Here is a 57671-nt window from a genome sequence, read left to right on the forward strand (position 1 = left end):
CCCGGTTGACCCCCATCGAGTACGAGACCATCATGACCCCACCGGCCAGTCAGGCCGCGTGACTACACCTGTCACCTATCGGTGCAGCAGACCCGGAGCCCGGCCCGTGATCAGAACAGAAGACGCCGCGCTGACCCTGGACGGCAACTGGCTACCACTCACCCACAAAGCCGGAACACTCCACAAACACCGACCCACCCGGTGGAACAACTACGGCTTCGACGACGTCTTCACATGAAGCACCCTCGGCGACCCATCCGGAAGCACGGTGCCACACCGGGACCACAGAAGGACTTACCCGTTGAATCCGCTGAGCGACCACCACAGCACGGCGGGGCCGACGGTCGGCAGTGCGGCAAGCCAGACGAAGCTGCCCACCGCCTCCTCCAATGTGTGCTGGCCACGGCGGCCGCTGGACCGCTCTCAAACGCCACGAAACAAACGGCTCGCTCACGGGCCAGCCGGCCTGGAAACCGACTGGCCCATGTGACGCCGAAGCCGGGTCCACATTGACTACCATCCGCTGTACGACCACCGTCGGACCCCAACCAGCGGAAGCAGGACCGACCCCATGAACGAGCTTTCAGGCAAAGTGAACGAAAACAGCACAGTTGATCTTTAGCACCCCAGGTCAAGAAGCCTGCTCCCCGCGCACGCGGGGGTGATCCGGCGGTGACCGCCCTGATCGCGTTGCAGTTGGCCTGCTCCCCCGCGCACGCGGGGGTGATCCGGCGCAGGGCATGCATCACCAATGAGCGCAGCACTGCTCCCCGCGCACGCGGGGTGATCCTGGCTGAGCAGAGTCGAGAATGAACACACCCCGCTGCTCCCCGCGCACGCGGGACGATCCAAGGTCGGCCGTGGCCTTGCGGGTGTGCGGGTGCTCCTCCCCGCGCACGCGGGGGTGATCCCGACAGCGGGAGCGAGATCGACCGACCGCTCTCCTGCTCCCCGCGCATGCGGGGATGATCCCCTGCGATTCGTCGTCGACAGCGGCAGGCTATTATCGATCGTCTAGTGCGACGCGGGGATGGTCATGGGCGTGCGGCACGCGCGTCACGACCGGGACGATGCTGGTGGTCCAGTCTCCGACACCGTTCGCCACAGTCATGTCGCGGGTCGGCTCCCAGCCCAGAAACTCCGCGATGCTAGGCGATCTTCTCCCGCGCGGGGTCGGCTCGCCGAGCGCTGGCAACTCCAGCGCGGTGGGATTCACCTCGCGGTCGGCAACGATGAGCTTGCACCAATCAGTGCTCGTAGCACCTGGTCCAACGGGCCGCCCGGTGGGTAGGACGACGGGAATTCGCTGCCCTTCAGCTGCTGCTGCCATGCCCATCGGGCCCACGAAGTCGCCAGGGAAGAGACTTGCGTGGGACCGGTACCGGTCGGTGAGGTTGAGCAGGACACACCACAACCTTCGGTTCGTGGTGTTCCGAAGCCGAATAAAGACCTGCGGTGGCTGCCATCCGTCCCTCGTGCGGTCGTAGGTCAGCGTGAGCTCGCCGTTCTCCTCGGTCGGGATCGGTGGGTCCTCCTGGGGCGCAATGGTGATTCCGGGCCGCGCGAGTACGATTTCCATGCGTACTGCGCCCACCAGGCTGGACCAGGGATTGGCAAGCTCCTTGAGCTGCGTCCATCGCGCGATGTGCTCCATCCAGGCCACTACCGTGCGGATACTCTGTTCACCATGGCCCCGTACGTCGGGCGCCATGGGAGATCCGTCGGGGCGAAGGATACGCAGGACCGCGTGTCCGAGCCGGTGAACAGCCGCAAGACGCATCTGCAACCCACCGGCATAGTCGCCGCCTACGGCAGACCGAAGGTGGACCGAGCTGTTCACGGCGTCGGTGAGGCGGGCACACACAGTAGGCTCGTCATCGACCGTTCCCCCAACGACGACCCAGGCAAGCGGAGCGGGAACGCGGCTCAGTGCAACCCCGTACCGCTTGGCCGGATCTGGCTTCCAACCCAACGGCTCTACTGTCGACTCGCCCGCTCTCACTTCGACTACTCGCAATACGCGGTCCGCGTTATGGGTCACACTCATCAGGACGGGGATGTGAGATGGCGACACCGGTATGCCGTGGCACCTACCGGCATCGACGAGCCATCTGTCGATTGACCAGCGCGCTGTCATCGATTCGGGGGAAGTGATGGCACCTCCGAAGATGGGCTGGTCAGCGAGACCGTCTCGATGGACTGGATACAGGACGGGAGTTTGCGCCGCACGAACGTTTTCGATGCGACACCGGGCGGCCAGCAGGAGATCACGATAGGTAGCATGGGTTCCGAGCTGCCCTAGTGCTTCAAGCAACGACGCCGTGAACAGGCCACGAGGTTCGCCGTCAACCACTCGCTCGGCCGCCAACTCGTGGGCCTGACATGCGGACAAAGCGACGTGCTGAGCCCGGCCGGCGATTGTTAACCCACTGACCTGCTGATCCCGCAGTCCAGCGACCAACTCGCGTAGCTCTGGCACGTATTCAGCCGCGCTCGGCACGGTGGTCGCAGCTGGCGCGGCCCGCGCACGGAAGCCCAACTCTCGGGTACCGCTGCCCGAGTGACAGCAGTCCAGCACCACCACGGTATGGACGCCACGCTCCGCAACTCGGTCGAGGAGTACGGATAGCTCCTTGTCCGTCAGGTCAGGCACACCGAGGGCTCGACTGTCGTGGCAGACGAGAGACTGGCTCATCCCGGTAGGTTCGAGGTGCCAGAACTCCGGTGCGACAGGCTGCTGCGAGCCATGACCGCTGAACCAGAGCAATGCGACCTCACCGGGTAGGGCCCCACCGAGGTGGGACCGGATCGCAGTCACAACTGCTTCCCTAGTCGCATCCTCGTTCAGCAGACACCGCATACTGAGCCGAGCATCCAGCCTTTGCCGCAGAAATGCGCCGACGTGCTTCGTATCGTTCGCGCACCCGCGCAGCGGACCAACCACGCGATAGCGGTCGATTCCGACCAAGAGCGCTCGCACCTTGTTATCCGACTGTGACCGCACAGCACTCATAATAACACCGCCAGTTCGGAGCAGATCGGTTCCTGCGCATGGCGGAAAGGGGCTGGTGATGGCGGATACGGCGGGTGCAAGCGAGGACCCTGGCACGCATCTCGCCAGGGCGAGACGGGCGGTAACGACGGCCGTGACCGCCGCGTGGCTCGCGCAAGCGCATGCCGGCGAGGCAATCGGCGAGCAAGTACGCGATTTGATCATCACGTTGGTAACGGAACGTAGCCCACGAGCCAAGTTTCAATTGATCAGCGAGCATTCACACCTGCAAGGTGACGAGGCAGAACGCCTGCTCGACAGGGCCGTCGAACTCTGCCATGGCCTCCCCAACCCGGACCCGTCCTACGTCCGGTTCTTCCAGTCACACCTGGACATGATCCACCTCGTCCGGTCGGGCCAAGTTGCCGTCAATGCTGCACCCATCGAACCACTCGCCGACGCCGTCCGACAGGAAGTGCTCGCCAACTCTCCGGCACACGGCTCGGGAACCGCAAGCGAACACGACCGACGGGCGCGCGAGCTACGGGATCGAGGGCAAATCGAAGAAGCAAGATTCGCGTTTGGCGAGGCTGTACGTCAAGCGCGCGCCGCAGGGGACGCCGCCACCGAGGGCAGAGCAGAGATCGGCCTCTTCACGCTGGTGATGAGATCCTCCCATCCACGGCCCGGAAGTCACCAGCAGATGCTGCAACATGCGCGCGGAGCCGCAGACGCTTATAGGCGTGCGGGCGATCGGACCGGCGAGCGTGATGCCGCCGTGGCGATGATAACGGTCCTTACGGATATAGCCGACAAAGTGAACTTGCATCGAACGTTGCAACGGCTAAGCACCCTAGACGAGAACTATGGACGATGGTGGCGGGCCTACTCGACTGCGATGCACTCCACGGCGGTGCAAGAGCTTATAGACGGGCTGCGCTGGTGCATCGAGTCGGCAAACTTGCTAAGTGACCAGGCCGACTTCTACCGCAAGATGTGTGAGGGAAAGCTAGCATTCTACGAGAACCGGTACGTGCCGGTCGAAGACGATGGGACGGGCGTATTCGAAGCCGCAATCACGGCGTACGAGGTAATGGTCAACGGCCCAACAGAGATCGCCGCCCGTCGGTTGGATAACATTCTCCGCGAGATCGAGCAGAAGCGAAGGTATGCGCGCTCGCAAACCCTTCAACGAGAATTGTCCAGCGCCAGCGAGCCTACGTATATGATGGCTGCGATGTGCGCCGAGGGGCTACGAAGCGCCGAAGAGGCGGTCGACATCAACGAGCTCGGCAGCAGCCGGGCGCTCCTTGCACAGATCGGCATGCAAAACCTCTGGCGCCAATGGCCTCTAGAGGTATGGGAAGACAGTCGCCCCGAGAAGCTGCAGCGCCTCCTCGCAAGCTATGCGATGTCCCCGACCGAGCGTAACCACAAGCGGCTTCTACAGGCTTTTAAGGACCAGCGTTACGTGCAGCAGCGTCAAGAGCATCGGCTCTTGGCCGCCACACCTGGGCTATCGACAATCACGCCGCCCGCGCCAGTCCGCTCGGTTCAGGCGCTCTTAGCACAGGACCACCGCATCGTCGTATTCAGCGGCACTGGCTCGATCTATCTCATCTCCCACGATAAGTGCCGTATCATCGGCAAGCTTCCCCGAACGGAAATCGCTCAGACCATACAGCAGGGACTCGCACATCTTGCCGACCCCACGAACGTGGCTCGGGAGGGGCAAGGCGCTATCGATTGGATCATCGACAAGGCAGTCCGACCGCTACTCGCCGAAATCCCGGGAGGATCCCGCGTATTCGTTCTGCCGCACGGGCCACTCTGGCGCATCCCACTAGGAGTGCTGGGACCAACGAAGTTAGCGGACATCTGCGAGGTTAGCTACCTGCCGAGTCTCACCCTGCTTTCACGCCTGCTTACTAGGCGACGACTAATGCGAAACATCGAACGCTTCGTAGGCTTCGGCGACCCCGACGGCAGCCTTCCACACGCCAGGGCTGAAATTGAATACGCCGCCAGCACCTTCATCGACTCGTTCACGATGTTTGGTGAAAATCTTCACTATCACATGGTGATGGCGAATTTGGCGGACGCAGACGTCGCACATGTCGGCTGTCATGGCATGTTCTTTCCCGACTATCCCGACTTCTCAGCCCTCCACATCGCAGGGAGTTCGGATGCTCCCGAAGTCCTTTGGTACGGCGAGCTGGCACGGTACGAGTTCAATGCCCGCCTAGTCGTGCTCGCCGCCTGTCACGCGGGGACCGGCGTGACGCAGTTCGGTTCAGAGTACATCGGATTTCCCGGCGCATTCCTTGCGGCTGGAGCTCAGGGAGTGCTAGCACCTCTATGGGCCGTGCCCGATGAAGCGACAGCGGCGCTCATGCGAAACTTCTACCAAGCGCTAAAGACATCGGCCTCGCCCGCCGAAGCGCTGCGGACGTCTCAGCAAGCAATGATCGCTGATCCAGCCACAAGCCATCCATATCACTGGGCGGGCTTCCAGCTCTTCGGCACCGCACCGCGATACCGCCCGTTTGGAGCGACATGACCAACACTCCGCAACGAGACTTCGCGCCCCCTCCGAATCTACCAACGACGGATCCGCCCTGGGAACTTCAACTAGGATTCGATATCGAGGACATCTACTGTGCTTACAACGAGTGGTTGGTGTTCCTTACTCAAGGATTCCCGGATTTTGAACTTGATCGAAAAATAGATGCGGGTAGATGGGCTGCGGATCGGCTTCGCGAACTGAATGTTGCCCCATCGCTGGTGGACCAGTTCGAGGAAGCACTGGCAAGACTCCCCAGTCAGGCCGACTTTCGACGGATTATGACATCGGGCGAATCGACCAGCTGGCCGGAAATCGCCCGCACGATGGAGAGTCTTCTGGCGGCCGGACGCATAGCCGTCGACGCGAGCAAGGTGAGATACTACGATTTGGGGGTGATGTTGTGTCGTGTTCGACTCTGTTCCAGGATGTTGCGCGTCGTATCGTCATTGCCCGAGGGGTTGACCAGCGGACTTCCGGACCTTCCGAAGATATACCACAAAGAATTGCTACGCACAACTACGGTGCTTGCGACGTTGGTCGCCTCGCGGGATCCCGCTGTACCTAGCGATCCTGGCCAGCACTATCTAGAGCAGGCATTCTCGGAATTTGCGGCCTACCTATCGACATGGCGAAACCGATCGGTCGACCCAGACTCTGATTTCCACGACCAGTTGGAGAAAGTTACCCAAGCAGCCGGATTTAGGCCAAGCGACATTGCTAAACAGGAAGCAACCTGGATCTCACACCCGAATCCGGTGCCTGAGGAAGAACGGGTACCGCTGCCTGCGCCACACTCCGCGGAAGATCGAGAGCAACTCGAAAAACACTGGCACGAAATCAGGCGCATCGCCAAGGAAGGTGACCTAGCGCGTTCGACGGATCTACTTTCACTGCTGGTGCACACATGCCGTGCCATACTTGGGCCAGTCCATCCATTAACCCTGCACATCCAGGTATCCCTATGCGCAGCATTTGGAGCCAGTGGCAAGAGCGGCCTCGCGATCGTTGCGCTTCTTGATATCGCCGCGACCGCCCAGCACTACTACAGCCCGCACCATCCCGCGAGGTACCTGATTTCCGCCGACGTCTACACCCACCTCAGAATGATGTACCCCGAAATGGCCCAGGAAGTATACGACTCCCCGCTCAAGTCACTGATCGAGCGTGACGAATCAGATCTCCCTCCGTGCCTGCACTCGGTGCGGCGGGCGATCCGCATCGAGCTCGGGCTAGACGACGGGACCACAGTCGTCACATGACGCCAGTCTATTTGGCTCATGATGATTCGGGATCGCGGTCTGCTCGAAGACGGCACGGCGCGGTCGGATGACGCGCGGCCAGCGAGGATTTCTGGCGGATGCGGTCCATCGCGGGCAGCCGCTCCGGTAGCGACGGACGCCGTGTGCATGGGCACGGCATACCCCCGCCTACGGTCTGGCGGAGGCCTGCCCCCCGCGACATGCGGGGATGATCCTCCGGCACCCGGTCAGCGCCGCAGTGACCGGGCCTGCTCCCCGCGCATGCGGGGGGTGATCCGGTGAAGAACGGCTCGACGCTGCGGAGCAGCTCCTGCTCCGCGCGCATGCCGGGGTGATCCCGCGTAGGCGAGTCGAGGTGTTCGTGTAGTCCTGCTGCCTGACGACGGTAAGCAGCGTCCCTTGCCGGCAGCGAGGGGCAGGGCGGAAGCGTGCCGCATGGTTTCGCATCACGGCTCACCGGTCGCCGACATGGGGGTGACGAGCAGATCCATGGGCGGCCCCCATGGCAGCGTGGACGTGGCGACCTGCCGCCAACCTGTCCGTCGGTAGATCCGCCGCGCCTTCGAGGCGGGGTTGGCTGCGAGGGTCGCATACCGCTCCGGCCGGTGGGACAGCAGGCGGCGCAACAGCTCAGCGCCGATCCCGACTCCTCTCCAGCGTGGATGCACCATCCACTCCAACACCGCGAACTTGTCCACCTCGCGGATCTCCGACGGCGGCTCCTGATCACTACGCGACCACCAGGTACCGGCTGACATGGTCCAGCCATACGTGGCACCGACCAACAGACCGTCGTCCTCAGCAGTGATCATACCGAAGCCGGGCCGGCCAGCCTCGCCAGGAAGACTCTCGCGGAACCCTGCCACCTGCTCCGGACCCTCCCGATAGGGCAGCTCGGCATACACGACGGCGTACAGGTCGACGAGAGCCGTGAAGAAGAGCTCGACCGAGGAGCCAACAGCGGCGGTGTAGACAAGCATGACCGGATGTTACGTGCAAGGACCGATCACGACAGGCTGCGGGTATCTGCACAACCGCTCTCAAGTTTCTATGAACTACGAGCGCAATCGATCGACCAGATCACCATATGCTGATCGGCTTTTCTCGCCTTCAGGAACTGACAAGGCAACCTGTTTGGTAACGCTGCGGACCAGCTCATTGTGTTGGTCAACTGGAAGGCCATCCAATAGATCAGCCGCCAGCCTTAGCCCTTCAGGTACGTGCCCGTCACGAATCAATGCTGCCGCCCGATGTAACTGAACCTGTGTGCGGAGCCGCTTCTGCGAGAGGGGGTAAAGAGTGAGTGCTCGATCCTGGGCCTGGGCTGCCCTCCGGTACTTGCCCGCGTGGGTGTACACCCACGACTCGGTATGCCGCAGACGATGTTCGGGCCACCCCCATAAACTCTCGACGTTGTTGGCCACCTCATCCGGTAACTGCTCCGCCAGTCTCGCGAGTTGCTCTACTGTGCTGATCGCCTCCCGGTGTCGTCCAGTGAGCGAGAGAGCTTGTGCCCGCCCAGCCAGCAGCCCACATGTGGCGGCGGTTGCTTTTCCTTCCACCAGTGGAAGCACCTCGTCGGATAGCGTCACCACCTCATCAGCTGGGCGACCGTCGTAGCATCCATTAACTACGTCCCATGCTCTCACCAGCACCTTCGTATCCGAGTCGGCAGATTCGTCTGCAACACGGCGTGCGGTTTGCCACCAGCGACGGGCCGCCAACCCCTGCCCGGAGGACACTAGGCCGAGCGCAATCATGACTGACAGCCGTCCGGCGGCCTGTAGGAGTACTGGGCGGCGGTCTCCACGATCGGCGGCAACTTGATGCTGCAAGACCATCATGTCCCGACCCAGCTGCGACATGATCTGGTCGTGCGATTGTTGGTAGTAGCAGCGCCCGTAGGCGGCAACGATGCTGTCCCACTCGTCGTGATCGACATCGACAGCGGCACCGAGCCCATGGCGTATTGCTTCCAAGCCGACAAGGCCATCAGCGGTGGACGTGGCCGCCAGGGCACCCATAGCTTGGAGGACGGTTCGTCTACGCATGTCCCTGTCTCCCGCCTGTTCACGTAGGAAGGCTTCGGTTAGCGCTCCTCCAGAATGCAAGGCACGTTCACATGCTTCCGCCATCGTCCTGGTGGGACGCCGGCCTCCGCGTTCGACCTGAGAGATGTGGCTGTACTGAAAATTCACAAGGGCGGCTAGATCTCTCAGGGATAAGCCTGCTGCCGTCCGATGCCGCCTGAGCGTCTGCCCGAAGGACTCCACTCTGCCTCCCGATGGTGTGTGCAGCCAGGTGTGCACACACTGCACGCCTGCCGATGATCCCTTTCGACCATCATGCTGGTTCGGTCAACACGACGTCAACGAGAGTTTCGGTGGGCTCCGCTGGAGTCGACGAGATACTCCATCTTGCAGTAACCAGCAAACATGGAATCGTTTCGAGGTTCAAGATGCAGCGCACCTGCATATGCCGAGGGCATAACGAGATGTGTAACCAGGAATTACTTGGGCTGACGCTTTCATGAAATGGACCCAGAGGCGGCTGGAGTTTCGACGGATCGCTTCGCAAGACGATTGGAGAGGATTCGCTGTGCCTGTTGTCAGGCGGCTTGCGTTGCTGCTGGTGGTGCCGCTTGTGGCGACCGTGCTGTTCGCGGCGTGGGGGGTGGCGTCGACGGGGCAGCGGGCGCGTGATGCTGATCGACTGCAGGCGCTGGTGGCGGTGTCGGCGGTGTCAGGCGAGGTGGTCGACGAGTTGAGCCGGGAACGCCTGGTGGCGGCGCAGTTCCTCGCGGGTTCGTCCGCCAGCGTCGACCCGCTGCTGGCGCAGGTGGCCCGTACGGATCGGGTGGTCGCCGACTACCGACAGCGGCGTGGCCGGTTCGGTGCCGGGGATGTCGAGGCCGGGCGGTTGTTCGCGGCCTTCGATGGGCAGCTCGGGCAGTTGCCGGCGTTGCGGGATCAGGTGCGGGGCCGGTCGGTGTCGCTGACGACGGTGTTGGTGCGTTACCGGGTGGCGGTGTCGCAGGGGTTGGCAGTGCGGGAGGCCGTGGGGCAGGTCGGTGGCGCGGACGCGGAGATCGCGGAGCAGCTTCGGGTGGCGGCGGCGTTGTCGCGGGCTTCGGAGTATGCGGCTGTCCAGCAGACCGCGGTCCTGGCCGCCGGTGGCGTGGTGGTGACCCAGGCGGCGCAGCGGGAGCTTGCCGCAGCCCGTGCCGGCTACGAGGAAGCGTTGCTGACGGTGGCCGACGGGTCGCCACGCCGCTGGCGGTCGTGGTTGGACCAGGCGTTGACCGGGCCGAGGGTGCTCGCCGCCCAGCGGTTCGACGACGAGGTTTCCCGGGCGCGGGTGGGGTCGCGGTTGCGGGTCGACGCCGCCGAGTGGGTGCGGGCCACCGGGGAGCGGCAGGATCGGCTACACGGTGTGCAAACCCGGGTGGATGCCGACATCGCCGCCGAGGTGTCCCGGCGGCGGGCCGCGCAGTGGGCGACGACGGCGGTGCTGACCGGGGCCGCGCTCACGTTGGTGGCCATCGCGGGTGCGCTGACGCTGTGGCAGGGGCGGGCGTTGGCGCGGCGGCTGCGGCGGGTCCGCGACGCGGTGACCCGGGTAGCGTCGCGTGACCTGCCCGACCTGGTGCGGCGGATCTCCGCCACCGATCCGGGTGATCCGTCGGCGATGCCGGCGGCCCCGCCCGCGCTCGCCCCGCCCAGCCGTAGCCGCGACGAGATCGACGAGGTCACCGCCGCGTTCGACGCCCTCGCCCTGACCGTCTACCAGACCGCCGCCGACCTGGCGCGGCAGCGGCTGGTCGCCGCGGGTGCGGTGGAGGCGGTGGGTCGGCGGTGCCAGGGGATGGCGCACCTGCTGATGCGGGAGCTCGACCGGGCGGAACGCGACGAGGCCGATGAGAAGACGTTGGCGACGTTGTTCGCGGTGGACAACCTGGCCGCCCAGTTGCTGCACGCGACGCAGAGTCTGCTGGTGCTGTCGGGTCGTGCCCTCGGCTCGGTGCACCCGGAGCCGGTGGCGTTGGTGACCGTGGCGCAGGCCGCGTTGAGCCGCATCCGGGAGTACCGGCGGGTCGTGGTGGGGTCGGTCGACGGGCGGGTGTCGGTGCCACCGGCGTTGATCGACGACCTGGTGCACCTGCTGGCGTCGCTGCTGGACAACGCCACCCGCTACAGCCCCGGCGAGACGGTCATCAGTGGGCATCTGCTCGGTGACCAGGTGGTCGTGCAGGTCATCGACACCGGCGCGGGCATCACCCCCGATCTGATGGCCCGGTTGAACGCGGAGCTGGCCGCGCCGGCCCCGATGATCGCCGTGGAGCACATTCGCCGGCAGGGCGTGGCGACGGTGGCGATGCTGGCCGCCGTACACGGGCTGCGGGTGCGGCTGGTGGCGGGCCAACCGCAGGGGACGGTCGCGGTGGTGGAGATCCCCACCAGCGCGGTCCTGATCACCGCACCACCACCGGTGGTGCCGGCGTTGCCGGCCCGCCGCCCGCGCGGCCGCACCGTGGACGCCCCGACGCAGGCGCTGCCGCTGATCCCGGCCCCCCGCCCGCCGCTGGATCGGCAGTCGACCCCGGTCTACGAGGAGACGACCCGGCAGTCACCCGTGTCGCCGTGGTTCGTCGAGGGCGCCACCGTGCATCTGCCTCCCGCCGGGCCGACCCCCTACGGCGGTGCCGCGACGACTGCGAACGGCCTGCCCAAGCGGCAGCCGATGCGCACCCCCTTCGCCCCGCCCCCGGTGTCCGCCAGGCCGCCCAGTCGCCGCCCCGACGGGTTGGCGGGTACCGCGCGGGCGTACCAGCGGGGCCTGGGCCACCGATTTCCTCAGCCGAAGGAAGGCCAGTGATGAGTGATCTGAGTTATCTGCTGTCGAACAACCTGACCCGGGTGCCCGGAGTCAGTCAGGCCGTCGCGGTGTCCGTCGACGGGTTGTTGCTGGCCCGCACCGAGGGCCTCAACCGGGCCGCCGCCGAACGGCTCGCGGCCGTGGCCGCCGGGCTGCGCAGCCTGCTCAACGGGGCGGCCCGGGACTTCGGCGCGGGCGGGGTGCAGGGCACCATCGTCGACCTGGCCAGCGGCTACCTGCTGTTGACCGCGCTCAGCGGCGGAGCGTCGTTGCTGACCCTGGTCACCCGCGAGGCGGACCTGGCGTTCGTGACCGAGGAACTGCACCGCTTCGCCGACCAGGTCGGCGACCAGCTCACCCCCGGCTTCCACACCACCCTGGTCGGGGCGGGACGCCGATGACACCCGCACCCACCCTCCCCCGCCCTGCCCCTGCGGTGGCACCGCCGCAGGGGGTGAAGATCGTGCTGACCGGCCCGTTCGGGGTGGGCAAGACGACGCTGGTCGGCGCGGTGTCCGACATCGCCCCTGTCACCACCGAGGTCCGCATGTCGGCCGCCGCCGCCGAGGACGTCTCGCACACCCCGGCCAAGACCACCACGACGGTGGCGATGGACTTCGGCCGCCTCGACGTCAACGGGGTGACCGTCTACGTCTACGGCACCCCGGGCCAGGAGCGGTTCTGGTTCATGTGGGACGCCATCGTCCGGGGCGCCGCCGGGTCGGTGGTCCTGGTCGACACCCGCCGGCTGGCCGACTCGTTCCGGCACCTCGACTACGTCGAACACGCCCGGCTGCCGTTCGTGGTGGCCGTCAACGACTTCACCGACGCCGACACCTACCCGCTCTCGGCCATCCGCGACGCCCTGACCCTCGGGCCGGACGTGCCGATCGTCGACATCGACGCCCGGGACCGCGACAGCGTCCGCCGGCTGCTCATCACCCTCATCGAACACGTCCTCACCCGCACCCGGCCCACCCAGCCCCTTGAAGGAGCACCACGATGACCCGTCTCCGTAGCCGGTTCCGACGCGGACTCGCCTCGGCGACCGCCACCGTCGCTCTGCTGACCGCCACCGCCTGTGCCAGCACCCCTGCCGACCCGGACACCGTCCGTATCGGACTGCTGGTGTCGCTGTCCGGCACCTACGCCACCGTCGGTCAGGACATGCAGGCCGGTTTCCGCCTCTACCTCGACTCCCACGGTGGTCGGCTCGGCGGCCGGAAGGTCGACCTGGTGGTGGGAGACGAGGGTGACGGCCCGGCCACCGCCGTCCCGGCCGCGCAGAAACTCCTCGAACGCGACCGGGTGGTCGCCCTGACCGGCCTCGTCGGCGGGGCGACCGTCGACAAGGTGCAGGTTCTCACCACCGCCCGGAAGATCCCCCTGCTCGGCGCGAACGCCCGGCCGGCGTTCACCTCGGAGGGCGGCAAGCCCCGGGATCTGACCTACACCTGGCACACCTCCTACAACTCCGACGAGCCGGGCATCGCCATCGCCGACCACGTCAAATCCCAGGTCGGCGACGGTGCCGTCTACGCGATCGGCCCCGACTACCAGGGCGGCTGGGACGAGCTGCGCGGCTTCACCGACACGTTCTCCCGCCTCGGTGGGAAACTCGCCAACCCCGACGGGAAGGCGCTGTTCACGCCATTCCCGGCCACGGAGAACTTCCTGCCCTACCTCAACAAGGCCGCCGAGACGAAACCGGAAGCCGTCTACACCTTCTACGCCGGGGCGGCGGCGGTGGCGTTCGTCAAGCAGTACGCCCAGTCCAACCTGAAGGATGTGCCGCTCTACGCCGCCGGGTTCCTCACCGAAGGATCGGTCCTCACTGCCCAGGGCCCGGCCGCCACCGGCATCCGCAACGTCCTCAACTACAGCCCCACCCTCTCCAACGCCGCCAACCAGGCGTTCATCGCCGCCTGGTCCGCCGCCGGGAACTCCAGCCCACCGACCACCTTCGCAATGGCCTCCTACGACGCCGCCGCCGTCCTCGACCGCGCCCTCGCCGCAGTCGCCGGGAACGTGACCGGCCCGAAACTCAACGAGGCGATCGGGAAGGTCGGACGGGTCACCAGCCCACGCGGGGACTGGCAGTTCGAGCCGCAGGAACACCGACCGGTGCAGCGCTGGTACCTGCGCGAGGTCCGCGCCGACGGCCCGGTGCTGTCCAACGTGCTCGTGCAGGACCTCACCACCCTGCCCGCCACCTGAGGGGAGTGGTTCGCATGGGCACCTATCTGATCCCCGGCCTCGACGGCATCGCCTACGGGCTGCTCCTGGCCATCGCCGCCGCCGGACTGACCCTCGCCTTCGGCGCAGGCGGCGTACTCAACCTCGCCCACGGCACCCTCATCGCCGCCGGCGGCTACGTCGCCGCCACCACCAGCAGCGGCACCTGGCCCAGCCTCGCCGCCGCCGTCACCGCCGCGACGGTGGTCGGCGCGGCCGGCGGCGGTGTGCTCGCCGCCGCCACCGCCCGGCTGCGCGGCCGGGGCCACCTCGACCAGGCCCTGCTCACCTTCGGTATCGCCCTCATCGGCGCGGACCTGCTCACCACCGTCTTCGGCGCGGACATCCGACGCCCCCGATTCCCCGCCGCGCTGGACACCACCCTGATCATCGCCGGCCACCCCTACCCCGCCGACCGACTCGCGGCCCTCACCGCCGCCGTGCTCATCACTACCATCGGGTACGGGGTGCTGCACCGCACCCGCGCCGGGCGGCTCATCCGCGCCACCGTCGACGACCGGCACATGGTCGCCGGCATCGGCGTCAACCCCCGCGTCGTCGACACCACCGTCCTGGTCGCGTCCGGGGCGCTCGCCGGCCTCGCCGGTGCCCTCTGCACCCCGATCCTCGGCGTCGGACCCGGAACCGCGCCGACGACACTCCTGCTGTCCCTGGTCATCGTCGTCTGCGGTGGCCTCGGATCAGTCCCCGGCGCGGTGATCGCCGCGATCGGCGTCGGCCTGGTCCAGACCATCGGCGTGATCACCATCCCCGCCCTTGCCCCGTATCTGCTGCTCAGCGCGATGGTCCTGGTGCTGCTCACCCGCCGTCGGACCCTGCCCGGGGTACGCGGATGACCGCCCGCCTGACCCACCTCCCGCTGCCACGCACGTGGGGCGACCTGCGGCGGGTGACGCCCTGGCTGATTCCGCTGGGCGCGACCACCGTGCTGGCGGCATCGTCGGACGGCTACTGGCACGCCACCGTCGCCCGGATGCTGCCCCTGGCGTTGCTGGCGGTCAGCGTCGCCGTGGTCACCGGCGGGGCCGGGCTGCCGACCCTCGGGCAGGTCGCCCCCTACGCCGTCGGCGCCTATACCACCGCCCGTCTCGCCCTGGCCGGCCACAGCCTCGCCCCCGTGCACCTCGTCGTCGCCGCGGTAGTCGGGGCGGTCACCGCCGGACTTCTCGGCGTGTTCCTGGTCCGCCACCGGGGCACGGTGGTGTTGATGCTCAGCCTCGCGGTGGCGGAACTGACCACGATCACCGCCGCCCAGTGGCGGACGGTCAGCGGCGGCACCGACGGCCTCGCCGGCATCCCCGCCCCACACCTGCTACCCGGCACCCCACCCCTGACCGCCGACCGACCGGTGCTGCTCTACGCCGCCGCCATCACCGTCGCCGCGACCGCCGCCACGATGATGCTGCTGCGCCGGCACCACCTGCTCCTGACGGCCATACGCGGCAACGAGGACCGGGCCGCCGCGAGCGGCCACCCGGTCACCGCCTGGCTGTGGGTCGTGCACACCGGTGCGGGCGCGGTCGCCGGGACCGCCGGGGCGTTACTCATCCACACCCACCGGTGGATCACCCCCGCCGACGTCGGCTTCGACACCGCCACTCTGGTCCTGCTCGCCGTCGTCATCGGCGGCACCCACTCCCTGCCCGGCGCCGCCGTCGCAACGGTGCTCGTCCTCGGCGTACGGGACGTCATCGCCGCCGGCTGGCCCGGCCACGCCCCACTGCTCCTCGGCGCCCTGTTTGTCGCCGCGGTCTACCTGCTGCCCGGCGGCCTGACCGCCGTCCCCACCCGCCTCCACAGCCGGGCCTGGCGAGTCCGGGCGGTCGACCACCCTGACCTGCTGTCATCTGCTTCCCGGAGGTCCGCGTGAACGCCGCCCACGTCGATGCCGTCGACTACCTCCCCTCCCGGCGGGACCCCGCCGACATCGACCGCGCCCACGGCACCGGCCTGGTCGCCACCGGCCTGCGTCACGCCTACCACCGGCTGACCGTCCTCGACCTGGACTCCTTCGTCGTCGCCCCGGGCGATCGGCACGCGGTGATCGGCCCGAACGGGGCCGGCAAGTCCACCCTGCTCCACCTCCTCGCCGGCACCACCCGGACGCAGACCGGCACCATCACCTACCAGGGACAGACCATCACCCGCCGGGGCACCGCATGGCGGGCCCACGCCGGCATCGGCCGCACCTTCCAACACCCGACCGTCTACCCCGACCTGACCGTCCTTGACTGCGTCCGCATGGGCGGCTGGCACCACCGCCACCACCCCGACCGCACCCCTCTGGAACTACTGGAACTGGTCGGTCTCGCCGGCCACGCCGACGATCCGGCCGCCACCCTGTCGCACGGGCACCGCCGCATGCTCGACCTCGCGGTCGCCCTGGCTGGGCAACCCCGGGTGCTGCTCCTCGACGAACCCGCCGCCGGCCTCACCGACACCGACCTCACCCGGCTTCTCGACATCCTCGGCACCCTGCCCGGATGGATGGCGGTGATCCTCGTCGAACACCACATGGACGTCGTCGCCGCCCTCACCGACTGGATCACCGTGCTGCACCACGGCCGCCGACACCTCGACGGACCCGCAGACCATGTCCGCGCCGATCCCACCGTGCGCGCCCTCTACCTCGGCACCACGCAGGCCGGTCATGCTGCACGTCCGTGACCTGACCGCCGGCCACCACCCCGACTCCCTGGTCCTGCGGTCGGTGTCGTTCGACCTGCCCACCCCCGGCGTCTACGCGATCGTCGGAGCCAACGGCGCCGGGAAGACCACCCTGCTGCACACCCTCGCCGGGCACCTCCACCCCACCAGCGGGCAGGTCGTCCTCGACGGGCAGGACATCACCGGCATCCGCCCCCACCGGGCCGCCCGTGCCGGCGTCGCACTCGCCCCGCAGGGACGACGGCTGTGGCCGTCGCTGACTGTCCTCGACCACCTCACCGTCACCCGCCCTGCCAACAGCGACGGCTTCAGCGTGGACGACCTGTTCGACCTGTTCCCACCACTGGCCGCCGAACGCCACCACCACGGCCACCAACTCTCCGGTGGCGAGCAGCAGATGCTCACGATCGCCCGCGCCCTCCGCACCAACCCGCAGTTGCTGCTGGCCGACGAACCCACCGAAGGACTCTCGCCCCACATCGCCGGCCAGGTCACCGCCATGCTCCGGGACCTTCCCGACCGGGGCGTCACCGTGCTCGTCACCCTCCCGCACGCCCACGCCGCCACCGCCCTCGCCGACCGCGTGTACGTCCTGGCCGCCGGCCGGCTCAGCGACCCGCTCGACCCCCACGACAGGCAGGCCGACGTGTTGCTCCGTGACCACCTCACCCTCACCCCCGCACGGCCGGAGTAGGCATCATGCGCACCCGTCCCCAGCCCGTCGTGCTCTCGCCGACCATCCCTGGCGGGAACACCACCAAGCCGGTGACCACCCGCCCGGCATCGCCCCCAACCCCCATGGATGGCCCCACCACGCCGCCCTGCCCACTCACGGAAGCGAGCCCACGATGACCACCACCGGCCAGCGCTACCTGTTCCGCAACAGCCCCCACCAGCTCCACCCCCTCCAGGATGTCCTCGACCCGCACACCATCCGAGGGCTGGCCCGGGTCGGGGTGAAACCCGGTATGCGGGCCCTCGACCTCGGTGCCGGCGCTGGCTCCATCACCCGTCACCTCGCCGGCCTCGTCGGACCCGACGGCAACGTCACCGCCGTCGACCTCGAGACCCAACTCCTGAACCCCACCAGCGTCATCGACGTCTACCAGCGGGACCTGCGCATCCAGCCCATCCCCACCGCCCCCGGCGGCTATGACGTCATCAACGCCCGCTGCCTACTCGAACATCTACAGAACCGGGTCGACCTGCTCCGGCAGATGATCGATTTGCTGCGCCCCGGGGGATGGCTGGTCCTGGGAGAGATCGTCTACTCCCGGATCGTGGTTCACCGCGCCCCCACCGAACCCGACGCAAGCCTGATCACCAGGGTCGTACACGGCGTCCTCGACACCCTCGCCGACCGCGGCGTCGACCTGCACTGGGGCGAGAACACCCCCGCGCTGCTGCTCGCCGCCGGCATGAACCACGTTCAAGCCCGCGGCCTCACCGAAACCTGGACCGGCGGCGGGCCGGGCTGCGCCCTCTACGCCAACAACGCCCACCAGCTCCACGACCAGCTCATCGACACAGGCCTCACCGTCGAAGACCTCGCCCGGTTCACCGAGCTGACGGCCGACCCGTACGTCGTGGTCTCCAGCTACCAGTTCGCCACCGTGCACGCCCAGAAACCCGAGCCCACCCCGCCATCCTGAGCCTCCTCACCTGATCGGCCCAGTGGTTGGTGCCGGTTACCACGACACCAAGCGAGGTCAGGCGTCTCTCTGACGCCATTCCACGACCGCCTCATCCCTTTCCGCCCACACTGCCACGGCCCTTGGATACCCATGACCCTCATCCCTACCGCTTCTACGGTCTGGTTCCTCACCCGCGAGACCGACTACCCCGGCCCACCGCCCAGCCTGGACAAGGAGACCCCGCAGCAGCGTTCATCCGCCCTCGTCGTCTGCTACTCCCAGGGGTCCACGGTTGACACGACGCGGGCGACGCGATGACCCGAACCCGCACCGGCGCGACGCTGCTCGCCGTGTCACTTCTCCTCACCGCCTGCGCCGGACCGCCCGTCGAGGTGAACCCCACGCCGCCGGGGCCGACAACGCCCCCGAGCAGTACCCCACCGGTCCCGGCCGGACCGGTCCTGACCCGCCTGGCCGGCACCCTCGCCGACGCACCCGCTGACACCACTCGTGGCGACTTCCAGTACGTCGAGCGCCGCACCTGGTACCGCGACGTCATCGGGCCACCCGGCCCGACCGGATGGCCCGAACGGGTCCGCGTCGACCAGCTGTGGCGTACCGACGATGCCGCCGACGGGCGGCTGGTCAGCGTGCACGTCGAGAGCGGAAGCTGCATCCCCGACGGCGGAAGCGGCAGCTGGGCCGGCCGGACCGGGGACCGGTTCGACCAGCCACCACCGAGACAACCCGACGCTTTGCGCACCCACCTGCTCATCGCGGGCGGTCCCGGTGAGACCCGCCCCCAGGACATCGTCGGTGGCATCGCGATGCTCTACGAACGCCACGCGCCCACCCGGCCGGTTCGGGCCGCGGTCCTGCGGCTCCTCGCGGAGCAGCCCGGTCTCCTCGCGCAGAGCGGCGTCACCGACCGCGTCGGGCGCCCCGGCATGGATGTCATCCTCCCGTACACCAACCGCTCCGGCGTGCCGTGGCGCGACATCCTCACCATCGACGAGCACAGCGGGATCCTCCTCGCCGCCCACAGCGTCCTCGCCGGCCCCATCCCACCCCAGGACCCGCGCCTGGGACCCGACTTCCCAGCGGTGATCATCGCCGAAGCGGCCAGCTACCGGCTCTACGTCGACAGCCGCCGCACCCCGAACACCCACACCCCGGCGGCCGGCTGCCAGCACCCCACCCTCCGGGCAGGCGCAGGACAACGTCTCGCAGCGGTGGGCGGGGATTACGCCCGTCCGGATCTTCGGCCCCCTGGCGGCTCCTCGCGCCCGGATCAGGGTGTCGACCCGGTTGCGCTGGGGCTGCGCAGTCCCCGCAATCCATCGGTCGGAACGCGCCGGGGGAGAGCGCCGAGGTGAAGGACTCATTCGCAGTCGGGAAGCTGCCGCCGCTGCGGGACTACCAGCATGAGGCCGTAGAGGCGATCGTGAAGGGTCAGGCCGAGGGTGGTCGTGGCCAGTTCCGGGCGGCGTGCGGTAGCGGCAAGTCCCTTGTCGCGGTGCACGCCGCCGTACGGCTGTGCCCGACCGGGCTGGTGGTGGTGGCCTGCCCGTCGCTGCCCCTGCTCGCGCAGACCCTGACGGTGTGGGCCGCTGCCGGCATGGCGGCGCAGGTACTCGCGGTGTGCAGCGACGACACCATCGCCGACACGGCCGTGCGCACGACCGACCTTCAGTGCCCGGTCACCACCCGACCGGGCGAGATCGCGGACTGGGTCCGGCAAACCCCCACCAACCGGATGAGGCTCATCCTGGTCACCCACGCCTCCGCGGCTCTGGTGGGTGAAGGGCTGCACGCGGCCGACACCACCGCGAGTCTGTTGGTCATCGACGAGGCGCACCACACCGCCGGATGGCCCGGCAAACACGTCGCCCTCGTGCACCGTGACGAGCACCTGCCGGCCACCCGACGGCTGTACATGACCGCCACACCACGAGTGCTCAGCGCACGACGCCGCGCGGGCCGTGGCGGGGAGGACGTGTTGTCGATGGACGACGCGGACACCTTCGGCCCGGTCCACTACGACTACCCGTTCGCGAGCGCGATCGCCGATGGCTGGCTCGACGACTACCGCATCGTGGTCATCGGGGTGACCTCCGCGGAAGCACTGGCGACCCTGCGTCGCCTCGACCCCCACGCTGTCGTGCGTGCGGGGGCGGCGCCGCTGCGCACCGCGGTGGTGCAGACCGCGCTCGCCCGCGCCGCCGCCGAGTTCGGCCTTCGCCGGGTACTGGTGTTCACCCCACGGGTGGCCCAGTCCCAGGAGTTCTCCCGCACCCTGCCCGCCACCCTGACGGCCCTGCCCGAGCAGGAGCGTCCCAAGGGCCGCCTGACCGTCGGACACGTCGACGGCACCCAGACGATGACACAGCGGCAGATCCACCTGGCCCACCTCACCGACCCGCCCGAGGACGGCTGGACCGTGATCTCCAACGCGCGGTGCCTCGGCGAAGGCGTCGACGTGCCCGCCGTCGACGCCGTCGTCTTCACCGCCCCGAAGGAGTCCGAGCCCGACGTCATCCAGGCCGTCGGCCGGACACTGCGCCGCAACCCCGCCGGGTCCGGCATCGCCACCATCCTCCTGCCGGTCCTGCTGCCTGACGACCCGGCCGAAACCACCAGCGACCTCGCCGCAGACCTGACCGAATGGACCACCCTCTTGCAGGTGCTACGCGCGTTACGGGCGCACGACAACGGTCTGGCCGCCGACCTCGACCACCAGCGCACCAAGATATCCACAGGCGCCGCGGCGCTTCCGCCGCGACTGCTCGTCCGCCTTCCTGATGGCTACGCCTCCGAGGATCTGCTGCGGGCACTCACCGTGCGGGTGCTGGAAGAGACCACCTCAGAGTGGCTCGTCGGATACGCCGCCCTACGAGCCTTCCACGCCGACCATGGCCACCTGCGGGTGCCCGCCGGACACGTACGCCACGGGGTGCGACTGGAACGCTGGGTCGCCCGGCAGCGCGCCGAGCACGAGGCACGCCGGCTTCCCCAGGACCGGATCCAGCACCTCAACGACATCGGCTTCGACTGGACACCCATGACGCGGGCCTGGGAACGGGGCATCGCCGCCGCCACCGCGTTCCACGCCGAACACGGCCACCTCGACGTACCCACCGGCCACGTCGTCGACGGACTCGACCTCAACCTGTGGATAGGACAACAGCGCCGCTACCACCGCAAGAACACCCTCCCCGACAACCGATTCGCCGCCCTCAACGACCTCGGAATCGACTGGACCGCCAAACAGCGCTCCTACGAGGTCGGCTTCACCGCCCTCCAGCACTTCCACACAACCCACGGCCACATTGAGGTCCCCTACGGCACGACCGTCAACGGCATCAACCTCTACGACTGGCTCGCCGCCCGACGCACCGACCACCGACTCGGACGCCTCCACGACGACCGCATCCGCGCCCTGGAAGCGCTCGGCATGCAATGGTCGATCCGCGACGCCGCCTGGGAACGCCACCTGGCCACCGCCACCGCCTTCTTCCACCGCGAAGGACACCTGCACCCCCGCAGAGGCCACCGCGAAGACGACATCGACCTATCCCGGTGGATCAACACCCAACGCACCGCACGACGCGACAGCAACCTCCCCCAGGACCGCATCGCCGCCCTCGACGCGATCGGCATGCGATGGGAGATCCCCAGCGGCTGGACCGGAGTACACCAGGTCACCGCCAGCCGACGCAGCCGCACCAGCAGCGACAACGAATCCGCCGACGACAACGACACCACCGAACCACAGTGCTGAGCAGCGCCATCCGGGCGGGCCGAATCCGCACGTGCAGCCCGACGTCTCGCCCCGACCTGAGAACCACCAGCGCCAAGCCTCGCCATCCACCACTCCCGAAGGGACCCGCCCATGACACGCCTGGCAATCGCGACTTACAACTACGAGGCGGGCGGCTACCGCGACCGCAGCTTCCACATGCGACCCCTGCAACAGACGTTCGCCACCCTCGACGTTCCGCCCGCGATCATCCTGTTCTGCGAAGCCAAGCACTACCGGCGCAACCAGCACGAGGGCTTACGCCTGGCGGAGAAAGCCCTCACCGACGCCCTCCACGCCCCCTACACCGGACTCCTCGGCACCAGCCAACACGGACCCATCCCACCTGCCATCTTCTACAACGCCGACCTCGTCACCCACCTGGTCTGGCCCGGCGACGACCCACACGACCCCGACGTCTTCCCCGACAAACGCAACGTCGGCCGCTTCCGCACCAACGCCACCGGCACCGAGTTCGGCGCCTGGGTCGCCCACTTCAACTCCCGCAGCGGCACCGCCCGCCTCGAAGAAGCGAAACTCCTCGACCGCTACGGCACCGACCCGCTCCCGATCATCGGCGGCGGAGACCTCAACTCCACCGCCAGCGGCCCGCATTTCCCCCAACGAGACTGGCGCGCCGCGAACCACCACATCCGCACCCACAAAGGCAAACGGATCGACGACGGCACCCCCGAAGGGCACTGGGAAGCCGACACCGCCGCCCTCGACCACCTCATCGGCCGATGGAACCCGACCACCAACCGCCGACTCGACGGCGCCGGCTACCACGCCATCGCCGAACTCACCTGGCTCGCCAACCCCGACAACGCCATCGCGCCCACCATCATCGACAAGCCCGACGAAGGAGGCCCCGACCTCATCGACTACCTCCTGGCCAACGACACCATGCGCCCCCACGTCATCCCCAGCAGCTACCAGGTCCACATCCCCGACGGGCCGCCGTTCCCGTCAGACCACCACCTCGTCACCGCCGAGATCGACATCTGAGGCGCCGGGACCCATGGGAACGACCCCGCCACACGCTCCAAGCCGACTGACCGGCGGCCTGTCCACACTCCAGGCCCCGTTCCGGCTAGCTCTGCACTCGCTCGCCGGCCCGCTCACCTGGCCATGACCACCGCCATCCCGCCGACAGTGACATCCGCCCTGACGCGACCAGCTGCGGGACCACCCACGCCGACGTCCACCCGCCCGACCGCCCAGACGATCGCTACGGCAGCGCCAACACCACATCGTCCCCCGCTCCCCCAGTCTGTCGAGGACCAACCCCCTGATGGCCACGCCCCGCAAGTACACCTCCGACGTCATCGCCGACGCAGTGCGCCAGGTCGAGAGCGCCCGCGCGACGGGACGACGCGGCCCGATCAGCACCGTCGCCCGGGAACTCCGCCTCGACCGCCGACTACTCCAGAGGTGGGTCAGCAAGGCCCGCGCCGCAGCGGCCACCGCCGCACCGCACGCCGCACCGCGCACCGACGTCACCAATGACCCGGCCGTGCTGCCCGACGGACTGCTCCACTGCCGGTTCTGCCAGCAGCCCATGACCCCGCTCTTCACCCACGTCGGGCTCGTCTACGACTGCCCGCCACCGTGCCCCCGGACTCCGCTGAACGCGACGGCCGTCGCGCACGTCGTCGGCCAGGTAGTGCTCCGTCACGCCGCGCACCTCCTACCCGCCCCCACCCACCCCAAGCGCGCGAGCATCGCCGCCGCCCACGCCCACCGGTTCATGGCCCGGATCACCGCCGGCGCCCACCCCACCGACCTGCACATCACCTGGCCTGCCACTGCCAGCCAACCCCGACACGCCCTGACCGAAGTTCTTCGCCTCGCCCATCAGCTCGTCAACACCGACCCCACCCGCACCCACCACATCGTGCAGCGCATCCTCGCCGACGTCGATCCCGCCACCACGGCCACCAGCACGCTCCACGCCGAAGCCGCCCACCTGCTCGCCCGGCTGCTCCACAGCAAGGCGGCGATCCGCTGGGCCGACTTCGCCCACCGCAGCCTCACCCACCTCCACGGCCCCACCGCCCCGACCACCCTGACCGCCGCGCACACCCTCGCCACCGCCCACCGCAGAGCAGGCCACCACCAACGCGCGTACCGCCTCTACCGGCAACTCGCCGACCACCTGGCCGCCACCGCCGGCCCCGACGCGCACCCCACCCTCGCAGTGCAAGCCACCACCGCCCTCGTCCTGGACGACCTCGGCCACCGCGAAGCCGCCCGCACGCTGCTCGCCGACACGATCACCCACCACCGCCGCGCCCACCCCGGACACCCCGCCACCAGCCGCATGGCCGAGCACCTCGACCAATTGCAGAACCGCACGGCCTGCCACAACAGCGGTCCGGCAGCATCGGCGCGCCTTCCTGCCTCGGTGCAGGCGTGACAGCCCCGGACATGGCAGAAGGCGACATGAGAGCAGACCGATAGCGACTCGACTTCCTGCCCGGTTGGAAACCTCTGCAGACGCGCCCTTGCCACTACTGCGCGGGTGTCAGCAGGAGGCGGTGGAGTCCATCGTCCAGACGATCGCAGTGATGTCGCTGGTAGGATCGTCGAAACTTCGGTCGCGCCCGAAGCCTTAGCGGGGTGTACAGGCGCGGATGAGGTGTTGGTTGAAGAGCGGCGGCCGGGGTTGCCGCATCGCCGGCTTGCCGACGATGTCCCGGCCGCCTCAACCGTCAACCGTGACCAGCAGGCGGGGGTTGGCGTGGAGATCCGCAACATCGACGGCCGCCCGCACACCGACATCGCTGGGGCAGCAGAGCTGACCGGCAGGTCGCAGCAGACCGTACGGCTCAAGACCTCCCCCAAAGCCCGCGCGCAGGGTTCCGGCTGGCCCGCGCCGACCCTTCAGGGCAAGAAGGCATGGTTCGCCGTTGAGGATCTGGAGCACGTCCGAGATGTAGTGATTCCCCGGCTCGCCGAGCTGCACCGCGCCCGCGTTCACCACGTATCACTCGAGGGCGACCCAGACGCACTCATCTCCGCCACCGAATTTCGGGGGATCATCGATCAGCAGAACTGGGGTTGGGGAAAGTACGTCGAGCTCAGCAAGGCCGCCTGGGAACGCGGCGAAGACGGCTACCTTCCGCTGCCGGACAAGCAGGAGCCAGCACCCGTGCAGGGCGTTGTTCGCTACTGGCGGCGTCACCGCGTACAGGAGTGGATCAACTCCCGGCCAGGAAAAGTCGCCGGCGTGGCCACGCCTGAACCGCCTACCCACTCCCCCGACGGCACCACGTAGCAACTGCCGCCTCGTCCGACACCCTCTGCCCAGGTGCCGGCGCTTGGCGCGGGCCACCTCCCGAGCCGAATCGACCTTCGGCCGATGGCCTCCGGCCAGGGCAGCGTCCCGCCGCTGCACCGCGGCGCCTCGCCGGCGAGGCAGGCTCCAGGAAGGGAGACATGCGCCTTCCCGGCAACCTGCCGCAAGGGCAATCATGGGGTGGGCTGGTTGTCCAGCCACACCCCAAGCTGGACAACCAGCCCACCCCATGATCGATCGATGATCAGGCCGCCGGGAAGACTCCCGCCCACGATGGAACGACGACCATCATCACTCTCCGCAAGCCAGTGAGTACGTAAGATCGCTCAAAATAGCCCCTCGGCGGGTCAGCCATCGCGGGAGCAATGCTGTATCATTAAATACATGAGGGAGGGGACGGCAACCCCAATCTCGCAACCAACATCCTCAATCGGAGGGAATCACCCGTGAACGTCGCACTCAATTCGATCCCACTCACCACTCGAAATGCGACTCTGCACGACCTGAACGCCATTCTCCAACAACAACACGCGTGCAAGCTGGACATCGTCGCCGGCACCGCCATGCTCCAGGCCGAAGGATGCCACCTGCGCATCACCGGCGCAGAGCCCATGATCAGCGAGTACGGCGTCACCCCCGCAGACGGCCTCTACCTGCCCACCGAGATCGGCGACGCGGGAATCGGCGACAAGCTCGGAATCCCCGCCAGCTACCTGCGCAAGACCCGCACCCAGGCACCCAGCCTCTGGGACACCAACGTCAACGGCTGGCTCGACCTGCACCAGGGCAAGCGCTACCTGGCACGGTGCCTCTCCGATGGCAACGGCGGTGGCATCCTGCGCGCCTTCCTCAGCGACGGCTACAAAATTATCGACAATCTCGACGTCCTCATGGCGGTACTGTCGGGCATTCGGGACTCCGGACTGCAGGTGCACTTCTCGTGTGACCTCAGCGAACGCCGCATGGTCGTCCGCGTGCACTCGGAGGCCATCAAATCGCTGGCCCCTGCCCTCCTGGGCAACTACCGCAGCCCCTTCACCGGGGCGACCGGTGCCGACAACCCGACCGTCTTCGCCGGCCTCGTCTTCACCAACAGCGAAACGGGCGGCGGCGCGTTCAGCGTCGTACCCCGAATCGTCGTGCAGGTCTGCAACAACGGCGTCACCATCACCAAGGACGCGCTTCGCGCCGTGCACCTCGGGGCCAAGATGGACGAGGGCGCGATCCGCTGGAGCAACGACACCCAACAGGCCAACCTGACTCTCATCGGCAAGCAGGCACGCGACGCCGTACGCCGCTTCCTCGACGTCCGGTACGTGCAACGCAAGATCGAAGAGATCGAGGAGAAAGCCGGGCGACGCATCCCCGACCCCGATCACACCATCAAGGTCATCGGCCAGCGACTGCGCTTCACCGAAGACGAGCAGCGACTCATCCTGAACCACTTCATCGACGGCGGGGACCGTACCGCCGGAGGGATTCTGCAAGCGGTGACCAGCGTCGCGCAGACCCTCACCGACCCTGACGCCGCGTACGACATGGAAAGCGTCGGGATACGCGCACTGGAGATCGCCGCCACAGCGTGAACCACCTGCCGGGTGCCACCAGCCACCAACGGTGGCCCCCGGCAGGCCGCCGGCTCCGGTCACTCGTCAGTCCCAGCTCGCGGCTCCGCGAGCAAAGCCGTCACGCTCCCGCACGTTGGAGTAACCATGCCCATGTTCATCGGGCTGCCCCACGGCGTATCGCTGCCCCGCAATCTCGCGGAACCCGACGCCCGGCACCTCGTCACCGTTCTCGCCCGCACCTACCAATGGACCGGCCCCCTCTTCGGCCGGGCGGAAGTAGAGGCTTACCTGCACGATCAGCAGGACCACTCCGACAATCCGTCAACCCTGACGCTTACCGACGCAGACTGGCAACGCATCCGGCAGACCGCCGCCTGGCGAAACCTCGCGAGCACCGCCCGCCGTGCGGTGACCGCAGCCGACACCATCGGCCAGGCCCTACGACAGGCCGGGCTCCGCTGCGCCGAATGCGACTCGCCAGTCACCGGCCCACCCACCGCAACGTGGGGCCTCTGCCCGATCTGCCTCAACAGCGCAGACCTCGCCGAGCTGCAACGCCGGCCATGCCCAGCCGGCGACGGCGAAACACCGCACGGCTGGGGCGACAACGCCTGCACCAACTGCGCCATGCCGGCACCGGTGAGCCGGCCTCACCTCACGGCCGTCGTCACCGCAGCCTGACCAGCACCGGCAACCCCACGGAGCCCCACGCCGTACCGCCGCCAGGCCGGCACCTGGCGGTGAACCCCACGACCACCGGCGCGGGCTGGACGGCAACCCCGGCCGCGACCGGAACCCCAACACCCACAACGAAAGGCACTAACGATGCAGACCGAAACGACACCTGCACCGCAGACCACCCCGCCGGATCACGACCCGACCGAGGCAGACCACCGCCCCACCGACCAGCCGACCGCGACCGCCGTCGGCGAAGCTGGCGAGAGCGCACCGGCTCTACCAGGCCGGTACCGCCTCGTCAAGGTGACCGACCTCCGCCCCAACCCCGACAACGTCCGCGACGACGCACAGGCACTGCCCGGCATCGTCGAGAACCTCCGAGAAGACGGCGTACGCGGCCTGGTGTCAGCCCTCACCGTGACGCCCATCGGCGCGGACCCCGAAGGCCCCTACCTGATCGTCGACGGCGAACAGCGCTACTGGTCCGCCATCGAAGCCAACCAGGAATACGTACCCGCCATCATCCGCGACGACCTGGCGGAGAATCGCGAACAGCTCATCAGCATGCTGCGGCAGGTCCACCGCAAGGACCCCACGGCAACCCAGCAGGCCCGGGGCATCCAACAACTCGCCCTCGCCGGCATGGACGACAACGACATCGCCCGCCGCACCGGCTACGACCGCGAACAGGTTCGGGCCGGACGGCAACTCGCCACCCTGGACAAGAACACCACCGACCGCACCCATGCCCTCGGCCTCGACCTGACCCAGGTGGCAGCCCTCGCCCAGTTCGCCGATCGGTCCGACTGGATCGAGCACCTTCTGGAGCAAGCCGAAGAAGGCCCCTTCGCCTTCGCCCGCGCAGTGGAACGCACCCGATGTCTCCGCGCCGCCCTCGACGCTCAGACCAGCCGCCACGCCGCACTCACCGAAGCCGGGACCACCATCCTCGCCACCCGCCCCGCCTACACCGACAGCACGGTCAAGGAGGTCACCGATCTACTCGATGCCGATGGGCAGCGCATCGACGCCGAAACTCACCTCGAATGCCCCGCTCACGCCGTCTTCCTGTCGATCGAGCACGACGAGCTGACCGAGACCGCCTACTGCACCAGCTGGCACGCCAACGGGCACACCCTGCCCGCCTACCTCGCGCCATCGGCCCGCAGCGGACCCATGAGCGAACAGGAGAAGGCAGAACGACGCCGCGTGATCGAGAACAACAAGGCCATGGACATCGCCAACACGGTACGTCGCGAGTGGTTGACCACGTTCCTGACGGCCAAGACCCCACCCAAGGGCACCGCGAAGCTGCTCGCCGAAGCCCTCGCCGACTCCGGATACATCCTGTCCACGTGGATCAACGGCGGCCGGAGGATGCTCGACGAACTCCTCTACCCGGGTAAGGCCAAGCGGGCCGGCATGAAGCGGGTTCCCGCTCGAGGCAACGACGGACGGTACGCGGTGATTTCCCTCGCCGCCATCGCCGCCGCGAACGAGAGCGGCATCAGCAGAAGCTCATGGCGGGTGGCCGATCCAGGAGTCGCGAACTGGCTGCGGTGGTGCGTCACCAACGGCTTCCAACTCAGCGAGGTCGAACAGCTCATCCTCGACACCGCCGACGGGCGCGCAATGCAGCACGCTGACGTCACGGCCGCCGTATCGCAGTCCGCGCCGCATCCGGGCACGTCCAAGACGGACACCGTCGAACGCAGCGCGGCGGGCGATGACTCGCCTGGGGTCGATGCGGATGGGTTTGTCGGTTCGGCTCCCGTCGTCTGATCCTGTCGGTCGGGGGTCAGCCAGGCTTCGGCCCGGCTGGCCCTCGCCGCACCAACTCCATCAACGGGTCCGAGTTGACTACCATGCTGTACGTCAGCGGGGACCTCAACCAGCGGAGCCAGGACCGACCACGTGAACGGGCCGCCAACCAAAGTGAATAGAAACAGCGTAGTTGATCTTTAGTGCCGCAGGTCAAGAAGTCTGCTCCCCGCGCATGCGGGGGTGATCCCGTTCGAACGTTGCGCGGGCCGAACGTCCGCCCCTGCTCCCCGCGCATGCGGGGGTGATCCCCATTCGCTGACCCAGGCGATGCGCTGTAGTAGCTGCTCCCCGCGCATGCGGGGGTGATCCCCGTTTCGCCACGGCGCAGCTTTACGGGCGCATCTGCTCCCCGCGCATGCGGGGGTGATCCGATGATCCAGGCCATCGCCACCACCGCCCGCCACTGCTCCCCGCGCATGCGGGGGTGATCCAACGGTGGTCATGCTGGTGCGCGTCACCAGGTCCTGCTCCCCGCGCATGCGGGGGTGATCCCAGCTCGATCGGTGCCCAGGCGTTCACGACGTCCTGCTCCCCGCGCATGCGGGGGTGATCCCTCCACGTTCATCGGGTGCCGTGCGGAGTGGTCCTGCTCCCCGCGCATGCGGGGGTGATCCCTACCTGAGCGACCGGATCCAACCCTGGGTCCGCTGCTCCCCGCGCATGCGGGGGTGATCCCTCCACGTTCATCGGGTGCCGTGCGGAGTGGTCCTGCTCCCCGCGCATGCGGGGGTGATCCCATCGTCGTGGTTTCGAGGTACCAGCTGCCTTCCTGCTCCCCGCGCATGCGGGGGGTGATCCCGAACACACGGGGGTTGGTTCGGCTCGGTGCCTCTGCTCCCGGCGCATGCGGGGGTGATCCCATCAAGGGCGCCCGGCGGACGTCGCTGGACGCCTGCTCCCCGCGCATGCGGGGGTGATCCGTCGCGCGTGAAGGGGATGACGTACACGCCCGCCTGCTCCCCGCGCATGCGGGGGTGATCCTGCGGTCATCGGCTTCCTCATCGCGCTGCTGTGCTGCTCCCCGCGCATGCGGGGGTGATCCCAACCAGTAGCCGGGTGGCCGGCCGACACCAACCTGCTCCACGCGCATGCGGGGGTGATCCTGGTTCCCTTCGCCTCCAACCTCAATCCGTCGGCTGCTCCCCGCGCATGCGGGGGTGATCCCTCGACGGCGTCGTGCCGGCGAAGTTGTGCGCCTGCTCCCCGCGCATGTGGGGGTGATCCCATGGTCGCCTCCTACATCCGGCCGGCGACCGGCTGCTCCCCGCGCTGCGGGGGTGATCCGTACGCCAAGAAGCCCTGGATGTCGGCGTTCAACTGCTCCCCGCGCATTCGGGGGTGGTCGGCTGGCGGATGGCGATCCCGTGCGCCTACCGGCGGTGGCGCGCACCTGGCTGTCCGTACGAGTGGAGTTGGTCTTGGGCGTGGCGTCGACCTGTGGCCTCGACCCGGCAGGGTTTTCGCGTTGAGCCGATCACACCCCTTCACTCAGTTCGCCGAGGCGATCGACTTGGCGTCCGCCCGCTGGGAGGCCGATTTCCGCATCGACCCGCTGGAGAAGTTCGGCGGCCTGCCTGCCGAACCAATGCCGCACTTCAGCTGGGAGACTTCCACGATCAGTGCGGACGACGTCGGGACACCGACGACGGCGAATCGTCACCGCCGCAACCGCCGTCCCGACCACTTACGGACCTACCGCCGCTCCTGCCGTGGTTAAGGCCGCAAGAACGCAGCCGGTAGCGACACCAGCCTGCTCTTGGTCGCCCGCCCGGCACCGAACGCGTGCGCCGGCACGGGCTTGCGCTCCGGGCATCGCACGTAACCCGGAAAAACACTCCTGTCCTCGGCTCGTCGCACTCCGGACCGTTGCTCCCGCGGTCACCGGCCGGGCCGGGCAGCCCGGGTGTCCCGGCACTCTTCGCAGCCGGCCCGCCCTGCCAGCTCCGCATCCACCAGGCCAGGCCCGTACGACAGCCTTAAATAAGGTGTATAGTAATTACAACATCGGGGATGGCGAACCCCCGACGGCAGCAAACCACACAGGAGTTCACATGCCGACCCAGCCGAACACCGGACCTGCAACAGCAACCGCCTGGCCGCTCGACTCGAAGGACGACCTCGCGCGGATACTCGATCGCGACGGCCGCTGGCGGCCCTTCCGAGACAACAACCCGCACGGCCTCCGGCTCGATGCCTACGGAAACCGATGGAGCCTCACCCGGGAGCACTACACCCGGACCACGACCGCCAGCGGCGAACGATGGGAACTGGTCGGCGAACCTTCGCCGACCTGCCTCGGCGGCTGGGACACCCAACGCCAGGAGTACGTCGCCCGGCGGTTGCCCGCCGGCACGGTGATCGCCAGCGGCGACACCCAGTACGGGGTCCTGGCTCGCGCCGCTCGCCGGTGCCTACCGAACGCGCGGCATCCCACGAGGTCCGGCGGGTAGGACAGGTGAAGTCACACAGCGACGATCCAGGCGGCGACCGGGGGGTTAGTTTGGCGAACTCCCCCCGACCGCCTGGCGTCCGACGCCACACAGGCCCCAAGAGCCATCACCGCCGGACACGTGCCCGCCATCGTACGACAGCGCCTGTAAACACCTGCTCGAACCTGACCCGGCAACCCACCCGGCACCCGGCCATCCGGTCCACCACGCGGCGCGTGCGGCATCATCACCTCATGCCCACCCGCTCCCCCGACCCCGATCTCGTCAACCGGGCCGAAGCAGCAGCGATCCTCGGCATCTCCGTCAGCCGCCTCGACCGGCTGTACCACGATCGCTCCACCACCGGCTTCCCGTCCCGCGCGGACGACGGTCACTCGTGGCACCGCAGCGACATCACCCGGTATCGACCCCCGGCGGAGCAGGTCACCCGAAGCGCCCAGGCCAGCATCGACCGCTCCGGCGACCCCGACGAACTGGTGGACGCCGCCACGGCAGCCCAGATCCTCGGCTACCGGGAACGCAGTGCCCTGCACGGCAACAACCCGGTGTGGCTACGGCTGAAGGAATGCGCCGACGACGTGTCACTGACCCCCGGAGGGCGCAGCCGCAGACGCTGGAAGCGCAGCACCGTCTGGACCATCGCCGAGAGCCGCATCGGCAGAGGAGGCACCAGCGCGACTGCGGGCCGGCCGGCAGGCACCCCCACCGGGCGCCCCGATCGCTCCGGCGACCCGGACGAACTCGTCGGACGAGCCGAAGCCGCCCGGGTGCTTGGCTACAGCCACCCCAACGCCCTACCACCCCAGGCCTTGGACCGCGCCGACGAGCAGAGCACCGGGCCGAGTGGACGCCGCCGGCTCCGCTGGCGGCGCGAAACGCTGTGGACCATGCTCGACGAGCGCGGCGCCTGAGCACACCGCCGGCACAAACCCATCCGCCGGCACGCGCCGCAGCCATCCGGCCTCACGGCCACGGCCCTGGCGGGCCGTATAACCGGAAGCGGCCTGCGGCCGCACTGTTCGAAACCCCTCCTTCCAACGGTGGGGCCGGAACAGGCTAGCGGCGTGCTCGCTCCGGTCAAGTCCGGGCGCGGCTCGGAAACATCATGCACACCCCGCATGATCTTTCCTCGAAACCCCGCGCCCGAACTTGACCTCCACTGCGCGCGCCACGGTCGAGCAAGCTCGCCCCCACCGCCGAAAGAAGTGGGGGGGCGCATCAGCTGCCGACCCCCGCACCGTCCGAGGCGCAACCGGCGGACCCGCACATCAAGACCATCTGAAAAAGCCCACCGGCAGAGGCAAGCAGACCCGTAATGGTGTATAGTAATAGTTGTTTAGGAGGGGACGGCGAACCCCCTCCGGACGCCCACACAACCCCGAGGAAAGAGGGCTCATGAGCAGGCACGACCTCACACCCCTACCGCAGTTCGCGCGCCACGAAGTGGCCGTCGGCTGGGACCGGCCGCTGCGCACGTACTTCGCCGTCGTCACGGACCCGGACATCGACGACGAGACCGCCGAAGGCGCTACGCCCCTGCACCTCGGAGCAGCCGAACAGGTCACCGACCCGGCCGTCATCATCGAAGCCGTCCGCCCGTACGCCCACATCCCCGACGACCTGCACGCCACGTTGCAGGCGGATCGCGACCGGGAGGGCTTGGGACACTCGAACCACCACGTCTTCTTCACCACCGCGGAGGACACCAGCACCGCCCCGCCGTCGCACTGCCCGACGCAGCAGCACACCGGCAACCTGCCCGAACGTCCAGAACCGAGCCGACGCGAGGGCACCGACAGCCGGCAACCGCTCGCCCTGCTACACCGGCCCACGATCGGCGGACTCGTCGTACCGTGGATCACCGTCCAGATGCCGGACGGCCGCTACCGGTTCGGCGCGATCGACGCCCACCGCCTCATGGCATGCCTGCACGACCAACGCTGCCAGATCTGCGGCCAGCCGACCCACTCGCCGTTCGTGTTCGCCATGCGCGACGTCGACATCGCCCGTCTCATCGCCCCCGAACCGCCGATGCACCCCGAGTGCGCCACCTACAGCGCCACCGCCTGCCCGATGCTCGCCGGCGGGATGGCCCACTACCGCAACAGCCAGGCAGACAACCCCGCCGCCTCCGGCGACCCGGACAGTGCCCGCGCCAGGCACCCGGCGCACCGGTGGCACCTGGTCTGGGCGAAGGCGTATCAGCCCGTCATCGACCGACGCACGCAACAGCCGGCCGCACGGATCGCGCCCGGCGATGTCCTCCGCGTCCGACCCATCACACCGCCGACCGCCTGACCAACCCGCCTGCGGAGCCCGGCAGAGATTCATCACACGGACCGCCGGGCCCGCAGGCGGGAGGCCACGCCGCCAGCGAACAACCAGCACGACGCCGGAGCACCGAACCCAGTTGCCGAGAAATCTGGCCGGACGCGCCAACCCCGCATCAGGCACCAGCGAGCTGAACGCCCGGTCGACGATGCAGCCCGACTAACGACCCGCTGCAACACCCAGCGAACGACCGACCCACTAAAGCTGTATAGAAATTGCCTCTTCTGCGGGACGGCGAACCCCGCACCCACACCCCCATGCCGAGGAAGTAGCTCATGCCGAACGCGACCACTCTCGCGCTCCTACTCGCGACCAGCTGTTGCCTCCTGCTCACCGCGTACAACCTGCGGCTACGCGGCCACCTGGCCGCCGCCCGCCACGAAGCCCGCCACGACGAACTGACCGGCCTCCCCAACCGCCGCGCCATGCTCGCCCACCTCGACCAGGTGCTCAGCAACCCCGCCCACCGGGTCGCCGTGCTCCTACTCGACCTCGACCGTTTCAAGGACGTCAACGACGAATACGGCCATGCCGCCGGAGACTTCGTCCTCCGCCACGTCGCCGTCGCACTCGTCCGAGCCGCACCACCCCGAACCATCGTCGGACGGATGAGCGGAGACGAGTTCCTCATCATCGTCGACGGTGACGCCGACACCGCCCGCTCCTGCGCCCAAGCCGCCGCCAACGCGCTCGCCAACGCAACGATCACACTGCGCTGGCAGCCATTCCACTGCCACGCCAGCATCGGCCTCGCCAACGCCGGCCCCGGCCCCGGCCCCGGCCACCGTGCCGCAACCGAACTCCTGGCACAGGCAGACGCCGCCATGTACGCGGCCAAGCAGGCCGGCGGAGGCGTCCGCGAATACCACCCAGACCTGACCGACCTCAGCAGGCGCACCGACAACGACCGGCGGCGCTTCCGATAAGCCGCCGACCCGACGTTGCCCGGCCGCGCGATATGGCTGGGCAACGCGGATCAGCGCCACCGCGCCGGACACCGCCGATCCCGCTCTCCCTCACACGCAAAGGACCTCGCCGTGAGCGCTCTCCGCCCCGCCGAACGCGTCATCATCGCCCACGTCTGCCAGGACTGGGCAGCCACGTACCACTCCGGGCCGCTGAGGCTCACCATCAACGACACCGTCCGCTACCTCAGCGACGGACACCTGGAAGACCTCAGCGCGCGGCACGGCCGGAAGGCCATCTGGCAGGCCGTCGCGGCACACCTCCAGGACCACCCCGCCACCCTGACCGCGCCCCGCACCACCGCCCAACAACGCGACGAGCGCCAAGCCGAACGCGACGCCCGCGCCGCCGCACACCTCGACGCGGCCCGCCACCACCACCGCCAGGAACTCCCCTTCGAAGCCCTCGCGCTCATCGACCGCGCAGAAATGTGCTCGCCCCGGTTCACCAACTTCGACAAGTACCGGACCACCGTCCACCGCAAGTTCCCGCCGATCGTCACCACCCACGCCAACGGAACCGACCTGCGATACCGGCACACCCTTCCCGTCGTCAGCCCCATCCCCGGCGCACCCGTCGCCTACCACGGGACGCACCAACGGCCATGGGTCTACCCCGGAAGGCAGGTCATCGAAGGACCCTGGCCCGCCGCAATCCCCGAGCAGTGCACCGCCGACGAAACGGCCAGCCGCTGGCTCGCCCACCACACCGTCCTGGTGTGCACCGGATGCGGCCTCGACATGACCTGACCGAACACCGGTCAACCGCCAACCGCCGCACCGGCGGAGGACTCCCCACCTGACACCGGACCCACGCGTGGTGCAGCGTCCTCCGCCGGAGCGCGGCCCCGACGTCGCGACACCACCGCCCCCGTCTGCGCGATCCGCTCCCGCACCACCTTCCCGTCAAAGCCACGCCGCAGCGCCCGCACCCTGCTCACGTCGACACCCGCCAACTCAGCAGCCAACCCGTCGTCACGGAGCACCGTCGCCAACACCACCACCGACAGCTCATGCGCTGCCCTCGCCTCCTGTAACTCCCCGTCGAGCCTCGCCACCAGCTCACGACGCCGCTCCTCCGCGTCCGCCAACGCCGCCCCTGCCTGCTCGACCGCCCGCACCGCGCGCCGCTCCACCTCCTGCCTCGCCCGAAGAGCACGAACAGCGTCATTCCCCGTTCTACTCGCCATGCGACGACCGTAACGACCACCCATCGCCAACGACACAGCCTCCACCACAGGAATCTGCCAATTCGTTCGAATGCAGCCGCAATCCCAGGATCCACCCTCGATTCCCACCCGGACAATCTGCACCGCCTGCCACCTGCAACAACAACCGAACAACCGCACTTTGCAATTCTCAAGGCGATACACCCTCTTGCATTCTTCCCCGCAGCAATGAAGTTGATCTTCTACGGTTTCAGCATGTTGTCCATCACGAGAATCTCGCCCGGCAGCGGATACCGGTACGTGATGGAGCAGGTCGCGGCCGGCCGGCATGACATGCGCGCCCCCACCGACAACGGTCCGACCCCCTACTACGTGGACCCGACCGCCCGCGGCGAGAGCCCCGGCTGGTGGGCCGGTGACGGTGCCGCCGTACTGGGCATGAGCGGCCCAGTTGTCGAAGAGCAGATGCGGTTCCTCGTCGGTCAGGGCCGTCACCCTCGATCCGGCTACCAACTGGGGCAGCGGTGGCGCACCTACGCACCGCAGACCGACGCGACCCGGGCTGCCGCTGCCCAGCGCGCGCTCCTGGCTCTCCCGGACGACGCGACGATCGAACAACGCGACAAGGTCTGGCACGACGCCATGACCGCACCGGAACGCAGGGCGGTGTCCGCCTTCGACGTCACCGTGTCACCGGTCAACAGCGTGTCGCTGCTCTGGGCCTTCGGCGACGCCGAAGTCAAACGGGACGTCATGGCGGCGCACCACGCCGGCGTCCGCGTCGCGCTCGACCACCTGCAACGGCACGGCGCGTACGCCCGCGCCGGCGCTGGTGGCGTACGCCAACTCGACACCGCCGGCCTGGCCGCCATGGTCTTCGACCACCGGCTCAGCCGTGAGCGCGACCCACAACTGCACGCACACATCGTGGTCAGTGCCAAGGTTCTCGCCCACTCCCCCGACGGGGCGACCCAATGGCTCGCGCTCGACGGCCGCGCCTTCTACCGGGCAGCGACCGCCGCCCGGGTCGCCTACGAACGCGCGATCGAGGTCGAGCTACGCCGACGACGCGGGATCACGTTCGCAGCCCGCCCCGACTCCGGCATCCGGGAGATCGTCGGCATCAGCGACGACTCCATCCGTCACTACGCCAAGCGCCGCGCCGCCATCACCCAGGCAATCGACCGGCAGGCGAATCCGCAGCACCGGATGTCCTCGCGCCGCTGGCGGACCCGGGCGCAGGATGCCACCCTGCGCACCCGCCGACCGCACAAGGGCGCAGAGTCGACCGACGACGCCGTACGCCGGTGGCACGCTGAAGACCGCAGGCACGGCCTGGACACCACCGGCCAGGTCCGCCGACTCCTCGCCGGCCGGGCCCGCGACACGACCACCGCGACCGCTATCCGCGTCCTCCAACTGGCCCGACGTACCGCGGATGCCCCGGACGCGGTCGATGAGGCGATGCTGCACGATGCCGCCGTAAGGCTGGGCGTACCGCCCGCTCACCGCGCGCGGGTTCTCGCCGCCGCCGTCCGCGCCGACGACCGAATGGCCGTCGCCCGCGCCGTGCACACCCTCAGCCGAGAGCGTGCCGTCTTCACCCTCGACCACCTCGAACTGGCCATCGGCAGGGTCCTCGACATCACGACCGGCGAGTCGCCCGCCGACGACTGGCGACGGGTCCAACGCCTCGCCGTCGCCGCCATCACCGAGCAGAGCGCCGGCCTGCGGGTCCTCACCCCGCCGGCACTCGTGCAGTGGGGACCGGCCCTGCAACGCGGCAGTGACCGGCACAGCGAATACACCCGACACCGGGACCTTCACCTCACCACCCGCAGCGTCCTCGCCGCCGAGCAACAGGTCATCACCTACGCCCGGCAACGAGGTGCACGCCCCGTACCGGCCAGGGTCATCGACGCCGTCATCGACCAGGCCGAATTGACCGACGAGAAGGCAGAGATCCTGCGCTTCCTCATCGGAGACGACCGCCGCGTCACCGGCGTCATCGGCCCCGCCGGAGCCGGAAAGACACATCTGCAACGGGCCGTCGTCGCCGCTGCAGCCGGCGCCGACGTACCCGTGCTCGGCCTCACCACCAGCCAGTCCGCCGCGAACCTTCTCGCCGACGCCACCCGCCAACCCGACGGCACCACCCTGCGCACGGAAAACATCGCCCGGTGGTTCCACGCCCAGCGTCGGCCACCACCCGGATCGGTGGCCCGCGACTGGCGGTTCGCCCCCGGACAGTGGGTAATCATCGACGAGGCGTCGCAGGTCTCCAGCCACGACCTGGCCCGCCTCACGGTCCAACTCGATGAGGTACGCGGAAAGCTCATCCTCGTCGGCGACCCCCAGCAAACCTCGGCCGTCGGCCCCGGCGGGCTCCTGCGCTACCTGGCCGCCCTCGGCGTCACCCGCTTCCTCACCCACGTGCACCGGTTCACCCACCCCTGGGAAGGCCCGGCATCCCTGCGGCTACGCCACGGCGACCCCACCGTCCTCGCCGAATACGACGAGCGCGAACGCCTGATCGGCGGACACCGCAGTGACCTCATCGACCAGATGCTCCCCCGCTGGCTCGCCGACGTCACCGCCGGCCACCGCAGCATGATGCTCGTGGACACCAACGACGAGGCCGTCGCCGTCGCGGAGCGCGCCCGTGCACTGCTCATCGCCGCCGGTCGCGTCCAACCCGGCCCGTCGGTCCGCCTCCGCGACGGAGTCGCCGCCAGCGTCGGGGACATCATCGTCACCCGCCGCAATGACCGACGGATCGCCGCCGGACCCGGCTACGTCACCAACCGGGACCAGTGGCGCATCGCCGCCATCACCGACGACGGGCAACTCCACGTCACCAACGTCCTGACCGGAACCGCCGCCGTACTACCCGCCGCGTACACCATCCGACACACCCACCTTGCCTACGCCCAGACCGCCGACTCGGCGCAAGGCCAGACCGTGGACACCGCCCGCGCGCTCATCGACGACAACACCTCGCTGGCCCGGGTCTACGTCATGCTCACCCGCGCCCGCACGCTCAACGAGGCGTACGTCGTCACCGACGACGAACCGCGCGAAGGAACACCGCCCGCCCCCCCGACCGCCCGCGTCGCCGTGCTCGCCGACATCATGCGCCGGGTGATGCCAGACCGCTCCGCCACCGAGACCGAACAACAACTCTGGGCCGATGTCGACGCGCTGCACAGTTGGACCCCGGTCTACGACGACCTGCTCGCACGGGCCCACATACCCGCGTACCTCGACATCGTCCGCCAGTTCCACGGCCCCGCGCTCGCCGAACGGCTCAGCCGCGACCTCGCGCTGCCGGCGCTCATCAGCAAGCTCACCACCTACGCCACCGCCGGCCACGAACCTCACGAACTGCTCCGCCGTATCCTGCGTGTGCGCGAGCTGGACACCGCCGACGACATCGCCGCCGTCCTGTGCTGGCGGCTCGACCAGCTCATGCGGCACACCACCGCCGACCCCACCATCGCCGAGCGCGCCGACCAGTGGCGTACCTACACCGAACGGCTTCCCGACGGTCTCACCGGTGATGTCGGTGATGCGCTGCGCCAGGTCGCTGCGCTCTGCGACCGCCGCAGCCAAGCGGTCGCCCACCTCACCGCCGAGACCCGGCCCGCCTGGAGTCTCGCTCTCGGCAACGTCCCCGCCGACGACGCCGGCCGACGCCAATGGCTCACCCGGGCGGGTGTCGTCGCCGCTTACCGCGACACCTACCGACTCAGCAGCGCGCATCCCATCGGCCCCGAACCGCCCAGCAGCGACATCGCCCGATGGAACTCCTGGCACCGCGCCCGGCTCGTCCTCGGTGCCGCCACCCTCGCCGGACGACTCACCACCGCATCCGACGCCGAACTCACCCGTCTCGTCACGGCACTGCACGCCGCTGACCGCGCGGCATCCGTGTACGTCGGGGATGAACTGCGTGCCAGTTACCGCGCGCTCACTGATGCCCAACGCCACCGCTACGACCTCGCGCAGCAACTCGTCACCGTCGAAGAGAACCACCGCGCTGCCGGCAGCCACGTCCAGCGGTTGCAGCCGCGCTGGTGGCATCGTGGTGCGCCGCGTGCTCGGAGAGTTGCCGCGCAGCAGAGCCTGAGCGCGCACGTTACAACGGTCGCGGTTCGGGTGGGTCACCTGCAAGCGGAGTTGGCCGCTGTCGATTCTGAGATTCTGGACCTCAGCCGACACGTAGCCACCGTCGAGGCTGACCACGCCGTATGGAGGTGCTGGTACGACGGGGCTCTCCCCGCGCGGTACGCCGGGCTTGCTGCCGCCGCTGAGCAAGGCCGGCGTGCCGTCAGTCGCAACAGTCGCCTCGCCGATGCGGTATCTGCCACCACGGCCCGCGTCCAGGCGGTCCACGACACCCGCCCAGCGCCCCGCAGCAGGCTCGTGCCGGAGCACCTTCGGCAACACGCGCACGAAGCACGGCAGCGCATCACTACCGATCCCCAAAGCGCCGAAACGGACGTCGGCTAAGGCCCACCCCGTTACCTACTGGTCGTGACGGGACCCGGTCGCAGACGTACGCAGCGCATCGATCGCGCCCATGTTCATCTCGGCCCAGCGTTTGAGCTCGCGCAACGGACCGACGAGCGTGTCGCCGAGCGCCGTCAGGGAGTAGTGCACGGCGGGTGGACTCGTGGGTTCCACCCGGCGGTGAGCGAGGCCGTCGTCTTCGAGTTGACGAAGGGTGTGGGTGAGCATCTTCTGTGACACGCCCGGCATGCGACGGCGCAGCGCACCGAATCGCAGCTCCGCTTCGTCGGCGAGCAGCAACACGATCATGACGGTCCATTTTGATCCGACCCGGTCGAGCAGAAGCCGCGTCGGGCAGTTGGCGTCGAAGAGGTCACCTTGCCGTACGGTGGTTACCTCGGGGTGACCAAGGGTGCCCCACGTGCCTTCTTTCCTGTTCACAGCAGCTCTCCTATCGTTTCCAGGTAACCGATGGTAACTAGGAGTTCTGATGAGTCGTGCCGCCCAGGGCTACCGTTCGACGATCGAGATGATTCAGCTCGACGATCTCCGAGTGAGCGTGCGCCGAGCCGGTGCGGGAAGCCCCGTCCTGTTGCTCCACGGTTTTCCGCACACCAAAGAAATCTGGCGGGAGGTAGAACCACTGCTCGTTGCTGCGGGCCATGAAGTACTCATGCCCGACCTGCGGGGAACGGGCGACACCGAGCGGACGGCAAGCGGCTACGACGCCGCGAGCCTCGCGACGGACCAGGTATGCCTCCTCGACGCGCTCTGTCTGCAGACAGCGCACGTCGTCGGCTTCGACTTCGGCGCCGCGCCCGCGTTCAATCTCGCCGCCGCCCACCCGGATCGGGTGCTCAGCCTCACCCTCGTCGAGGCGGTCATCAGCGGGCTCGCTGGCGCGGAGACGTTCCTGGCCTCCGGCGGACCGTGGTGGTTCGGGTTCCACCAAGCGCCCGACGATCTCGCCGAGAACGTCCTGAGCGGCGACGAGGACCGCTACATCCGCTACTTCCTCGGCATCGGGTCCCGCCGCGGGGTGCCGGAGGACCTCGCCCGGCATTTCATCCGCGCCTACACCGGACGAGACAGCCTGCGCGCGGCCTTCGAGCACTACCGCGCGATGCCCGCGAACGCCCAGTGGAACCGCTCCTGGGCCCAGCAAAGCCGGCTGACCATGCCGGTCACAGCCGTCGGCGCCTCGACAGTGGGAGACACCCCGGCGCGCCAGCTCACGCTGATCGCGGACCACCTCGACCAGCGCCTACTCCCGGACAGCGGACACATCGTCCCCGTCGACGCCCCCGACGACCTCGCCTCGATCGTGGCAGCAACCGCGGCCCGGGCGACATCGGCTCGCACCTGACCACGACCGAGGCGAGCAACTCCGCTAAGGGGATGACCTGCTGGCGCACGTTGCGGGACTGGAACGACGCAGACGTGTGGCAACGACTGCACGAGTGCCGCTGGACAAGCTGCGGGCCGCCGATCAGCACACCGGACGCCGCCGCTTACTCGACCCCTTGTTGTAGGGGGTCGCGGTGGGCCCCCTCACGCGTCAGAATCCTCGGCGTGGCGAGCAAATCTGGGGAACGCTATGGGCCCTTTTCAGTGCTGATCATCTTCACGGTTGGGCTGTTCATCGGCTGGGGGCTGTGGTTGTGCGGGTGGCCCCACCTCGGATTCCAGCGGCATGGCGCTCGGCGGGCGATGACCATCGCTCGGCGAGGATTCATACTCCTCGCGGCAGCCTGGTTGTGGGATTCTGCGCCAGGTGGTGCGGTGTCACATTGGTGCGGCTTGGCGGCGTTGGTGGTGTGTGGTGGTGCCGGGTGGATGACCTGGCTGGGTAGAGAACGCACAGACGCTACGCCGCAGGCCAGGCAGTCTTAGGTCGCGATCAATCCGGCCCAGGCGTGAGGTCATCTGCTGGCACCTCGTCGTGGCCACCCGGCGGTTGCTCCAGCTCCCGTAGGAACCTATCGACCTCTTCGCACCAGACACGCCGATCGCCGTGGGGCGATCCGGCGTGTTGGCTCTTGCCGCTCGGCATCCACCTGCCGTCGTGCGGCTGACGGTGGTCGCCTTCTCCGGCGGAGTAGGGAAACGCGCGTGGGGCTAGTCAACGACATCAACATGGACTTGCCAGAACCCGAGGTCTTCTTCGGTTCGGGTGGGTCGGGCCGAAGTCAGTGCCCCCGACGTTGCCGAACAAGTACATCAGCAACAGGGTCAGCGCCTGGTGGTCGATGTCGCCTGCGGCGGGAAAGCCGATGATCGTGGAATGCGCTGTCCCGACCTTACGCAGCAACGCGCCCAATCAATGTCGGCAGCCTCGATTGGCCGGCAGAACGCGACGAACAGGCCGCTGTACCAGGCGGTCCCATCTCAGTGCCGCAGCTGCCACGCAGCGAGGGCGGCCAGGGCCGGCAGGGCCGCAGTCGCGGCGAACGCGGCCGGCAGGCCCCACGGGGCCCAGAGCGCTGCGCAAGTCGCAGATCCGAGTGCACCGCCAAGGAAGAAGGTCAGGTTCACCAAGCCCAGGGCAGCACCACGCACACTGACATCGGTTACCTGGGAGATGGTGGTGGTCAGGGTCATCTGCGCCACCGCGAATGCCGCGAAGCCCGCGCTCGCGGCACCGACCAGTGTCACCGGCCGCCGGTCCACCGCCGCGAGCAGCACTGCGGCGCTGAACAGAGCTGCTACCGCCGCCAGCACCTGCTGCGACGGCAGACGGTGGCCTACCGCAGCGGCCAGACGAGCGACGACCACCCCCGCGACGGCCCCAGGTAGGAGCAGCAACCCCACAGTCTCCGCGGTGTGTCCAAGTCCGGTCAGTAGTTGCGGGACGGCGTAGACGGCCGCGAACAGGCCGCCGTACACCCCCGCGCCGACGAAGCCGCAGTGCCAGAAGCGCCGGTCACGGATCACCACCGCGGGGAGGAACCCTGTGCGATGCCGCTTGGTGTGGACGACGAGCAGCAACCCGGCAGCGCACGTTGCCGCCAGCAGGATGGGGATGACCGGACGGGCCATCGGAGCGGTCGTCGACTCCAGCACCAGCAGCAGCCCGGAGGCGACAAGCGCCAAGAGCAGCGCGCCCGTCCAGTCCACGTCACCCGACCCCTGCCGGCGCCCCGACCCAGCTAGGACCCAGCACATTGGAATTGCCGTCACCGACAGCGCTGGTAGGACCAGGGCGACGCGCCATCCGGCGACCAAGGCGAGTGACCCGGCGAGCGGTGCGGTGGCGGAGAACAGCGTCATCACCGTCCCGAGGTGGGTGAGCGCCCTCGGCCGGATGGTGGCTGGTGCCCCGGCGGCAAGGGCGAGCGCGGTAGCGGTCATCGCCCCGGAACCTGCGGCCAGCAGTGCCCGCCCGGCGATCACCACGAGCAGCGCGGGTGCGACGGCACAGACCGCCGTACCGATGACGAGGAGCCCCGCACCGACCGCGAGCACGCTGCGCGTGCCCCAGATGTCGGTGGCGCGGCCGGCGACCGCAGCGCCAACCCCGAGCCCCAGGGCGTGGATGGCCAGGATCCATACGGCTGCTGCCGGGTCGACGTGGAGGCCTTGGGCGGCGGCGGGCAACGCGACGGCGGCGGCGCTGACCCCGTAGACAGCCGGACCGTACAGGAGGCCGAGCCGCCAGCCGGCTGTCGGCGACGCAGGAAGTGACGGTGCGGTGGATCGTACGGTCGTGGTCACGGCGGACTCCTCGGCGAGCAGTGGGCATGCGGGCGCAGAGCGGCGGGCCGCGAAGGCGCCGACGAACGGCGACGGTCGCGGTCCTCCGTCCGCGCACCCGGCGGTGGAACGAGGTCGGTCGCCCCGGCTGAGCGACCGAGTAGAAGGCACTTCGTGCCCTGCGTGGTGATCGGATCGACGTCCCGAGGAGCGTCTGGATCAGCTCACCGGGGGTGTGTTGGCCGCGGTGCGTTGCTGGGAACGGACCGCTACCGTGCGCAGGACCCGTGCCAGGCTGTCCCCTGGGGGCAGGCCGGGCCCGCCGAACAGTCGGGCCTGTTCGGCGTCGACCCGATGCTGGATCTGACGCGCCAGATCCATGCCGGCCTGGGTGGGCCGCAGGATCACCCGGCGTCGGTCGTGTTCGTGAAGATCCCTGCGGACCAGACCGCGATCGACCAGGGTCACCAGGACGCTGGTGAGCGTGGCCTTGGCGATGCCGATCTCGGCGGCGGTGGTGCGGGTGTCCACCGCGCGGCGGGCGCAGACGAGCACGAGCACGTCGTAGGCGGTCCAGGTCATGCCGTCGGCGCGCAGCACGGTGCGTTCGAGCTGCGCGCGGATGGTGTTGGCCGCGCGTACCAGTTGGGCCAGTGGTCCCGGTCGTGGTGGTGGTCCTGGTGCCCTGTTGACCGGTGGTCGGTAGACGCCGGCGACCCGGCGGGGCCGCCGGTTGGTGTCGGCGCTCATCGCAGCCACCTCGGTCGGCGGATCGGCAGGCGTTGACGGCGGCGGCCGCCCCGGTCGCGCGGCGGTGGTTGCGGTACGGGTCGCTGTGGCTTCCCGGTCTCCTCACACATGTGTCCCCCGTGTTGTTGACGTCGAAAGGGTCAGGTCGTCTTGGTCCCCAATGGGGCGCCGCGCGTCGCCATGAACGGGACTGGGTCGACGGAGTTGCTGTTGTCCAGGTCGCAGCCGCCATCGGCGGTGCAGGCGTGTTCATGGGTTTGGAAGTGCAGGTGCGGGCCGGACGAGTGGCCGCTGGTGCCGACCAGGCCGATCGGCTGGCCAGCCTGCACGGTGTCGCCCTCGGCCACGTCCGGACGCCGGACCAGGTGGCAGTAGCGGGTGCCGTAGCCGTCGGCGTGGATCAGGTCGACGTACCAGCCACAGCCGCGGGTGTTTGGACTGCCGTTGATGTTGCAGTTGCCGGTGCTCGGGTCGCAGCCGGCCCAGATGACCCGGCCAGTCGCCGCAGCACGGATGACGGTGTTGCGCGGCACCGACAGGTCGACTCCGGCGTGCAGGCGTCCACCACGCGGCCCGTACCCGCTGCCGACCTCGGCCCGCAGGGGCGAGGTCCAGCCCGATGGCGCGACGGAGACCGGGCCGTCGCAGCGCGCGAGGCTCGCTCCGGGCAGTTCACCGATCGAGGCGACCCCGGCCACTGCGGCGACGACCTGTTCGGCCTCGTGCTCGAACTCGCCGTACCGGTCGGGGAAGGCGGACACCTGGACCCGCTGCGCGGCGACGGTCAACGGCAGTTGCTGCCATCCGTCGACCCGGAGCAGCTTGTCGTAGAACCTGGTCGCGGCGTATGCCGGGTCGAGGATCTGTACGGGGGTGCCCCATCCCTGGCTGGGTCGCTGCTGGAACAGCCCGAGCGAGTCACGGTCTCCGCCGCGAAGGTTCCGTAGGCGTGACTCGACCATCGCCGTGGCGACCGCGATGACCCAACCGCGAGCGGGCACTCCCCGCTGCTGGCCGACTGCCACGATCCGACCGGCGTTGGCGACCTGCTCCCCGGTCCAGCGACCCACGGCCTCGTGGGTGCCCACGGCACCGGCCGGCGTCGGCGACAGCCTCGTGAGGCACGCGGCGGCCGGGGCTTCGATCAGCACCGCCGCCAGCGGCAGGCCACACGTCAACGCCAGCAGCACCGCCACGACACCGACACCGATCCGTCGACCGTTCACCGTACGGTGGCCTCCTCGCGTACGCCCACAGTGGCGATCAACCACCGTCGGCCGTCACGCACGCAGACCACCCGCAGAACCTCGGTGTCGGTGGGGACGTCCACCGACGCATGGGTCGGGGTGGCCCCGATGACCTGACCGCGACCGGTGACCTTGGTGGCGGGGACGTTGGCCGGGTCGACCGTGGCGAGCATTGCTGCATAGGCGGGCACAGCACGTGGGCGCAGGGCGGCCAGCCAGTCGGAGGCGTTCAGCTGCGGACGTGCCCACCGGGCGACGAAGCCGACGGCAGCAGCCACCGCCTCCGGGTCTGCGTCGGCCGGGCCCGTCGGCCCAACTCCGTCTAAGTCAGTCGGCGAGGCGATCTGGGGCGCCATCGTGCCTGCGGGGGTCGGCGGGGTCGGCGGGGTCGGCGCGGCGCGGGTGCAGCCGACCAACATGAAGACGGCAAGCACCATCACGCTGCCGAGGGCGGGAGGTCGTGTCACGTCGCCTCCTTCGGCCGGTCCTCATCCGGGGCACCGAGCGCGGCGTTCACGCGCTGCCCGAGCAGACGTAGCTGGTGGTGCACGTCGACCAGCACGGCGTGCCGCTGTGCGGTCGGATGCCGGGTCGCGGTCTCGACGAGGACACCGATGTCACCGCGGAGCTGGGTGAGGTTGGCGCTGATCGAGTCCAGTGGTCCGTCGAACGAGGTCGCCGTGGTCACTCGTCGACGTCGCGGGTGTAGTCGCCGTCGAGGTACCCGTCGCTGGCCCAGTCCAGTTCCGTCTCCCGCCGCGTCAGCTCGTCCAGGTCCGTCCATTGCTGCCTCTCCTCCTGCTGGTCGACACGCCAGTTGTCGCGTGCCTCGTGGATGCCGGCGATGAAGTCGTCGAGGGTGTCGACCCCGGCGCGCAGTCCGGCCATCGCGGTCTCGAACCGGTGCCAGTCCCACACGCTGGTGACCTCGGCGGGTTGTGTCATTGGCTGGCCTCCTGTCGCGGGTTCGATTCGACCTCCGTGTGCCGTGCGTTCACGTCGTCATCGACTGCGCGCTCGGCTGCATCGGGCCAGGGCTGTGCCCACACGCTGTCCGGGTTGGCTGGGGTGTGCTGGCCGTGGCGGCAGCGGGTGGTGTCCCACTGCTGCCAGCGGTGCCGGGCACGGTGCAGGGCCTCGTGCCAGCGCAGCGGACCCTCGGGGTCGGCGCGCGGCGAGTAGGCGTGGTGCCAGGACACCGACAATGCCGTCAGCTCCTCGACCAGCGAAGGGTGCCCCGGCCAGCAGGGGCCGAGGTCCTGGGCGAGGCCGTAGCGGTCGACCAGCCAGGTCGTCCAAGCCGTCAGCCAGGTCCACAGGTCCCGGGCGTCGTCGCGGCTCAGGTCCCGCCAGCAGTAGCGGGCCGGCGTCCAACCGGTGGGGGCGTCGAGGGCGTCGACGCGTTCGCTCAGTGACACGTGCGCCTCGGCGAGCTGGTCCACCGCGGCGCGTACGGTGTCGATCAGTTCGGCCAGCTCGGCGACGGCGCGTTGCGGCGGTGACGCCTGCTCCGGTAGTTCGAACAGGAAGGTGCGATCGGACATCAGCGGGCTCCGTTCAGCCGGGCGGTAAAGGTGGCCTGGCCGAGGTGGAACCGGTCCGCATCCGGCCGTTCCCACCAGGCCGGTTGCACCACCTCGACCGGCGGCATGTTGCCCAGCAGCACCAGGGCGTGCCCGGTGGGCAGGTTGCGCAGCTCGGCGAGGTCGACGAGGTTCTCCCGCCGGGTGTTCTCCTGTACCGATGCCCGTCCACCGCCCCAGGACGCCGCAGATGACCGCTCCTGCACCTGCCCGAGCAGCGACTGCGCATCCTTGAGCGCCGACACGTCCTGGGTGCCGCCCATGACGAAGCGGGCGTTCGCGCCGTCGCGGAGGGCCTGGCCGCCGGCCCGTCCCCAGCGTTCCTCCAGTTGGTGGGTGTTCTGGCACGAGATCGACAGGGCGATGCCGGCGCCACCACCCTCGGAGGCCAGCGCAGGGAGCGAGGGCAGCGGCGCGATGTTGGTGATCTCATCGCCGACGAGGTACAGGCAGGGCTCCACCCGACCGCCCGGTGCCACGAACGACCGCTGCAGGGTGCGGTAGATGATGTCCTCAGCGACGGCGGCGAACAACGGTGCGATCAGTGCCTGCCCGCTGCGCGTCCCGACGAGGTAGAGCGTGCCGCACTCGTCCAGCCACTGCTCGACCCGGAACTGCTGACCGCGCGGCGGGGAGCAGGCGTGCAGGATGCGCGGGTTGCTGAATGGGTCGAGGGCGCCGAACACCACCGACTGGATGGCGTCGCGGCTGCGGCCGGTGGACTCCCGGTGGAAGGCGAGCCGGTCGGCCCACACCGTCTGCTGATGGTGGCGCAGGATCCGCTCGGCACGAGGATCGTTGGGGTTGGCAGCCCAGCTCGCCACGTCGGTCATCGTCGTGTGCTCGTCCAGGGCGGCGGCGTGTAGCAGACCACGGATGATGGCCGCGGCCTGGTCTTGGAAGTACTGGCCGTTCTCGACGTCGCCCTTGAGTCCGGCGCCGGCGGCGAAGCCCTTCGCGCGGAGCGCCGCGATGTCCGGATCCTCGGCGCCCTCGATCGGTGACCACCGTAACCGGGGCACCCCCGGCACCTGGCCCTGCGGCTCGAAAATCCAGGTCGGGCCGATCTCGGCCCGCAGCTCGTAGGTGGCCGCGGCGACGTCGAGGCGGGTGGAGGTGGAGATGACCGCGCCACGGGCGTCGGCCACCCGGGGAATCATGTAGCGGGAGGTCTTGTTCGCGAACCGGGCCGCCCCGGCGAGCAGTTCGGTGTACTCGTTGGCGAGGTACAGCGGCTCACCGGTGAGCGCATCGTTGCCGAGGAATCGGGCCACCTCCAACGGGTCCACGCGGCGAAGGGTCTTCGCCCGTACGGTCTCGGGCTGGTCGTCGTCGCGGAGGGTCAGGCCCGGCCGCAGGACGTCCACCCGGCGCAGTACCGCGTCGGCGGTCACCAACCGGTCGAGGTCTCTGCGGCGGGCGAAGCCCCGGCGGCGTATCCGTTGCCGTGCCAGGCGCAGTGTGGGCGCGGCAACGCCGACCATGGCGGCGGTGGACAGGACGATCCACAGCCCGTACAGCACCGGTGTAGGCGGCAGGGCGTCCCGGGCCGCGGGCGGCCACGCCTGCGCGGGGTCGCCCGGGTGGGCGACGATTCGCACGGCGATGCCCGGCGCGTCGGCGGGGGTGCTGTCCGGCCAGGTCGCGTGGGTGAGGAGCCCACCGAACTGCCCGGCCAGCCACAGCGTGACGGCGCCCAGCAGGACGAACAGTCCGGTGATGCCCAGCAACGCGAGCCGAGCCACGATGTCGGCACGAGCCACTCCCCGCCGGGGCAGCCGGTGGCCGGGAGACATGAGCGAGCCGCCCATCACCGCACCTGCCCCACCGAGGCGGCCAGCTCTCCGCGACCGCGCCCAGGTTCCTGCCGCATTCGGCTGTCGGTGTCCACCATGTCGCGTTCGACCGAAGAGAGTTGGTGTTTGACGACGTACGAGCGCAGCCCCACCTTCCACAGCCCCACGCCCCGACGGAGGTGCAGGAGCAGGTCGGTCTCCACGTCGGTCGTGCCCAGGAACTCGCGGGCCACGTCGAGGGAGCCCTGCGCCTGCCGGTACGAGACCCGCACCCCGGTGTCCTCGATGAGCCCCCGGGCGATGCGTACCTGCTCGGAGTCGGCACCACCGCTGGCCGCGAGGTCGGAGAACCGGTGGAACGCCAGGATGTTCGCCGTGCCGAGCGCCCGGGCCAGCTTCACCTGTTCCCGCATCCGCCGCATCAGACCCAGATGTCGACTGACCAAAGCGAACTCGTCGTACAGGCACACCCGTGGGGGTGTGTCGGGGCGGGTCAGCTCCGCCTCCAGCCACGACTGGGCGCAGGTCATCGCCATCGCCGTCATCTGGTCCGAGGCGCGGACCGCCCGGAGGTCCAGGATCGCGCCCGGTTGGTCGAAGTCCACCGACAGCGTCGCTGCGTCGGGCGCGTCGAAGATCCCACCGAGCACACCGGTGATCAGCCGCTCCAGGGCCAACCGCACCCGGCGGCTGTCGGCGGTGAACTGGTCGAGGTCGTAGTGCACTCCGGCAAGCCGGTGTGCCCACCGCTGCGGGTCGCCCATCGCCGCCAGCACCCGGGACAGGGTCGGGGTCGGCTGCCGGTGCGAGCTCGTGCCGTCATCGCTCCGCGTCACCGCGTCGAGCGAGTACTCGACCAGGGACCGTTCCGCCTCGGTCAGCGGACCACCGAGTTGGATCTCCAACAGTCCTTCCAGCAGCAGGAGCCGACGGGCCCGCTGAATCTGCAACCACTCCGCCTCACCCTGCCCCGGCAGCCGGCGGATGCCCGCCAGCGGGTTCATGACCACCCCCGAGCCGGGACCGACCCGGACCGGCCGGATGCCCGCCACCGTGGCGAGGGTGTCGTACTCGCCCTTGACGTCGACGATGTAGAACCGGACCCCGAACGGGATACCGCGGAACGCGATGGTCTTGAGCAGCGACGACTTCGCGCTGCCGATCTCCCCGGTGACCACCATGTTCGGGGCGCTGAGCTGCCCCGCCCGGTACAGCTCGTGGATGGAGAAGACGAACGCGGCCCGGGAGTAGACCTCCTGCCCGATCAGCGGCCCGTCCACTCCCAGCCCCGGGTCGGCCACGAACGGGAAGACGCTGCACAGCTGCGCGCTCGTGGTGACCAGCGGTGGGAGACGCAGCCGCCAGAACACCCTCCCGGCGGCCCGACCGTAGGCGCCTCGCCCGTCGACAGGTGGCGGCCCCAGCAGCCGTTCCGACAGTCTCCGTGTCGTGCGCTGCTCACGGTCTAGCACCGTCTGGGCCGTCGCGAGGTCCCGCCGACCAGCGGCCTGCGCGAGGCGTTGCGACCACGACCCTTCCCGTTCCACCCGGGGTGTCACGCGAACCACCCCCGCAGCGGCTTCAGGCCACGCGCCAGCGGCAACGCTCCGGCGACGAACGCCTGGTCCTGTTCTCCATAGAGGACGACCGTCTGACATCCACACCGACCCAGCACCCGCCGGACGGCTCGTACGTCGTGGCGCAGCCGCTCCGCGCTGTCCGCGGTGACGGTCACCAGGGTCGCGTACCGGTAGCGGACGTGACCTGCGGCCTGCTCCCGATCGACCTGCTCGACCGCCCGGGCCTCCTCGTCCTCCCGCGCCGTCCGCACCAGCCGCATCCGCCGTTTCGTGACCTCGTCACCGGCGCGGGCGACCTTGTCCCGTCGCGTCGCCAACTGCGCGAGCTGCGCCGGCACCGGCTCCGCGACGGTGGTCACCGCCCGCCGGCCGACCGTGCGGGTGAACAGCGGCGTCATCCACGTCATCGGGACCGGTTGGCGGGGCATCTCGTACACCCACAGGGTCTGCGAGTATCCGGAGTCGTGGCGGTACGACGACCACCCGACCGCCTGCGCGGCGATCGGTCCTGCCGTGTGCGGTGCGACCTCCGCCTCGGTGTCGTCGGGATCGAACTGGCCGCGTAACACCGCCGCGTACGTTCGGGGTGTCAGCCAGCCGTTGGTCTCGATCCCGGCTTCGCGAACGGCGGCGCGGATGCCGGGCAGCCGGTCCAGCACGACGGTGGCGATCGCCGCATCCGTCCCGCCCGCGTCCGAGACCTCGGCCGACAGCTTCCTGATGTCGAAGACGACCGTCAGGAACACCTCGTGCCGTTGCGCTCCCGGAGCCGCCGCCGCAGTCAACTCCGCCAGCGACCGGTACGCCGACGTGTCGGTGCCCGTGCCCTGGCGTGCCAGGAACCGCTGTGCCCGGTTGCTGACGTCCGGTACCGCCCTGGCCGTCAGTGACCAGCGTGCCAGACCGCTGTCGGCATACTCGGTGCCCAGCAGATTCAACACGTCGGCCCACGACGTCAGCCGTTGGTGCTGCACGGAGGTGTCCGCGAGGACGAGGTTGCCGCCCGCGCAGGCCAGCGCGGCGGTCACGGTGCCTTCCCGCCGATGGTGCAGCAGCCCTACCTCGGTCAACCCGTCCGCCGCCACCGCCGGCAACCACCGGTAGCCGGCGGCCGGACCGGGCAGTTGCAGGTGCTGCGTGCCCGGGGCGGCGGTGAGCACCCCGCCGCGGTACCGGTCCTGCCGGGTTGCTCGTTGCAGCAGCGCCCCGATGACGATGGGAGTCCATTCGGTGAGTCGGCGACCCCGGACCCGCAGCAGCCCCCATGTCAGCAGCAGCACCGCGGCCGACAGCAGGCCGGTCGCCGCACCCGGCCGCCCCACCGCCAACAGGTTCGCGGCGACGACCAGGCAGATCACGCCGGCCACCGCGGTGCCGATCTGACCCCAGCTGAAGCCGAGAATCGAGCCGCGGGTGGTACGCGGCGGGAAGTGGAACTGCGTCATGTCGTCCTCTCCTCGTCTACACCGGCACGATCGGGATCTCGGCGGCTCCACCGGCCGCAGCGGCACCGCCAGCTCCGCCCGATGCCCCGGTGCCACCCGAAGGTTCGCCGCCGGCCGATCCACGGGCACCGGCAGCACCGGGACCGGTCTCCGGGGGCAGCGCGGGATCGGCCGGGCTCGGCGCACCGACCGGTTTGCCCGTCGGCGGCCCGCCCTCGGCCGGGGTGTCGTCACCGCCCGCCCCGGTGGCTATCGCTGGTCCTGAGGGGGGTGCCTGCGGTGTCAGCGGCAGCGCGCCCTGTTGACCCGTGGTGTCCCCCGGCAGGGTGAGTTGGCCCTGCACCATGTCCCCCTGGGCGGTACGGGCGTCCCGTTCCACTCCGTTGGCTTCGTCGGCGTTCTCACCGCCTCTGCGGTCGGCAGCCACGTCGGTAGCGGGGTCACCGAACTGATCGCTGTCGCCAGAGCCATGTATCGCCTCCACCGCCTCGGCGGTCGTGCCGGCACTCTTTCCGACCAGGCCGGAGCCGTCACCCGGGCTGGCCGGGATGGCGTCGGAGTTGCCCTGCATCAGCGATGTCGCGTCCACGTCCCCACCACTGATCGGATCGGACAGGCGGCGCGCGGCGGCATCCATTCCCACCGCAGCGGCGGTCGACGTCAGGAATCCCCGGGCGTCGACGTCGGCGAGGTAGCCGTCCCACATACTCGTCAACCGCAGCAGAATCCATGGTGCGAGCACCATCAGGACGATGATGAACAGCCCTCGTAGCACGTTGAGGACGTTGTCGCTCTCGTACGCGGTGCGGGTGCCGTAGATCCACAACGCGGCGATGAAGAACTTCGAGCTGGCGAGGGCGTTGCAGGTCCAGAACCACTTTCGTCCCCACGAGCGCGTCTCGGCCATCACCTGCCCCGTCATTGCCATCGCCCCGAACAGGGCCGCCCCGGCGGCCAGGAGCGACCGGAACAGCAGCATCACGAACACGAGCACCAGGCCGATCACCCCGATGACGGCCACCAGAAAGGCGAGCAGAACGGTGCCGGTGTCGAGGGTGAGCGCGGTGAGCGCGTCCACCCATATCCCGGGCTGCCAGTCCCGCTGCTGATTTCGGTCGATCAACGCGATCGTCGCCTCGTCCCACGCCGCCATGAGCAGGTAGGCGATGCCGCCGGCGAAGGCGATGCCGAACATGGCCCGGACCAGCCCACCCAGCGTGGACAGCGGCCCCGGCCCACCGATCCGAAGGCCGTTGATGGCGGTCGAGATGACGAACACCAGCAGCACCATGACGATCAGGACGCCGCTGATGTCGTTGTAGACGCCGTAGAACGGCTCGTCCACGGCGGTCGTGGACTGCTCGAACACGATCTCGGCAAGCTTGCCCAGCGCCCAGGCGAAGCCGGCGACCGCGACGTCGGCCAGCCCCTCGAAGCCGCTCCGGGCGGCCCCCTTGACCTGAGTGCCCACCTGACAGGCCACATCCAGCACCTGGCAGCCCTGCGTCGCCTGCAACGACGAGTACGGCAGCAGCGACGTCCTCAGCGACTCGCAGCGATCCCGCTTCGCCAGCCAACGCACGACATTCGCCTCGTCCTCCGTTGCGCGCGCGGTGAACCGTTCACAGCGCACCGGCTGCTCGCCGGACGCCGGTATCACCTCGTCGAGCACGGACGGAGTTCCGTCGGGGGGCGGTGACTGCACCGTCATCGACACCGCATCGCAACGCTCCCGGTCGACCACGGTGGTGGCCGTGCTGCAGGTGGTCACCCAGCCATCGCCGGCCTGCCACCGCGCCCACGGCAGGCACCAACCCACCTGCGGCAGCGTCTCGGCTTCCCTGGGACCGCCGGGCTGTCCGCCTTCGGGTGCCGGACACGGCACCACCGGTGAGGCCGGCACCGAAGTCGGGGCGGCCACCGCCTGTCCCGGGACGAGGAGCGGGCCGATGAGCAGTATCGCCATCGCCGCAATGCCTGCCACGAACCGCAAACGCACGGTCGTCACCGCGCCGCTCGTCAGCTCGAACGTCCTCCCCTCCATGCCCGCAGCCCTAGATCTCGGAAAGCAGGAACGCGATGATGGAGGTGGCGGAGCCGACCACGATCGCCACGAGCCCGGCCTTCCACATCATCGACTTGCCGCGGTCACTGATGATGTGCGCGCCAAAGATCGGCCCGATACCGAACGCGATCGCGCCGGCGGCAAGCCCTGCCACCGCAGACACCACCCCGAGGAAGAGCGCGGCGTTGGCCAACTTGTAGAACAGGTCGGACCGTGGCACCGCCGCCGGGTCCGGACTGATCCGGCTGAAGTCGAAGCCCTCACCGGACGGCGTAGGCGTGGGTGATGGCGCAAGCAGCGCCGTCATCACCGGCGCCCGGACGGTCATTGCGGCTGCCAGCCAATGCACCAGCATCGTTAGTCCTCCCCGTGGGAATGCGACAGATCAGGTCAAGGAAGCGCCCGACGAGTCGGCGACGACCGGGCACCGGTCGATCACCATCGCCGCCACCTCGGTCAACGCCGACCGGGTGGCCTTGCTCAATGAGCGGGGATCGAGTGCGTCCGGACGCGCAAGCACCGGGTCGTACGGCACCCGCACCAGGTCGATTCCGGCCCGCTTCGCCAACTGTTCGACCGCCCGCACCTCCCGGGCGGTGCTCGGCGAGGTCGCCATGACCACCACCAGCGCGCCATCGGTCACCCGTTCCACACCCGCCGCCCGCATATGGGCCAGCAGCCGCAGGGTGTGCTGCACGGCGTCCACCGTTGCCCGGGACACCAGGACAGGCACCGTCGCCCAGCTCAGGACTCGCCAGGTCGGCGCGGTATCCGCGGTGGGCAGATCCAGCAGCATCAGCTTCGACGTCATGCGGAGATGACCGATCACGCCGAGCAGCTCCGGCCAGTTCGGCGGCCGCCGCTGCGTGGTCAGCCTGCTCTCCCCCACTAGCACCCGCAGTCCGGTTGGACCGCCCTGCATCAGGCGCTCCGCGACCCCCCTGTCGGCCAGCGCTGTCCCGGCAAGTACGGCGTCCCACACGGTTGCGGGGCTGCGCCGTACCACCCGATGCTCCACGCCGCCCCAGGCGCGAACGGTCGCATCAACAGCCACCACCGGCCCAGGCACCGCAAGCGCCAGCAACCCACCGAGCGCCACCACAAGCGTGGAGCGCCCCACCCCGCCGTCGGCCGATGAGACGCTGACCAGCGGGCAGCCAGCCTGCAGGGAAGCCGCCCTGCTCCACAGCGCTTCTACTCGAGTGCCCGCACCGAATTCACGCGGGATTTCGCGAGCACTCACGATGGACTCACCTCACCTCATAGCGGATTGGTCATGGCCACGACCTCGTCGGGATGGGGCCGCTCACCCAACGAACGCAGCACGACCCCGCCCTCAAGGCGTGCTGCGTGGCACCGGCCGGTCGACTTGGCTCGACGCGACCGGCCCCCGTTGCCCGCCCCGACGTGGACGCCGTCCGGGCGAGCGGCCCCGGGAGCAACACCCCCCTCGGGTGCCGCCTCCCGTGGATCGGACGTGGCCTGGATAGGGTCAGTCCGATCCGCTACGCTCCAACCAACTACACTTCACTTTGAAGCGAACCGCAGTTGCCGGAGCGACAACGCGATCTAAACACGCGTCTTAGTAGGGCGTCAACTACAGTCCGCGATTCAGCCAACTGTAGTTGGAAGTGGGAAGGGCGCCATGACCGACAACCCAGCCGACCAGGCAGAGGACCACGCCTCCGCACTGATCCAGACAAGACTCCGCAGCCTCTTCGAGGGCAGCCAGGATGGCCGCGCCCCCTACACCGAGGCCGAGGTCGCGCGGGCGCTCACCCAGGCAGGTCACCGCATCACCGCCGAAGGCATCCGCAACCTGCTGCGCGCTCCACGGATCAACCCGAAGGCATCCACGCTCCGCGCCCTAGCCCAGTTCTTCGACGTTCCCGCCGGCTACCTCCTCGGCGACCAGGAAGAACCCGAAGAGCACAGCCGCCGGGTACGGGTCATGGCCCGTTCCATCACCAAGCTCTCCCCCGCAGCACAGGAGGGGATCGCCACCATCATCGACAACCTGCTCCGCGTGGAGGAGGCAGCTCGCGAAGGCCGCCAGGCCACCCGGGACCGATAACCACAGCAGCAGCGCCGGCGGGTTGCCGGCCACCTGGAGTACCTGCAATGATCGGCGAGTGATCGAGAGAATTGAGTCCATCGACCGCCGATGAGCGCAACCGCCGAGCCTGGATCGCTCGGACTCCAGTTGCCCCTTTTTGATCATGCGTTGCGATGGCATCGCGAGGACCCCGATTCACCCCTTCCTCGTGACGGCGATCCCTATCCGGATGACGGACAGCATCGCGGGCGGAAACCTCGTCCCCGAGAGCCGAAGGATCCGCGTCGGCGTGGCGCTGCGGTCGCCGCCGTCTTGGACGCGCACTTCGCCGAGCCGTCCGCCGTTCCGAACGAGCTTGCCACGGCCTTCCATGACCTCTATGTTCCGATCCATCCCAACGAACACATCGCGGCTGCCGCCTGCCGGGCGGACACCGAACGAGTTCGGACAACCGGTCGCTGGCTCGTCCGGCACGCCACCGATCGATGTGCGGCAACTGTCGGTCTGGCTTTGCTGGCGACCCTCGGGGATGACGACGACATCACGCTGATCAAGACGCTCGGCTTGCTGTCACGCCAGTTTGGTCCGCTGGCCGTCCACGCCCTGGAAC

The 57671-nt window shown here is 69.0% G+C and carries 48 protein-coding genes, 1 pseudogene and 1 CRISPR repeat array (1 of these 50 running past the window's edge); of the genes and pseudogenes, 31 read left to right on the plus strand and 18 right to left on the minus strand.

Annotated features, from left to right (window positions below):
- Positions 1-106: 106 nt before the first annotated feature.
- Positions 107-238 (plus strand): hypothetical protein, encoded by a 132-nt coding sequence (locus AB0C22_RS23585; RefSeq protein WP_357536997.1) that lies wholly within the window; start codon positions 107-109, stop codon positions 236-238.
- 765 nt (positions 239-1003) lie between these two features.
- Here AB0C22_RS23585 and AB0C22_RS23590 read toward each other — a convergent pair.
- Positions 1004-3217, minus strand: a complete 2214-nt coding sequence (locus tag AB0C22_RS23590; RefSeq protein ID WP_357537191.1) for a caspase family protein — start codon at positions 3215-3217, stop codon at positions 1004-1006.
- Here AB0C22_RS23590 and AB0C22_RS23595 point away from each other — a divergent pair.
- Both AB0C22_RS23595 and AB0C22_RS23600 read left to right on the plus strand, forming a co-directional pair.
- The gene (locus AB0C22_RS23595) at positions 3147-5552 is read left to right on the plus strand and encodes a CHAT domain-containing protein (protein ID WP_357536999.1); all 2406 of its coding nucleotides are present in this window, start codon (positions 3147-3149) and stop codon (positions 5550-5552) included. The two genes, AB0C22_RS23590 and AB0C22_RS23595, sit on opposite strands and share 71 nt — an antisense overlap.
- Positions 5549-6817: a hypothetical protein gene (locus AB0C22_RS23600; protein ID WP_357537001.1), complete on the plus strand. Its 1269-nt coding sequence runs from the start codon at positions 5549-5551 to the stop codon at positions 6815-6817. Before AB0C22_RS23595 ends, AB0C22_RS23600 begins: the two co-directional genes overlap by 4 nt.
- A gap of 446 nt (positions 6818-7263) precedes the next feature.
- On the opposite strand, the gene AB0C22_RS23605 is transcribed toward AB0C22_RS23600, so the two are convergent.
- Complete coding sequence (locus AB0C22_RS23605) at positions 7264-7797, minus strand: GNAT family N-acetyltransferase (protein WP_357537003.1); 534 nt, start codon at positions 7795-7797, stop codon at positions 7264-7266.
- 75 nt (positions 7798-7872) lie between these two features.
- Entirely contained in the window at positions 7873-9135 is a 1263-nt protein-coding gene (locus tag AB0C22_RS23610; RefSeq protein WP_357537005.1) for a helix-turn-helix transcriptional regulator, read from the minus strand.
- Between the two features lie 280 nt (positions 9136-9415).
- Here AB0C22_RS23610 and AB0C22_RS23615 point away from each other — a divergent pair, with 280 nt between their 5' ends.
- From AB0C22_RS23615 to AB0C22_RS23725, 23 genes are all read left to right on the plus strand, one after another.
- Positions 9416-11692, plus strand: coding sequence for a nitrate- and nitrite sensing domain-containing protein (locus tag AB0C22_RS23615; RefSeq protein ID WP_357537007.1), 2277 nt, complete (start codon positions 9416-9418; stop codon positions 11690-11692).
- On the plus strand, positions 11692-12093 hold the full coding sequence (locus AB0C22_RS23620; RefSeq protein WP_302744836.1) for a roadblock/LC7 domain-containing protein: 402 nt from the start codon (positions 11692-11694) through the stop codon (positions 12091-12093). Before AB0C22_RS23615 ends, AB0C22_RS23620 begins: the two co-directional genes overlap by 1 nt.
- Positions 12090-12698 carry an ATP/GTP-binding protein gene (locus AB0C22_RS23625; protein ID WP_357537009.1) on the plus strand — a complete coding sequence of 203 codons (609 nt, stop codon included), beginning with the start codon at positions 12090-12092 and terminating at the stop codon, positions 12696-12698. Before AB0C22_RS23620 ends, AB0C22_RS23625 begins: the two co-directional genes overlap by 4 nt.
- Positions 12695-13909: an ABC transporter substrate-binding protein gene (locus AB0C22_RS23630; protein WP_357537011.1), complete on the plus strand. Its 1215-nt coding sequence runs from the start codon at positions 12695-12697 to the stop codon at positions 13907-13909. Before AB0C22_RS23625 ends, AB0C22_RS23630 begins: the two co-directional genes overlap by 4 nt.
- A 14-nt stretch (positions 13910-13923) precedes the next feature.
- Positions 13924-14784, plus strand: a complete 861-nt coding sequence (locus AB0C22_RS23635) for a branched-chain amino acid ABC transporter permease (RefSeq protein WP_357537013.1) — start codon at positions 13924-13926, stop codon at positions 14782-14784.
- Positions 14781-15818, plus strand: a complete 1038-nt coding sequence (locus AB0C22_RS23640; protein ID WP_357537015.1) for a branched-chain amino acid ABC transporter permease — start codon at positions 14781-14783, stop codon at positions 15816-15818. Before AB0C22_RS23635 ends, AB0C22_RS23640 begins: the two co-directional genes overlap by 4 nt.
- Complete coding sequence (locus AB0C22_RS23645; RefSeq protein ID WP_357537017.1) at positions 15815-16615, plus strand: ATP-binding cassette domain-containing protein; 801 nt, start codon at positions 15815-15817, stop codon at positions 16613-16615. The genes AB0C22_RS23640 and AB0C22_RS23645 overlap by 4 nt, the downstream gene beginning before the upstream one ends.
- Entirely contained in the window at positions 16599-17309 is a 711-nt protein-coding gene (locus AB0C22_RS23650) for an ATP-binding cassette domain-containing protein (protein ID WP_357537019.1), read from the plus strand. Before AB0C22_RS23645 ends, AB0C22_RS23650 begins: the two co-directional genes overlap by 17 nt.
- Positions 17310-17463: 154 nt before the next feature.
- Entirely contained in the window at positions 17464-18267 is an 804-nt protein-coding gene (locus AB0C22_RS23655; protein WP_357537021.1) for a methyltransferase, read from the plus strand.
- Positions 18268-18399: 132 nt separating this feature from the next.
- Complete coding sequence (locus AB0C22_RS23660) at positions 18400-18567, plus strand: hypothetical protein (RefSeq protein ID WP_357537023.1); 168 nt, start codon at positions 18400-18402, stop codon at positions 18565-18567.
- Positions 18564-19625 carry a hypothetical protein gene (locus AB0C22_RS23665; protein WP_357537025.1) on the plus strand — a complete coding sequence of 354 codons (1062 nt, stop codon included), beginning with the start codon at positions 18564-18566 and terminating at the stop codon, positions 19623-19625. Before AB0C22_RS23660 ends, AB0C22_RS23665 begins: the two co-directional genes overlap by 4 nt.
- On the plus strand, positions 19622-22030 hold the full coding sequence (locus AB0C22_RS23670) for a Helicase associated domain protein (protein WP_357537026.1): 2409 nt from the start codon (positions 19622-19624) through the stop codon (positions 22028-22030). Before AB0C22_RS23665 ends, AB0C22_RS23670 begins: the two co-directional genes overlap by 4 nt.
- A 111-nt stretch (positions 22031-22141) precedes the next feature.
- Positions 22142-23056, plus strand: coding sequence for an endonuclease/exonuclease/phosphatase family protein (locus tag AB0C22_RS23675; protein ID WP_357537028.1), 915 nt, complete (start codon positions 22142-22144; stop codon positions 23054-23056).
- 286 nt (positions 23057-23342) lie between these two features.
- Entirely contained in the window at positions 23343-24467 is a 1125-nt protein-coding gene (locus AB0C22_RS23680; RefSeq protein ID WP_357537030.1) for a tetratricopeptide repeat protein, read from the plus strand.
- A gap of 222 nt (positions 24468-24689) precedes the next feature.
- Positions 24690-25328 (plus strand): hypothetical protein, encoded by a 639-nt coding sequence (locus AB0C22_RS23685; RefSeq protein WP_357537032.1) that lies wholly within the window; start codon positions 24690-24692, stop codon positions 25326-25328.
- A gap of 467 nt (positions 25329-25795) precedes the next feature.
- Positions 25796-26935, plus strand: coding sequence for a DUF932 domain-containing protein (locus AB0C22_RS23690; RefSeq protein ID WP_357537034.1), 1140 nt, complete (start codon positions 25796-25798; stop codon positions 26933-26935).
- 126 nt (positions 26936-27061) lie between these two features.
- Positions 27062-27598, plus strand: coding sequence for a hypothetical protein (locus tag AB0C22_RS23695; protein ID WP_357537036.1), 537 nt, complete (start codon positions 27062-27064; stop codon positions 27596-27598).
- Positions 27599-27742: 144 nt separating this feature from the next.
- Entirely contained in the window at positions 27743-29377 is a 1635-nt protein-coding gene (locus AB0C22_RS23700) for a ParB N-terminal domain-containing protein (RefSeq protein WP_357537038.1), read from the plus strand.
- Positions 29378-29578: 201 nt separating this feature from the next.
- A CRISPR array of direct repeats spans positions 29579-30764; the repeat unit is 28 nt; unit sequence CTGCTCCCCGCGCATGCGGGGGTGATCC.
- Positions 30765-31470: 706 nt separating this feature from the next.
- Complete coding sequence (locus AB0C22_RS23705; protein ID WP_357537040.1) at positions 31471-31869, plus strand: hypothetical protein; 399 nt, start codon at positions 31471-31473, stop codon at positions 31867-31869.
- Positions 31870-32102: 233 nt separating this feature from the next.
- Positions 32103-32780, plus strand: coding sequence for a hypothetical protein (locus tag AB0C22_RS23710; protein WP_357537041.1), 678 nt, complete (start codon positions 32103-32105; stop codon positions 32778-32780).
- A 484-nt stretch (positions 32781-33264) separates the two neighbouring features.
- A complete protein-coding gene (locus AB0C22_RS23715) occupies positions 33265-34167 on the plus strand; it encodes a hypothetical protein (RefSeq protein ID WP_357537043.1) in 903 nt (300 codons plus the stop codon).
- Positions 34168-34475: 308 nt separating this feature from the next.
- Complete coding sequence (locus AB0C22_RS23720) at positions 34476-35126, plus strand: GGDEF domain-containing protein (protein WP_357537045.1); 651 nt, start codon at positions 34476-34478, stop codon at positions 35124-35126.
- A 111-nt stretch (positions 35127-35237) separates the two neighbouring features.
- A complete protein-coding gene (locus AB0C22_RS23725; protein WP_357537047.1) occupies positions 35238-35915 on the plus strand; it encodes a hypothetical protein in 678 nt (225 codons plus the stop codon).
- 11 nt (positions 35916-35926) lie between these two features.
- Here the strand turns inward: AB0C22_RS23725 and AB0C22_RS23730 are convergent, their stop codons facing one another.
- Positions 35927-36301, minus strand: a complete 375-nt coding sequence (locus tag AB0C22_RS23730; protein WP_357537049.1) for a hypothetical protein — start codon at positions 36299-36301, stop codon at positions 35927-35929.
- A gap of 288 nt (positions 36302-36589) precedes the next feature.
- Between AB0C22_RS23730 and mobF the strand changes: the two genes are divergently transcribed.
- Entirely contained in the window at positions 36590-40846 is a 4257-nt protein-coding gene (gene mobF / locus AB0C22_RS23735) for a MobF family relaxase (protein WP_357537051.1), read from the plus strand.
- A 15-nt stretch (positions 40847-40861) separates the two neighbouring features.
- Here the strand turns inward: mobF and AB0C22_RS23740 are convergent, their stop codons facing one another.
- Entirely contained in the window at positions 40862-41287 is a 426-nt protein-coding gene (locus tag AB0C22_RS23740; protein ID WP_357537053.1) for a helix-turn-helix domain-containing protein, read from the minus strand.
- A 49-nt stretch (positions 41288-41336) separates the two neighbouring features.
- Between AB0C22_RS23740 and AB0C22_RS23745 the strand changes: the two genes are divergently transcribed.
- Together AB0C22_RS23745 and AB0C22_RS23750 are read left to right on the plus strand one after the other, a co-directional pair.
- Positions 41337-42212, plus strand: a complete 876-nt coding sequence (locus AB0C22_RS23745) for an alpha/beta hydrolase (protein WP_357537055.1) — start codon at positions 41337-41339, stop codon at positions 42210-42212.
- A 29-nt stretch (positions 42213-42241) separates the two neighbouring features.
- Positions 42242-42339 (plus strand): annotated as a pseudogene (locus AB0C22_RS23750) (IS5/IS1182 family transposase); the annotation flags it as partial.
- Between the two features lie 895 nt (positions 42340-43234).
- On the opposite strand, the gene AB0C22_RS23755 reads toward AB0C22_RS23750, so the two are convergent.
- The 13 genes from AB0C22_RS23755 to AB0C22_RS23815 all read right to left on the minus strand — a co-directional run bounded on the left by AB0C22_RS23755 (position 43235) and on the right by AB0C22_RS23815 (position 56248).
- Positions 43235-44560: an MFS transporter gene (locus tag AB0C22_RS23755; RefSeq protein ID WP_357537057.1), complete on the minus strand. Its 1326-nt coding sequence runs from the start codon at positions 44558-44560 to the stop codon at positions 43235-43237.
- Positions 44561-44758: 198 nt separating this feature from the next.
- Positions 44759-45289 (minus strand): MarR family winged helix-turn-helix transcriptional regulator, encoded by a 531-nt coding sequence (locus tag AB0C22_RS23760; protein ID WP_357537059.1) that lies wholly within the window; start codon positions 45287-45289, stop codon positions 44759-44761.
- A gap of 140 nt (positions 45290-45429) precedes the next feature.
- Positions 45430-46515, minus strand: a complete 1086-nt coding sequence (locus tag AB0C22_RS23765) for a M23 family metallopeptidase (RefSeq protein ID WP_357537061.1) — start codon at positions 46513-46515, stop codon at positions 45430-45432.
- Positions 46512-47003 (minus strand): hypothetical protein, encoded by a 492-nt coding sequence (locus tag AB0C22_RS23770; protein WP_357537063.1) that lies wholly within the window; start codon positions 47001-47003, stop codon positions 46512-46514. Before AB0C22_RS23770 ends, AB0C22_RS23765 begins: the two co-directional genes overlap by 4 nt.
- Positions 47000-47224, minus strand: a complete 225-nt coding sequence (locus AB0C22_RS23775) for a hypothetical protein (protein WP_357537064.1) — start codon at positions 47222-47224, stop codon at positions 47000-47002. Before AB0C22_RS23775 ends, AB0C22_RS23770 begins: the two co-directional genes overlap by 4 nt.
- Positions 47221-47481 (minus strand): hypothetical protein, encoded by a 261-nt coding sequence (locus AB0C22_RS23780; protein WP_357537067.1) that lies wholly within the window; start codon positions 47479-47481, stop codon positions 47221-47223. The genes AB0C22_RS23775 and AB0C22_RS23780 overlap by 4 nt, the downstream gene beginning before the upstream one ends.
- Positions 47478-48080 (minus strand): hypothetical protein, encoded by a 603-nt coding sequence (locus AB0C22_RS23785; RefSeq protein WP_357537069.1) that lies wholly within the window; start codon positions 48078-48080, stop codon positions 47478-47480. The genes AB0C22_RS23780 and AB0C22_RS23785 overlap by 4 nt, the downstream gene beginning before the upstream one ends.
- The gene (locus tag AB0C22_RS23790) at positions 48080-49930 is read right to left on the minus strand and encodes a TraM recognition domain-containing protein (RefSeq protein ID WP_357537070.1); all 1851 of its coding nucleotides are present in this window, start codon (positions 49928-49930) and stop codon (positions 48080-48082) included. The genes AB0C22_RS23785 and AB0C22_RS23790 overlap by 1 nt, the downstream gene beginning before the upstream one ends.
- Entirely contained in the window at positions 49930-51285 is a 1356-nt protein-coding gene (locus tag AB0C22_RS23795) for a hypothetical protein (RefSeq protein ID WP_357537072.1), read from the minus strand. The genes AB0C22_RS23790 and AB0C22_RS23795 overlap by 1 nt, the downstream gene beginning before the upstream one ends.
- Before the next feature lie 185 nt (positions 51286-51470).
- Positions 51471-52940 (minus strand): SCO6880 family protein, encoded by a 1470-nt coding sequence (locus AB0C22_RS23800; RefSeq protein WP_357537074.1) that lies wholly within the window; start codon positions 52938-52940, stop codon positions 51471-51473.
- 16 nt (positions 52941-52956) lie between these two features.
- Positions 52957-54711, minus strand: coding sequence for a hypothetical protein (locus AB0C22_RS23805; RefSeq protein ID WP_357537076.1), 1755 nt, complete (start codon positions 54709-54711; stop codon positions 52957-52959).
- Between the two features lie 283 nt (positions 54712-54994).
- Complete coding sequence (locus tag AB0C22_RS23810) at positions 54995-55360, minus strand: hypothetical protein (protein ID WP_357537078.1); 366 nt, start codon at positions 55358-55360, stop codon at positions 54995-54997.
- Between the two features lie 30 nt (positions 55361-55390).
- The gene (locus AB0C22_RS23815) at positions 55391-56248 is read right to left on the minus strand and encodes a hypothetical protein (RefSeq protein ID WP_357537080.1); all 858 of its coding nucleotides are present in this window, start codon (positions 56246-56248) and stop codon (positions 55391-55393) included.
- 402 nt (positions 56249-56650) lie between these two features.
- Here AB0C22_RS23815 and AB0C22_RS23820 point away from each other — a divergent pair, with 402 nt between their 5' ends.
- Together AB0C22_RS23820 and AB0C22_RS23825 are read left to right on the plus strand one after the other, a co-directional pair.
- Entirely contained in the window at positions 56651-57079 is a 429-nt protein-coding gene (locus AB0C22_RS23820; protein WP_357537082.1) for a hypothetical protein, read from the plus strand.
- A gap of 90 nt (positions 57080-57169) precedes the next feature.
- On the plus strand, positions 57170-57671 hold the start of the coding sequence (locus tag AB0C22_RS23825) for a hypothetical protein (protein ID WP_357537084.1). Its footprint extends 614 nt past the window's final position; only the first 502 of its 1116 coding nucleotides appear in the window; the start codon lies at positions 57170-57172; its stop codon lies off the right edge, out of view.

Source organism: Micromonospora sp. NPDC048894 (assembly GCF_040649765.1).
In the GTDB taxonomy this organism is placed as follows: Bacteria; Actinomycetota; Actinomycetes; order Mycobacteriales; family Micromonosporaceae; genus Micromonospora; species Micromonospora antibiotica.

Bases quoted from the DNA above. Each gene is read 5' to 3' on its own strand.
- AB0C22_RS23630 (WP_357537011.1), top strand. From the start codon at position 12,695: ATGACCCGTCTCCGTAGCCGGTTCCGACGCGGACTCGCCTCGGCGACC.
- AB0C22_RS23820 (WP_357537082.1), top strand. From the start codon at position 56,651: ATGACCGACAACCCAGCCGACCAGGCAGAGGACCACGCCTCCGCACTG.
- AB0C22_RS23650 (WP_357537019.1), top strand. From the start codon at position 16,599: ATGCTGCACGTCCGTGACCTGACCGCCGGCCACCACCCCGACTCCCTG.
- AB0C22_RS23700 (WP_357537038.1), top strand. From the start codon at position 27,743: ATGCAGACCGAAACGACACCTGCACCGCAGACCACCCCGCCGGATCAC.
- AB0C22_RS23710 (WP_357537041.1), top strand. From the start codon at position 32,103: ATGCCCACCCGCTCCCCCGACCCCGATCTCGTCAACCGGGCCGAAGCA.
- AB0C22_RS23715 (WP_357537043.1), top strand. From the start codon at position 33,265: ATGAGCAGGCACGACCTCACACCCCTACCGCAGTTCGCGCGCCACGAA.
- AB0C22_RS23705 (WP_357537040.1), top strand. From the start codon at position 31,471: ATGCCGACCCAGCCGAACACCGGACCTGCAACAGCAACCGCCTGGCCG.
- AB0C22_RS23625 (WP_357537009.1), top strand. From the start codon at position 12,090: ATGACACCCGCACCCACCCTCCCCCGCCCTGCCCCTGCGGTGGCACCG.
- AB0C22_RS23640 (WP_357537015.1), top strand. From the start codon at position 14,781: ATGACCGCCCGCCTGACCCACCTCCCGCTGCCACGCACGTGGGGCGAC.
- AB0C22_RS23680 (WP_357537030.1), top strand. From the start codon at position 23,343: ATGGCCACGCCCCGCAAGTACACCTCCGACGTCATCGCCGACGCAGTG.
- mobF (WP_357537051.1), top strand. From the start codon at position 36,590: ATGTTGTCCATCACGAGAATCTCGCCCGGCAGCGGATACCGGTACGTG.
- AB0C22_RS23720 (WP_357537045.1), top strand. From the start codon at position 34,476: ATGCCGAACGCGACCACTCTCGCGCTCCTACTCGCGACCAGCTGTTGC.
- AB0C22_RS23675 (WP_357537028.1), top strand. From the start codon at position 22,142: ATGACACGCCTGGCAATCGCGACTTACAACTACGAGGCGGGCGGCTAC.
- AB0C22_RS23760 (WP_357537059.1), bottom strand. From the start codon at position 45,289: ATGAGCGCCGACACCAACCGGCGGCCCCGCCGGGTCGCCGGCGTCTAC.
- AB0C22_RS23620 (WP_302744836.1), top strand. From the start codon at position 11,692: ATGAGTGATCTGAGTTATCTGCTGTCGAACAACCTGACCCGGGTGCCC.
- AB0C22_RS23605 (WP_357537003.1), bottom strand. From the start codon at position 7,797: ATGCTTGTCTACACCGCCGCTGTTGGCTCCTCGGTCGAGCTCTTCTTC.
- AB0C22_RS23810 (WP_357537078.1), bottom strand. From the start codon at position 55,360: ATGCTGGTGCATTGGCTGGCAGCCGCAATGACCGTCCGGGCGCCGGTG.
- AB0C22_RS23695 (WP_357537036.1), top strand. From the start codon at position 27,062: ATGCCCATGTTCATCGGGCTGCCCCACGGCGTATCGCTGCCCCGCAAT.
- AB0C22_RS23745 (WP_357537055.1), top strand. From the start codon at position 41,337: ATGAGTCGTGCCGCCCAGGGCTACCGTTCGACGATCGAGATGATTCAG.
- AB0C22_RS23785 (WP_357537069.1), bottom strand. From the start codon at position 48,080: ATGTCCGATCGCACCTTCCTGTTCGAACTACCGGAGCAGGCGTCACCG.
- AB0C22_RS23780 (WP_357537067.1), bottom strand. From the start codon at position 47,481: ATGACACAACCCGCCGAGGTCACCAGCGTGTGGGACTGGCACCGGTTC.
- AB0C22_RS23790 (WP_357537070.1), bottom strand. From the start codon at position 49,930: ATGGGCGGCTCGCTCATGTCTCCCGGCCACCGGCTGCCCCGGCGGGGA.
- AB0C22_RS23655 (WP_357537021.1), top strand. From the start codon at position 17,464: ATGACCACCACCGGCCAGCGCTACCTGTTCCGCAACAGCCCCCACCAG.
- AB0C22_RS23635 (WP_357537013.1), top strand. From the start codon at position 13,924: ATGGGCACCTATCTGATCCCCGGCCTCGACGGCATCGCCTACGGGCTG.
- AB0C22_RS23660 (WP_357537023.1), top strand. From the start codon at position 18,400: ATGACCCTCATCCCTACCGCTTCTACGGTCTGGTTCCTCACCCGCGAG.
- AB0C22_RS23665 (WP_357537025.1), top strand. From the start codon at position 18,564: ATGACCCGAACCCGCACCGGCGCGACGCTGCTCGCCGTGTCACTTCTC.
- AB0C22_RS23800 (WP_357537074.1), bottom strand. From the start codon at position 52,940: ATGACGCAGTTCCACTTCCCGCCGCGTACCACCCGCGGCTCGATTCTC.
- AB0C22_RS23600 (WP_357537001.1), top strand. From the start codon at position 5,549: ATGACCAACACTCCGCAACGAGACTTCGCGCCCCCTCCGAATCTACCA.
- AB0C22_RS23590 (WP_357537191.1), bottom strand. From the start codon at position 3,217: ATGATCAAATCGCGTACTTGCTCGCCGATTGCCTCGCCGGCATGCGCT.